57 protein-coding genes (2 of these 57 cut by a window edge) are annotated in these 57,671 nt (G+C 47.2%); 43 read left to right on the top strand and 14 right to left on the bottom strand.

Annotation, left to right across the window (positions count from 1 at the left end; all coding sequences use genetic code 11):
- Positions 1-1,645, top strand: partial view of a glycoside hydrolase family 3 N-terminal domain-containing protein gene (locus tag FNY66_RS09425; protein ID WP_150310943.1) — the 3' portion only. It extends 1,178 nt beyond the left edge of the window; 1,645 of the gene's 2,823 nt are visible here — the last part of the coding sequence; its start codon lies beyond the left edge, outside the window; its stop codon occupies positions 1,643-1,645.
- 181 nt (positions 1,646-1,826) lie between these two features.
- Here the strand turns inward: FNY66_RS09425 and FNY66_RS09420 are convergent, their stop codons facing one another.
- Entirely contained in the window at positions 1,827-3,059 is a 1,233-nt protein-coding gene (locus FNY66_RS09420; protein WP_150310942.1) for an argininosuccinate synthase, read from the bottom strand.
- Between the two features lie 348 nt (positions 3,060-3,407).
- Between FNY66_RS09420 and FNY66_RS09415 the strand changes: the two genes are divergently transcribed.
- The 3 genes from FNY66_RS09415 to FNY66_RS09405 all read left to right on the top strand — a co-directional run bounded on the left by FNY66_RS09415 (position 3,408) and on the right by FNY66_RS09405 (position 7,123).
- The gene (locus FNY66_RS09415) at positions 3,408-4,580 is read left to right on the top strand and encodes an NAD(P)-dependent malic enzyme (protein ID WP_150310941.1); all 1,173 of its coding nucleotides are present in this window, start codon (positions 3,408-3,410) and stop codon (positions 4,578-4,580) included.
- A gap of 123 nt (positions 4,581-4,703) precedes the next feature.
- A complete protein-coding gene (gene pfkB / locus FNY66_RS09410) occupies positions 4,704-5,636 on the top strand; it encodes a 1-phosphofructokinase (RefSeq protein WP_087150802.1) in 933 nt (310 codons plus the stop codon).
- 167 nt (positions 5,637-5,803) lie between these two features.
- Entirely contained in the window at positions 5,804-7,123 is a 1,320-nt protein-coding gene (locus FNY66_RS09405) for a cytochrome c biogenesis protein/redoxin (RefSeq protein ID WP_150310940.1), read from the top strand.
- 28 nt (positions 7,124-7,151) lie between these two features.
- Here FNY66_RS09405 and FNY66_RS09400 read toward each other — a convergent pair whose 3' ends face one another.
- Positions 7,152-7,757, bottom strand: coding sequence for a GrpB family protein (locus FNY66_RS09400; RefSeq protein WP_150310939.1), 606 nt, complete (start codon positions 7,755-7,757; stop codon positions 7,152-7,154).
- A 193-nt stretch (positions 7,758-7,950) separates the two neighbouring features.
- Between FNY66_RS09400 and FNY66_RS09395 the strand changes: the two genes are divergently transcribed.
- The 8 genes from FNY66_RS09395 (at position 7,951) to FNY66_RS09360 (ending at position 13,538) form a co-directional block, all read left to right on the top strand.
- On the top strand, positions 7,951-8,808 hold the full coding sequence (locus FNY66_RS09395) for a DNA-3-methyladenine glycosylase family protein (RefSeq protein WP_150310938.1): 858 nt from the start codon (positions 7,951-7,953) through the stop codon (positions 8,806-8,808).
- Between the two features lie 47 nt (positions 8,809-8,855).
- A complete protein-coding gene (locus tag FNY66_RS09390) occupies positions 8,856-9,386 on the top strand; it encodes a cysteine hydrolase family protein (protein ID WP_150310936.1) in 531 nt (176 codons plus the stop codon).
- A gap of 75 nt (positions 9,387-9,461) precedes the next feature.
- Complete coding sequence (locus FNY66_RS09385) at positions 9,462-10,643, top strand: iron-containing alcohol dehydrogenase (RefSeq protein ID WP_150310935.1); 1,182 nt, start codon at positions 9,462-9,464, stop codon at positions 10,641-10,643.
- A 6-nt stretch (positions 10,644-10,649) separates the two neighbouring features.
- The gene (locus FNY66_RS09380) at positions 10,650-10,955 is read left to right on the top strand and encodes a hypothetical protein (protein WP_150310934.1); all 306 of its coding nucleotides are present in this window, start codon (positions 10,650-10,652) and stop codon (positions 10,953-10,955) included.
- A gap of 46 nt (positions 10,956-11,001) precedes the next feature.
- Positions 11,002-11,526, top strand: coding sequence for a nitroreductase family protein (locus tag FNY66_RS09375; RefSeq protein WP_150310933.1), 525 nt, complete (start codon positions 11,002-11,004; stop codon positions 11,524-11,526).
- A gap of 4 nt (positions 11,527-11,530) precedes the next feature.
- Positions 11,531-11,896 carry a fluoride efflux transporter CrcB gene (crcB, locus tag FNY66_RS09370; protein WP_150310932.1) on the top strand — a complete coding sequence of 122 codons (366 nt, stop codon included), beginning with the start codon at positions 11,531-11,533 and terminating at the stop codon, positions 11,894-11,896.
- A 73-nt stretch (positions 11,897-11,969) separates the two neighbouring features.
- Positions 11,970-12,182 carry a FeoA family protein gene (locus FNY66_RS09365; protein WP_087150811.1) on the top strand — a complete coding sequence of 71 codons (213 nt, stop codon included), beginning with the start codon at positions 11,970-11,972 and terminating at the stop codon, positions 12,180-12,182.
- Between the two features lie 102 nt (positions 12,183-12,284).
- Positions 12,285-13,538, top strand: coding sequence for a glutamate-5-semialdehyde dehydrogenase (locus FNY66_RS09360; protein ID WP_087150894.1), 1,254 nt, complete (start codon positions 12,285-12,287; stop codon positions 13,536-13,538).
- Between the two features lie 100 nt (positions 13,539-13,638).
- On the opposite strand, the gene FNY66_RS09355 is transcribed toward FNY66_RS09360, so the two are convergent.
- The gene (locus FNY66_RS09355; RefSeq protein ID WP_150310931.1) at positions 13,639-13,902 is read right to left on the bottom strand and encodes a hypothetical protein; all 264 of its coding nucleotides are present in this window, start codon (positions 13,900-13,902) and stop codon (positions 13,639-13,641) included.
- Here FNY66_RS09355 and FNY66_RS09350 point away from each other — a divergent pair.
- On the top strand, positions 13,901-14,149 hold the full coding sequence (locus tag FNY66_RS09350) for a hypothetical protein (protein WP_150310930.1): 249 nt from the start codon (positions 13,901-13,903) through the stop codon (positions 14,147-14,149). The genes FNY66_RS09355 and FNY66_RS09350 overlap by 2 nt on opposite strands.
- A gap of 38 nt (positions 14,150-14,187) precedes the next feature.
- Here FNY66_RS09350 and FNY66_RS09345 read toward each other — a convergent pair whose 3' ends face one another.
- The gene (locus tag FNY66_RS09345) at positions 14,188-14,817 is read right to left on the bottom strand and encodes an ATP-binding cassette domain-containing protein (RefSeq protein WP_229409485.1); all 630 of its coding nucleotides are present in this window, start codon (positions 14,815-14,817) and stop codon (positions 14,188-14,190) included.
- Between the two features lie 89 nt (positions 14,818-14,906).
- Positions 14,907-15,386 (bottom strand): hypothetical protein, encoded by a 480-nt coding sequence (locus FNY66_RS09340; RefSeq protein WP_150310929.1) that lies wholly within the window; start codon positions 15,384-15,386, stop codon positions 14,907-14,909.
- Between the two features lie 514 nt (positions 15,387-15,900).
- On the opposite strand from FNY66_RS09340, the gene argC reads away from it, so the two are divergent.
- The 18 genes from argC to dnaJ all read left to right on the top strand — a co-directional run bounded on the left by argC (position 15,901) and on the right by dnaJ (position 36,988).
- Positions 15,901-16,941: an N-acetyl-gamma-glutamyl-phosphate reductase gene (argC, locus tag FNY66_RS09335; RefSeq protein ID WP_087150815.1), complete on the top strand. Its 1,041-nt coding sequence runs from the start codon at positions 15,901-15,903 to the stop codon at positions 16,939-16,941.
- Positions 16,942-17,046: 105 nt separating this feature from the next.
- Positions 17,047-17,493, top strand: coding sequence for a GNAT family N-acetyltransferase (locus tag FNY66_RS09330; RefSeq protein ID WP_087150816.1), 447 nt, complete (start codon positions 17,047-17,049; stop codon positions 17,491-17,493).
- 44 nt (positions 17,494-17,537) lie between these two features.
- On the top strand, positions 17,538-18,761 hold the full coding sequence (argJ, locus tag FNY66_RS09325; RefSeq protein ID WP_087150817.1) for a bifunctional glutamate N-acetyltransferase/amino-acid acetyltransferase ArgJ: 1,224 nt from the start codon (positions 17,538-17,540) through the stop codon (positions 18,759-18,761).
- Positions 18,762-18,894: 133 nt separating this feature from the next.
- Positions 18,895-19,794, top strand: coding sequence for an acetylglutamate kinase (argB, locus tag FNY66_RS09320; RefSeq protein ID WP_150310928.1), 900 nt, complete (start codon positions 18,895-18,897; stop codon positions 19,792-19,794).
- Positions 19,784-20,968, top strand: a complete 1,185-nt coding sequence (locus FNY66_RS09315; RefSeq protein ID WP_164488314.1) for an aspartate aminotransferase family protein — start codon at positions 19,784-19,786, stop codon at positions 20,966-20,968. Before argB ends, FNY66_RS09315 begins: the two co-directional genes overlap by 11 nt.
- An 85-nt stretch (positions 20,969-21,053) precedes the next feature.
- A complete protein-coding gene (locus tag FNY66_RS09310) occupies positions 21,054-21,485 on the top strand; it encodes a DMT family transporter (RefSeq protein ID WP_087150819.1) in 432 nt (143 codons plus the stop codon).
- Positions 21,486-21,588: 103 nt separating this feature from the next.
- Positions 21,589-22,251, top strand: a complete 663-nt coding sequence (locus FNY66_RS09305; RefSeq protein WP_150310927.1) for a helix-hairpin-helix domain-containing protein — start codon at positions 21,589-21,591, stop codon at positions 22,249-22,251.
- A 23-nt stretch (positions 22,252-22,274) separates the two neighbouring features.
- Positions 22,275-22,961 carry a response regulator transcription factor gene (locus FNY66_RS09300; RefSeq protein ID WP_087150821.1) on the top strand — a complete coding sequence of 229 codons (687 nt, stop codon included), beginning with the start codon at positions 22,275-22,277 and terminating at the stop codon, positions 22,959-22,961.
- Positions 22,918-24,393 (top strand): sensor histidine kinase, encoded by a 1,476-nt coding sequence (locus tag FNY66_RS09295; protein WP_150310926.1) that lies wholly within the window; start codon positions 22,918-22,920, stop codon positions 24,391-24,393. The genes FNY66_RS09300 and FNY66_RS09295 overlap by 44 nt, the downstream gene beginning before the upstream one ends.
- A gap of 12 nt (positions 24,394-24,405) precedes the next feature.
- Positions 24,406-25,338 (top strand): GerMN domain-containing protein, encoded by a 933-nt coding sequence (locus FNY66_RS09290; protein WP_087150823.1) that lies wholly within the window; start codon positions 24,406-24,408, stop codon positions 25,336-25,338.
- A complete protein-coding gene (locus FNY66_RS09285; protein WP_150310925.1) occupies positions 25,335-27,731 on the top strand; it encodes a ComEC/Rec2 family competence protein in 2,397 nt (798 codons plus the stop codon). The genes FNY66_RS09290 and FNY66_RS09285 overlap by 4 nt, the downstream gene beginning before the upstream one ends.
- 49 nt (positions 27,732-27,780) lie before the next feature.
- Entirely contained in the window at positions 27,781-28,764 is a 984-nt protein-coding gene (gene holA / locus FNY66_RS09280; RefSeq protein WP_087150825.1) for a DNA polymerase III subunit delta, read from the top strand.
- A 22-nt stretch (positions 28,765-28,786) separates the two neighbouring features.
- Positions 28,787-30,601 (top strand): translation elongation factor 4, encoded by a 1,815-nt coding sequence (gene lepA / locus FNY66_RS09275; protein ID WP_330581315.1) that lies wholly within the window; start codon positions 28,787-28,789, stop codon positions 30,599-30,601.
- A complete protein-coding gene (gene hemW, locus FNY66_RS09270) occupies positions 30,601-31,779 on the top strand; it encodes a radical SAM family heme chaperone HemW (protein ID WP_150310924.1) in 1,179 nt (392 codons plus the stop codon). The genes lepA and hemW overlap by 1 nt, the downstream gene beginning before the upstream one ends.
- A gap of 167 nt (positions 31,780-31,946) precedes the next feature.
- Positions 31,947-32,996 (top strand): heat-inducible transcriptional repressor HrcA, encoded by a 1,050-nt coding sequence (gene hrcA, locus FNY66_RS09265; RefSeq protein WP_087150828.1) that lies wholly within the window; start codon positions 31,947-31,949, stop codon positions 32,994-32,996.
- A gap of 27 nt (positions 32,997-33,023) precedes the next feature.
- A complete protein-coding gene (grpE, locus tag FNY66_RS09260) occupies positions 33,024-33,728 on the top strand; it encodes a nucleotide exchange factor GrpE (protein ID WP_087150896.1) in 705 nt (234 codons plus the stop codon).
- A 62-nt stretch (positions 33,729-33,790) separates the two neighbouring features.
- The gene (gene dnaK / locus FNY66_RS09255; RefSeq protein WP_150310923.1) at positions 33,791-35,674 is read left to right on the top strand and encodes a molecular chaperone DnaK; all 1,884 of its coding nucleotides are present in this window, start codon (positions 33,791-33,793) and stop codon (positions 35,672-35,674) included.
- A gap of 123 nt (positions 35,675-35,797) precedes the next feature.
- Entirely contained in the window at positions 35,798-36,988 is a 1,191-nt protein-coding gene (dnaJ, locus tag FNY66_RS09250; protein WP_150310922.1) for a molecular chaperone DnaJ, read from the top strand.
- Between the two features lie 650 nt (positions 36,989-37,638).
- On the opposite strand, the gene FNY66_RS09245 is transcribed toward dnaJ, so the two are convergent.
- Entirely contained in the window at positions 37,639-38,151 is a 513-nt protein-coding gene (locus FNY66_RS09245; RefSeq protein ID WP_087150831.1) for a ferritin, read from the bottom strand.
- Positions 38,152-38,391: 240 nt separating this feature from the next.
- Between FNY66_RS09245 and rhaD the strand changes: the two genes are divergently transcribed.
- Both rhaD and FNY66_RS09235 read left to right on the top strand, forming a co-directional pair.
- Positions 38,392-39,219: a rhamnulose-1-phosphate aldolase gene (rhaD, locus tag FNY66_RS09240; protein WP_087150832.1), complete on the top strand. Its 828-nt coding sequence runs from the start codon at positions 38,392-38,394 to the stop codon at positions 39,217-39,219.
- A gap of 127 nt (positions 39,220-39,346) precedes the next feature.
- Positions 39,347-40,291, top strand: a complete 945-nt coding sequence (locus FNY66_RS09235; protein ID WP_150310921.1) for an L-lactate dehydrogenase — start codon at positions 39,347-39,349, stop codon at positions 40,289-40,291.
- Between the two features lie 81 nt (positions 40,292-40,372).
- Here FNY66_RS09235 and FNY66_RS09230 read toward each other — a convergent pair whose 3' ends face one another.
- Positions 40,373-40,732 (bottom strand): metal-dependent transcriptional regulator, encoded by a 360-nt coding sequence (locus FNY66_RS09230; protein ID WP_150310920.1) that lies wholly within the window; start codon positions 40,730-40,732, stop codon positions 40,373-40,375.
- Between the two features lie 271 nt (positions 40,733-41,003).
- Here FNY66_RS09230 and FNY66_RS09225 point away from each other — a divergent pair, with 271 nt between their 5' ends.
- The 8 genes from FNY66_RS09225 (at position 41,004) to FNY66_RS09190 (ending at position 48,723) form a co-directional block, all read left to right on the top strand.
- Positions 41,004-41,216 (top strand): FeoA family protein, encoded by a 213-nt coding sequence (locus FNY66_RS09225; protein WP_150310919.1) that lies wholly within the window; start codon positions 41,004-41,006, stop codon positions 41,214-41,216.
- Between the two features lie 89 nt (positions 41,217-41,305).
- Positions 41,306-43,315 (top strand): ferrous iron transport protein B, encoded by a 2,010-nt coding sequence (feoB, locus tag FNY66_RS09220; RefSeq protein ID WP_150310918.1) that lies wholly within the window; start codon positions 41,306-41,308, stop codon positions 43,313-43,315.
- A gap of 75 nt (positions 43,316-43,390) precedes the next feature.
- Positions 43,391-43,765, top strand: a complete 375-nt coding sequence (locus FNY66_RS09215) for a heavy-metal-associated domain-containing protein (RefSeq protein ID WP_150310917.1) — start codon at positions 43,391-43,393, stop codon at positions 43,763-43,765.
- A gap of 22 nt (positions 43,766-43,787) precedes the next feature.
- Entirely contained in the window at positions 43,788-44,165 is a 378-nt protein-coding gene (locus tag FNY66_RS09210) for a heavy-metal-associated domain-containing protein (RefSeq protein WP_150310916.1), read from the top strand.
- The gene (locus tag FNY66_RS09205) at positions 44,162-44,560 is read left to right on the top strand and encodes a Fur family transcriptional regulator (protein ID WP_150310915.1); all 399 of its coding nucleotides are present in this window, start codon (positions 44,162-44,164) and stop codon (positions 44,558-44,560) included. Before FNY66_RS09210 ends, FNY66_RS09205 begins: the two co-directional genes overlap by 4 nt.
- A 329-nt stretch (positions 44,561-44,889) precedes the next feature.
- Positions 44,890-45,201: a DUF6110 family protein gene (locus tag FNY66_RS09200; RefSeq protein ID WP_150310914.1), complete on the top strand. Its 312-nt coding sequence runs from the start codon at positions 44,890-44,892 to the stop codon at positions 45,199-45,201.
- A gap of 6 nt (positions 45,202-45,207) precedes the next feature.
- Entirely contained in the window at positions 45,208-47,325 is a 2,118-nt protein-coding gene (locus FNY66_RS09195) for a heavy metal translocating P-type ATPase (RefSeq protein ID WP_150310913.1), read from the top strand.
- Between the two features lie 90 nt (positions 47,326-47,415).
- Entirely contained in the window at positions 47,416-48,723 is a 1,308-nt protein-coding gene (locus FNY66_RS09190; protein ID WP_150310912.1) for an L-cysteine desulfidase family protein, read from the top strand.
- Positions 48,724-48,825: 102 nt separating this feature from the next.
- On the opposite strand, the gene FNY66_RS09185 is transcribed toward FNY66_RS09190, so the two are convergent.
- From FNY66_RS09185 to FNY66_RS09160, 6 genes are all read right to left on the bottom strand, one after another.
- Positions 48,826-49,473 (bottom strand): ABC-2 transporter permease, encoded by a 648-nt coding sequence (locus FNY66_RS09185; protein WP_087150843.1) that lies wholly within the window; start codon positions 49,471-49,473, stop codon positions 48,826-48,828.
- On the bottom strand, positions 49,470-50,243 hold the full coding sequence (locus tag FNY66_RS09180; protein WP_150310911.1) for an ABC transporter ATP-binding protein: 774 nt from the start codon (positions 50,241-50,243) through the stop codon (positions 49,470-49,472). Before FNY66_RS09180 ends, FNY66_RS09185 begins: the two co-directional genes overlap by 4 nt.
- A gap of 30 nt (positions 50,244-50,273) precedes the next feature.
- Positions 50,274-50,648 (bottom strand): GntR family transcriptional regulator, encoded by a 375-nt coding sequence (locus FNY66_RS09175; protein WP_087150845.1) that lies wholly within the window; start codon positions 50,646-50,648, stop codon positions 50,274-50,276.
- A gap of 4 nt (positions 50,649-50,652) precedes the next feature.
- Positions 50,653-51,384 carry an ABC transporter permease gene (locus tag FNY66_RS09170; protein ID WP_229409484.1) on the bottom strand — a complete coding sequence of 244 codons (732 nt, stop codon included), beginning with the start codon at positions 51,382-51,384 and terminating at the stop codon, positions 50,653-50,655.
- Positions 51,381-52,232 carry an ABC transporter ATP-binding protein gene (locus FNY66_RS09165; protein ID WP_150310910.1) on the bottom strand — a complete coding sequence of 284 codons (852 nt, stop codon included), beginning with the start codon at positions 52,230-52,232 and terminating at the stop codon, positions 51,381-51,383. Before FNY66_RS09165 ends, FNY66_RS09170 begins: the two co-directional genes overlap by 4 nt.
- 187 nt (positions 52,233-52,419) lie before the next feature.
- Entirely contained in the window at positions 52,420-53,007 is a 588-nt protein-coding gene (locus FNY66_RS09160) for a DUF4854 domain-containing protein (RefSeq protein WP_150310909.1), read from the bottom strand.
- 279 nt (positions 53,008-53,286) lie between these two features.
- On the opposite strand from FNY66_RS09160, the gene gnpA reads away from it, so the two are divergent.
- The gene (gene gnpA, locus FNY66_RS09155; RefSeq protein ID WP_150310951.1) at positions 53,287-55,455 is read left to right on the top strand and encodes a 1,3-beta-galactosyl-N-acetylhexosamine phosphorylase; all 2,169 of its coding nucleotides are present in this window, start codon (positions 53,287-53,289) and stop codon (positions 55,453-55,455) included.
- A gap of 1 nt (position 55,456) precedes the next feature.
- On the opposite strand, the gene FNY66_RS09150 is transcribed toward gnpA, so the two are convergent.
- The gene (locus FNY66_RS09150) at positions 55,457-56,287 is read right to left on the bottom strand and encodes a helix-turn-helix transcriptional regulator (RefSeq protein WP_150310908.1); all 831 of its coding nucleotides are present in this window, start codon (positions 56,285-56,287) and stop codon (positions 55,457-55,459) included.
- Between the two features lie 242 nt (positions 56,288-56,529).
- On the opposite strand from FNY66_RS09150, the gene FNY66_RS09145 reads away from it, so the two are divergent.
- Positions 56,530-57,671: the 5' portion of a carbohydrate ABC transporter substrate-binding protein gene (locus FNY66_RS09145; RefSeq protein ID WP_150310907.1), read on the top strand. Its footprint extends 238 nt past the window's final position; only the first 1,142 of its 1,380 coding nucleotides appear in the window; it begins with the start codon at positions 56,530-56,532; the stop codon falls past the right edge of the window.

Genomic DNA, 57,671 nt, shown 5'->3' with positions numbered 1-57,671 from the left:
TCAGCAATCGGTACAGTATCCATTCGGATATGGTTTGAGCTATACAGATTTTACACAGGAAATTACGAATTTTAGTGCGGATGACACAACAATTTCGATTGATGTAACAGTTACTAATCAGGGGGATGTTCCAGGAAAAGATGTAGTACAGATTTATTATACGGCCCCGTATACAACTGGAGGAATTGAAAAAAGTCATGTCGTTTTAGGTGCTTTTGACAAGACAGAGATGCTGGAACCAGGCGAGTCGGAAACTGTGACTCTAACGATGGACACAGAAAGCATGGCAAGTTATGATTATATAAATGAAAAATGTTACGTTCTGGATGCGGGTGATTACGAGATTAAGCTGATGAATAATTCACATGATGTGATTGACAGTCGTATTTATACTGTTGATTCAAGGGTTGTATTCGATGAAAATAATAAACGTGAGTCAGATATGACAGCTGCAATAAATCAGTTTGATGATATGACTTATGGAGATAATGTTGCATATGTCAGCCGTGCGGACTGGGAAGGAACATTACCTAAAGAAAGGACAGCCGATAGAGATGCGAGTGATGAATTAATTGCTGCAATAGAAAACACCGGAGTTGAAGACGACCCGTCAGCTGAGCCAATCGTTGTACAAGACAATGGTCTTAAGTTTTCTGATATGGCAGGGGTACCCTACGATGATCCAAAATGGGATCAGCTGTTGGAACAGATTCCAGTGGATGAGATGGCAAATCTTATTGGAATCGGAGGATATGTTACACAGGAAATGCCTTCTATAGATAAACAGCAGACCGTAGAGGTAGAAGGGCCGCTTGGTATGAATAGTTTTATGAATGGTATAGCCGGTGTAAAATATCCGAGTGAAGTTGTGCTTGCATCTACTTGGAATGTTGATCTTGCTAAAGAAATGGGGCTTCGTGTCGGAGAGGAATGTCGTGTACAGGGATATGATGGGATTATGGCACCAGCTATGAATATTCATCGTACGCCGTTTTCCGGACGTAATTTTGAATACTATTCAGAAGATTCCTTCCTTTCAGGAATGATGGGAGCAAATACAGTACAAGGATACAAAGAAAAAGGTGTAAATACATTCCTAAAACATTTTGCCCTAAACGATCAGGAAACAAATCGCTGGGGTGTAAGTGTATGGTGTAATGAACAGGCGGCTCGTGAAATATATTTCAAACCATTTGAACTTTCGGTCAAAGAAGGGGGCAGCCAGGGAATTATGTCTGCATTCAATCGATTAGGCACAACATGGGCAGGAGCAAATTATTCATTGCTTACTACTGTATTAAGAGATGAATGGGGCTTTCAGGGAGCCGTTGTATCTGATATGGCTGTCTGGGATTATATGAATACAGATCAGGCCATAAGAGCGGGAAATGATTATATGTTGACACTTGCCAAAAGAATGCCAAGTGAAGTAAGTATAGAAACAAATGCTGGAAATCAGGCAATGCGGAAAGCTACGCACAATGTACTTTATGCACTGGCTAACAGTAATGCAATGAATAATACGATTCAGCAAGATTCCAGCCTTTGGCTGTGGCTTCTTGGTGGATGCGATGTACTTGTTCTTATTATTGGTGCTCTAGGATTTTATGGCATAAGTCGTAATAAAAAACAAAAACGACAGTAGGACATAATTACTTCTGTAGTCTAAGTCATTTCTTGGTTACAGAAGTAGCTATGGTATATACCCGGCTTCTATTCCTATCTTTGACACTTAGCGGATAACAAAGACGGTCATATTCCCATAAATATAAGGGGTATGGCCGTCTTTGTTATCATTTCAAGAGTATAAGATTAGCTTACGCTTTCTATTTCTGATTCTCTTTCGCCAGCTCCTGCATCTTCATTGCGCGGACCTTCAGCGGCAGACCGAACAGTGTGATGAATCCGTCTGCATCGTGGTGATCGTACATATCGCCTGTTGTGAAGCTAGCCAGTGACTCGCTGTACAGGGAGTACGGGGATGTCTCGCCGGCTTTGATGATGTTGCCTTTGTACAGTTTGAACTTCACTTCGCCTGTCACATACTGCTGTGTCACATCTACAAATGCGCGGATCGCTTCGCAGAGCGGTGTGAACCATTTTCCTTCATATACGACCTGAGCGAGTTTGTTTCCCATCTCTTTCTTCACTTCGTATGTAGCGCGGTCAAGGATCAGCTCTTCCAACTGCTGGTGAGCGGCCATCAGGATCGTTCCGCCCGGCGTCTCGTATACTCCGCGGGACTTCATGCCTACGACACGGTTCTCTACGATGTCGATGATGCCGATGCCGTGCTTTCCGCCCAGTGTGTTGAGCTCTTTGATGATGTCGGCTACTTTCATTGCTTTGCCGTTGATCGTCTTCGGAACACCGGCCTCAAATGTCATTGTCACATATTCCGGTTCGTCCGGCGCGTTCTCCGGGGATACGCTTAAGACGAGCAGATCGTCGTAATTCGGTTCTACGGACGGATCCTCCAGTTCCAGACCTTCGTGGCTGATATGCCACAGATTGCGGTCGCGGCTGTAGCTGTGTTTTGTATCGAACGGAAGATCGATGCCATGAGCCTTGCAGTATTCGATCTCGTCTTCACGGGACTGCATGGTCCACAGGTCTGTCATACGCCACGGAGCGATGATCTTGATGTCCGGAGCGAGAGCCTTGATGCCGAGTTCGAAACGGATCTGGTCGTTTCCCTTTCCTGTAGCGCCGTGGCAGATGGCAACAGCGCCTTCCTTGCGTGCAATCTCAACCAGCTTTTTCGCGATGGCCGGACGCGCCATAGATGTTCCGAGCAGATATGCGTTCTCATATACAGCGCCTGCTTTTACGCACGGCATGATGAAATCTTCGGCGAATTCGTCTACAATATTTTCAATATATAATTTGGAAGCTCCGGAGAGTTTAGCCCTCTCGTCAAGTCCGTCCAGTTCTTCTCCCTGTCCGCAGTCGATGCAGCAGCAGATAACGTCATATCCGAATGTCTCTTTCAGCCACGGGATGATCGCTGTTGTGTCAAGTCCGCCTGAATATGCTAAAACAACTTTTTCTTTACTCATTTTAATAGCCTCCTGAATGTATTTTTATTAATTTTGCCGTCCGGGGGCCGGTCGGCCGCTTTTCTCTGTTTTTACCGCTCTCGCGGGCTACAACATACTATACACCAGAACTTATAATTATGCAAGAGAAAATTATAAAAAAGAATAATATGCATAAAATACATAAAGAATGCATAAAAATGCAATAATATTGTTGGAATATGCATAAATATAATGATAATTTTTTGTATTTTTAAAAAAACTTGATGTATATCCGGCAAAAAAGCAGTATAATGGTCGTGTAGCATGTAAATTTGTGCCCTTGAGAAAGGACAGCAGATCAAAAATATATTACATCAGGAGGCAGTTATGGACTACGCAAAAGAATCACTGAAAATGCACTATGAACTGAAAGGAAAGATCGAGGTTACCAGCCGTGCGGCGGTAGATTCCAAGGAGGCATTGAGCCTTGCATATACACCGGGAGTTGCAGAGCCGTGTCTGGAAATCCAGAAAGACATCAATAAAAGCTACGATCTGACAAGACGCTGGAACACGGTCGCAGTCATTACAGATGGCTCAGCGGTACTGGGACTTGGAGATATCGGACCGGAGGCTGGCATGCCGGTTATGGAAGGAAAATGTGTACTGTTCAAAGAGTTCGGAGGCGTGGATGCAATCCCTCTCTGCGTCAGATCACATGATGTGGATGAGATCGTAAAGGCTGTAAGTCTTTTTGCGGGAAGTTTTGGAGGAATCAATCTGGAGGATATCTCAGCCCCGAGATGTTTCGAGATCGAGAAGAGACTGAAAGAGTGCTGTGATATTCCGGTATTCCATGATGATCAGCATGGTACTGCGGTCATCACTCTTGCAGGAATGATCAATGCACTGAAGCTTGTCGGAAAGAAGATCGAGGACATCAAGATCGTAACTTCCGGCGCCGGTGCAGCAGGTATCGCTATTATCAGACTTCTGATGTCCATGGGACTTAAAAATGTTATCATGACAGACCGTCACGGAGCAATTTACGAAGGAAGAGATTATCTGAATCCGATCAAGGAAGAGATGGCAAAGATCACGAACTTTAACCATGAGAAAGGAACTCTGGAAGAGGTGATCAAAGGGGCTGATGTATTTATCGGAGTATCCGCACCCGGTACGCTGACACAGGATATGGTGCGCAGCATGGCAAAAGATCCGATAATCTTCGCATGCGCGAACCCGACGCCGGAGATCTTCCCGGATGAGGCGAAAGCGGCAGGGGCAGCAGTTGTATCTACTGGACGGAGCGATTTCCCGAACCAGGTAAATAACGTACTGTGTTTCCCGGGAATCTTCCGCGGTGCTCTGGATGTTCGGGCATCTGATATTAACGATGAAATGAAGGTGGCTGCGGCATATGCGATCGCAGGACTGGTAAGTGACGAAGAGCTGAATCCGGATTATATCCTTCCGGCAGCATTCGATCCGCGCGTAAAAGACGCAGTGGCAAAGGCAACAGCCGAGGCGGCAAGAAAGAGCGGCGTGGCAAGGATTTAAGCATTTCGTTGAGCCTGTGATTCATTAGGTCAACAGCAGCAGAGGGAAATTCCGATAATGGGAATCTCCCTCTGCTTTTTCTGTATAATATAAAAATAAATTCTGAAATACGGGAGAAACATTATGATTCATACAGTAACATTAAATCCGGCCCTCGATAAGACAGTCGAGATTCCTTCTCTGACTGTTGACGCGGTCAACCGCATTACGGCTATGCGGACGGATCCGGGCGGGAAAGGGATCAATGTCTCGAAAGTGATCAGCGTACTTGGCGGCAGCAGTGTTGCGTACGGCATACTGGGCGGAGATACGGGAAGAGCGATCCTGGCGGCACTGGATGAGATGGGGCTTGCCACATGCTTTCATTTTGTGGATGGTGAGACCCGCACGAATATGAAGATCATTGATCCGGTCAGACATACAAATACTGATATCAATGAGCCGGGGGTGAGCGTGTCGGAAGAGATCCTGAAAGAGCTGTTGGGAGATATGCTCGGGAAGATCAAAACGGATGATATCGTGGTCATTTCCGGAAGCATGCCGAAAGGTTCGCCGCAAGATACTTATTTTACGTGGATAGAGGCATTTCAGGAAAAAGGAGCGAAAGTGATTCTCGATGCGGACGGGGATCTGCTGAAAACAGGCATGAAAGCCTCTCCGTATATGGTCAAACCCAATAAGCAGGAACTTTCCGCACTGGTCGGAAAGACACCGGGGACACTGCAGGAGCTTGTGGAGACAGTCAGAGATCTTATGAAAGAGTACAGCATAGCAAAGACTGTAGTATCGATGGGAGGGGAAGGCGCCCTGTATGTGACAGAGAAGGAAACTGTCTTCGCGGAAGGACTTAAAGTACCGGTAGGCAGTACGGTGGGAGCCGGAGACAGCGTGGTTGCAGCTCTTGCGGTAGCAGAAGAATCAGGGACGAGTCTGGAGGACACGGTCCGTCTTTCCATGGCAGCCGGAGCGGCTAATGTTATGTGCAGCGGGACACAGCCGGCTGAATATGAGGTGATCAGGGAACTGATCCCCAAGGTAGTGTTTCACAGGCTCTGAACGCATGGGGTTCATTCTTTAGAGAAAAGTTAAAAAAAGTGACAATGTCACTGTCGGACCGGGTGTAAATGTGGTATTCTCTCTTTACCTGACAGGTATATGCGACATCTCACCGGGGATACCATATACGGAGCAGGAATAAATCGAGACAGGAGATTATAATTGATATGGGATTTACGATCGAGACAGGTGTATCCGCTGCCGCGGTGTTTATCCAGGGACTGCTGAGTTTTTTCTCGCCGTGCGTGCTGCCGCTGGTGCCGTTGTATTTCGGATATCTGGCAGGCGGAGTCGGCATGGACGAGGAGGGCGGCAGGCTCAAACTTTTCTTCAGAGTATTATGCTTTACTCTCGGGATCAGTGGAGCGTTTTTTGTGCTTGGCCTGGGAGCTTCAGCGTTGGGAGAATTTTTCAGTGAACAGCGGATGCTGTTTGCACGGATTGGCGGAATTCTGATCATTTTGTTCGGGCTGTACCAGCTCGGCGTGTTCGGCAGTTCCCGGATATTAGGAGGGGAACACCGCCTGCCCCTGCGGCTTGAGAAGATGACAATGTCCCCGGTCACGGCGCTGATCATGGGATTTACATTCAGCTTTGCCTGGACGCCCTGTGTGGGACCGGCGCTCACGAGTGTACTTCTGATGGCGGGAAGTGCGCAGACAAGTGCAGCGGGATTTCTTCTTATCGGAGTATATACACTGGGATTTATCATGCCGTTTCTGGCTGCGGGAATATTTACAGCGCAGCTTCTGGGATTCTTCCGGCGACATATGAAAGCGGTACGGTACACTGTTAAAGTCGGAGGTGTGCTGATGATCCTGATGGGTGTGCTTATGTTTACCGGAAAGATGAATGACATTACAGGTTATCTCTCCACTGTGCAGTCAGAGCAGGAAGTAAACGGACAGAACGAAACAGGGCAAAATGAAAGTGAGCAGAGCAAAAATGGAACAGATGAGGAGTCAGACACAGTTCCTGAGGACGGCAGTACAGATGAAAATCAGGACAGTGCAGACAATACAGAGAGCACACTGACACCTGCCCCGCTTTCAGATCTTGAGCTGACGGACCAGTTTGGAAATATACATACACTTGCGGATTACAAAGGAAAGGTTATTTTCCTGAACTTCTGGGCAACCTGGTGCGGACCGTGCCGCAATGAGATGCCGGATATCCAGAAGCTCTACGAGGAATATTCCGCTCAGGGAGAGGGTGCTGAAGTTGTCATACTCGGTGTGGCCGGACCTGGCATCGGACAGGAAGGCTCGGCGGATGAGATTGCTTCATTTATGGAAGAGAATGGATATACTTACCCGGTCCTCATGGATGAGAGCGGGGAGATGTTCAGCCAATACGGAATTTCGGCGTTCCCGACTACATTTATGATCGACAAAGACGGAAACGTGTACGGCTATGTACCCGGGCAGATGACAGAAGATATTATGAGAAGTATCATAGACCAGACACTGGAGGGCAGTGGTGCATAGATTTAAGAAGAAAAGCAGCAGGCGGAAATTATTTCTGCCTGCTGTTGTCTTTGTCCCTGAAACCGAAAGCGATGCCGAACATCAGGTCGAGAGAGATTCCCAGACTAATGCGGTTCTGTTTCTTCTGCCAGTGGAGGGCCTTCTCTTCCAGTGACTTCATATATTCTTCTTTACCGTCGCAGTAACCATCATTGTCAAAGGGAAATTCAGCCGCCAGTTTCTTCTTCAGAGCTGCATATTCTGCGGCCGTATCTGAATGAGCGTTCAGGTAATCCCGTACGGCGATGTGACGCTGGATATCAGTCTGATTGCTCTGTTCGAATATATGGATGTGATGCGTCCGGTTGTCTCCTCCTTTGGCGAAGAATCTTCTGCCGAGAATGCCGAATTCACCTCTGCACTCGTAGCCTAAGGCTTCAAATTCACCATTATGGGCATCAACGAGGGAGATGTCTTTGACAACAGGCATAATATCTATGATCGGTTTGGCGGGCAGGCCTTTGACCGACGTGCTGCCGATGTGATAAACGCCTACACAGTTTTTTCCGAGTATCTTTTTGATCTTTTTTGATTCTACTTTGAACATGGTATCCCACTCAGGGCGGTAGTCCACGACTTCAATCTTTCTTGCCATAAGTTCCCCTCCAGTCATAACTTGATACCATTGTAAGATATAGTATCAAATTTGTACATATCCCTGATGATTTATTATAGCTTATTCGTCCTTTTATTACAGTTTGGAAACTTAAGGAGAATCGTGCTATAATAATTGCATCGGTCTGCCCTGCTATGCAGGGTTTAAAGCATGATAGAAAGTGGTACACAGCATGGTTACAATAGAAAATAACTGTTTCTCCATTCCTCAGATCTGTGAGTCCGGACAGTGTTTCCGTCTGGATGCTGTTTCAGAGGATACATATGAGCTCCTGGCGGGCAGCAGGTATCTGAAGATCGGGATCCGGCAAAAGGACCCGGCGGATGAGACGGACGGAAGCGGCAAGGCAGATGTGCATGGAGAGACGATACTGTACTGTACGCAGGAAGAATATGACAGTTTCTGGAAAGAATACTTTGATCTTTCGGTGTCTTATTCGGATTATATTGCACGGATTGACGCGGACGATGATTATTTGAGGTCAGCGGCAGAGTTCGGCAGAGGGATCCGTATCCTCAGGCAGGATACATGGGAGATGATCATTACATTTATTCTTTCTCAGCAGAATAATATCCCCCGGATCAAAGGACTGATCCGTACTCTGAGTGAGAGGTACGGCAGGAGAAGGGAGACGCCGGACAAAAGAGTGTATTATACATTTCCGGAGGCGGAAGCACTTTCGAAAGCCTCGGAACAGGAATTAAGAGATCTGAAACTGGGATACCGCAGTAAATATATCTGCGGTACTGCGCAGATGGTCGCGGACGGCCGGATCAGTCTGGAGGCTCTGAGATCACTGGATTATGCAGACGCCAGGGCCGAGCTGATGCGCCTTCCCGGCATAGGCGGAAAAGTAGCGGATTGTATCTGCCTGTTTGCTCTGCATCAGATGGATGCGTTTCCTGTGGATACGCATATCAAAAAAGTGATGGAGCTTCATTACCCGGAAGGGTTCCCCTTTGAACGATACAAGGGATGCGCCGGGGTGATGCAGCAGTATATCTTTTATTACGATCTGAAATACAGATAATATGATGCCGGAAAATGTGCGGCAGAATTAAGGAAAGGAGAAGAAGGATGAACGTACTTGTAGTTGTAGATATGCAGAAGGATTTTATTGACGGGTCTCTCGGGACGAAAGAGGCTGTTGCGATTGTTCCGGGCGTGGTGGAGAAGATCCGCGGGTTCACCGGAAAAGTGATCGCCACAAGAGATACCCACAGTGAGGATTATCTTGAGAGCGAAGAGGGGAAGCATCTTCCTGTCGTTCATTGTGTAAAAGATACGCCCGGATGGCAGATAAACAGTGATGTGGAGAAGGCTGTACGCGCGAAAGAGGATTTTTACATTATTGACAAGCCGACGTTCGGAAGTGTGGAGCTGGGCGAATATGTAAAGCAGCTGAACAGCCCGGCAGATCCTGTCGAGAAGATCACTTTGATCGGACTGTGTACGGATATCTGCGTGATCTCAAATGCGCTGCTTCTAAAGGCATATTTGCCGGAAGTGCCGATTGAGGTTGATATCTCCTGCTGTGCGGGCGTGACACCGCAGAGTCATGACCAGGCAGCGGAGGCGATGAAAATGTGCCAGATCGGGATCGTATAGCTTACAGTATCTAAGTGCTGAGGCGGGAATACGGCGAACTGACTGGAAGAAAGCTGACAGATAGGAGATGGAACCATGGAAAATTTTCAATATTATACACCGACAAAAGTTGTATTCGGAAAAGGAACGGAAGATCAGACAGGGCAGCTTGTGGCGGAGCAGGGATGCAGAAAAGTGCTCGTCCACTATGGAAGCGGAAGTGTGGTAAGGAGTGGTCTGCTTGAGAGGATATACCGCTCTCTTGATAAGGCGGATATCCCATATGTGTCTCTCGGCGGCGTGGTGCCAAACCCCAGACTTTCTCTTGTATATGAGGGGATTGAACTGTGCAGAAAAGAGAACGTTGATTTTATTTTAGCTGTGGGTGGAGGAAGTGTCATAGACTCCGCCAAAGCGATCGGGTACGGCGCGGCAAATGACGGAGATGTGTGGGATTTCTACGAGAAGAAGAGAACGGCGCAGGGATGCCTCCCGATCGGCGTTGTGCTGACGATCGCAGCGGCGGGATCGGAGATGAGTGATTCCTCTGTTATAACAAATGAAAATGGATGGCTCAAGCGGGGCTATAGCAGTAATTACGCGCGGGCAAGATTTGCCGTTATGAATCCGGAGCTCACTATGACACTGCCGAAATACCAGACTGCCAGCGGATGTGTGGATATCATGATGCACACGATGGAACGGTATTTTAATCGCTGTGATAATATGGAGATGACAGACGGCATCAGCGAACATCTGCTGCGGACTGTGATGAAAAATGCAGAGATCCTGATGTCGGAACCGGATGATTACAATGCGAGAGCCGAAGTTATGTGGGCGGGAAGCCTCTCCCACAATGGACTGACCGGATGCGGGACAGACGGCGGTGACTGGGCAAGCCATCAGCTGGAGCATGAGCTTGGCGGGATGTTTGACGTGGCTCACGGTGCCGGTCTTGCAGCAGTCTGGGGAAGCTGGGCGCGCTATGTGATGGATGCAGCTCCGAAGCGCTTCGCAAAGTTTGCGGTAAATGTCATGGGTGTGGCGCCGGAATCGGATGACACTATGACAGCGGTAAAAGGTATAGAGGCGATGGAGGAGTTTTACCGCACCCTTGATATGCCGGTAAGTATCCGTGATATGGGGATAGAGCTCAGTGAGGAGCAGATGAGGGAACTGGCAGAAAAATGCAGTCATTTTGGAAAGCGGACGATCGGCTGTATCAGGAAACTTGACACAGAGGATATGTATCAGATATATAGGGCTGCGAGAGGATGAACAGAGATGAATACAGTTGAGATGCTGGATGAATTGCAGAACAAGGCTCTGCATGATGAAAGACTGAAATACAGGTTTTTAAAGACGAAGGAAGAGGAAGATGCCCTCGGGGCTTTCTGTCGTGTCTGCCGGGAGCTGGGATATGAGATTTATCCGATGGATGTCATTCAGGCTGGAGATGAATTCTATGCGACGATGAAGCGGAGCACTAACGGCGGCGGGGAGAATTCTCCGAAGCTGGAAGGCGAGGATGATCTCTATGAGATGTTCTTTGCCAGCCTGGATCAGCCTGGGATCCCGGATGCTAAATGAGATAACTTTGGCGGCAGATATGTATATTATTAAGGAGGAAAACAGCATGGAATCAACATTAAAAGACTTAAAAGAGAGAAGGAGCATCCGCGCGTATAAGGCGGAGCAGATCAAAGAGGAGGAGCTTCAGAAGATCCTAGAGGCAGGCACGTATGCACCCACAGGGATGGGCATGCAGTCGCCGAAGATTGTAGTTGTACAGGACAAAGAGACGAGAGACTATCTCTCTGAACTGAATGCAAAGTATCTGGGGAGCGATTCGGATCCTTTCTACGGCGCCCCGACAGTACTTGTCGTACTCGCGTCAAAAGATCGTCCGACGTGCGTTGAGGATGGTTCTCTTGTGCTGGGCAATCTGATGAATGCGGCGTATGCAGTCGGCGTGGGATCCTGCTGGATCCACCGCGCGAGAGAGGTGTTTGGCTCGGAAGAGGGAAAAGCACTTCTGAAAAAATGGGGGATCGAGGGAGATTATGTCGGCGTGGGACACTGTATCCTGGGATATCCGGCTGACGGTGCGGTGCCGCAGGCGAAGCCGAGAAAAGACGACTACATTGTCTATGTGAGGTAGTGAAATGACAGGATTCTTATGTGTAGGAGCAGGCGGAGCTGCAGGGGCAATGCTGAGATATGCGATCAGCCTGCTTCCGTACAAAGGCGCTTTTCCGGTGCTGACACTGATCACAAATGTACTGGGCGCCCTCGCAATAGGAGCCATAGCAGGAGCAGCGGCGCGCCGGGGACTTTCTGCCGAACTGGTATTATTCCTCAAGACAGGAGTGTGCGGCGGATTTACTACATTTTCTACTTTTTCACTGGAGACATATGAGCTTCTGAATCAGGGACATTACGGAACCGCATTGCTCTATATGGCGGCGAGTCTGGTTCTCTGCCTGGCGGGCGTCGCAGCGGGAATATTCCTGACAGAACGTATCGGATAAGATTTATATAACAAAGATTGTCATTGACTAACCCTGCACCGGTTCCCTAAAATTAAGGAAAAGGAGGGATATCATGCAGGCGTTATCAAATGCAAGACCGGGCGAGTCTTACACGGTGAAGTGGATGTTCGGACTGCCGGATGTACTCGAATTCCTGCATAGTCGTCATGTGGAAGAAGGCAGCACGATCCGGGTGCTCAGGCATTGCCGCGACAGCGTGATCATCGCTGCGGAGGATGTGAGACTGGTTCTCGGGTATGAAGTCGCAGAGCGGATCAAAGTATAGACCGGATAATTGAATACAGAAGTAAAAAATGTAGCGCAAATGTTTATTTGATGGTACAATAGGGGACAGCAGATGCAGGACATGTGCAGAAAGGAGAGCACAATGGAAGAAACATACATGGAAATGCTCACACGACGTGCGAAAAGCGCTGCGACAGAGGCGGCGAAGCTTGGGACGGCAGAGAAAAACAGAGGGCTTCTCTCGGTAGCAGATGAGCTGATCTCCCAGCAGGAGCTGATCCTTGCGGAAAATGAGAAAGATCTTGCGGCTGCAAGAGAAAAAGGCATAAAGCAGTCTCTTATTGACAGGCTGGCGCTTTCCGGGAAGCGTATCGCCGATATGTCAGAAGGATTGCGTCAGATCGCTGCACTGGACGATCCGATCGGCGAGATCTTATATATGAAAACGAGGCCGAACGGGCTGCGGATCGGGCAGAAGAGAGTGCCTCTTGGCGTGGTCGGGATCATCTATGAGTCTCGTCCGAATGTGACTGCGGATGCTTTCGGTCTGTGCTTTAAGACGGGAAATGCGGTCATTCTGCGCGGCGGAAGCGACGCAATCCACTCGAATCAGGCGATTGTGCGGGCGATAAAATCCGGGCTGCGCAAAGAGCGGCTCTGTCAGGATCTGGTAGTACTTGTAGAGGATACAAGCCGCGATGTTGTAAACGAGATGATGAAAATGCACGGAGGTATCGATGTCCTGATACCGAGAGGCGGCGCGGGACTTATCGCAAATGTTGTGGAGAACAGTACGGTGCCCGTGATTGAGACAGGAACGGGAAACTGTCATATATATGTGGATGAAACGGCAGACATCAGGATGGCAGCTGACATTGTAGAAAATGCAAAAACACAGCGGATGGGTGTATGTAATGCCTGTGAGTCTCTTGTAGTCCATAGCAGGATTGCTGAAGAGGCCCTTCCCCAGATCGTACAGAAGTTAAAGAACCATGATGTGGAGGTCCGCGGCGATGAAAGGGCGCGGAAGATATGCGGGGAGATTATTCCGGCGGCAGAAGAAGACTGGGGCACAGAGTATCTGGACGCCATTATATCCGTAAAGATCGTAGATTCCATTGATGAGGCGATTGTGCATATCAATAAATATAATACTGGTCATTCCGAGTCTATTATTACAAAAGACTATGAGAATGCGCTGAAATTCCAGGATGAAATCGATGCGGCGGCAGTGTATGTGAATGCTTCCACCAGATTTACTGATGGGTTTGAGTTCGGATTCGGCGCTGAGATCGGCATCAGTACACAGAAGCTCCATGCGAGAGGACCGATGGGGCTTGACGCGCTGACTACGACGAAATATATCATTTTCGGGAACGGGCAGATCAGGAAATAAAAAAAGAAAAGAATTCATAACATCAGGCGGAGTGTCAGAGTTTAAAACCTCTGACACTCCGCCTGAGTACTTTATGGAAATTGTGCATGAAAGAAATGAATTATCTGCCGCCTGCCTGCCATCTCCTCCAGACAAAATATCCCCCAAAGACAGACAGAAGAGAAAGGATAAGATATATGAACGGTCCGGCCTGATATGATGTCAGATAAGTGCCGAAGAATGGGACCGGGCGGTGGTCCATCAGACCTCCGGTCACCGAGATCAGCTTTGCCGGACAGTGACTCCATATCTGTGACAGCACGCGAAACTGTCCGGGAATATTCAGGACAGAACTGATGAACAGGAATCCGATCAGGATGCCCATGGCGGAGATGATGCTCCTGAAACACCCGGAAAAAAATAATCCTGTACAGCTCAGCATTACAGCGGCTGCCATGCTGATACCGAAGAGGAGAAGTACGGCCTGCCTGTGCATGCCTTTTGAGCTCAGACGCCGGTTTCTGCTGGGCGTTGTAGCTGTGATATGCAGTAAAAGAATCGCCGTTGCCGTTGTTCACGGAGACGACGGACATATTTTCTCTGAAACAGCTTTTTGTATTCGTATTTTATGAGTGTCCGGAGATTATACATCGTTATACACCTCCCTGATTTAGATCGGAGTCGGACTGAGCCCCGACCGGCCTACCGTCAAACTGTTCCAGATAAAATTCTTCCAGATTTCTCCGATATCTTCATGTGTTCCGTTGAAGATCAGTCGGCCGTCTTTCAATATTAGGATGCGGTCCGCGATCAGTTCAATGTCAGATTTGATATGGAGAGAGAGCAGGACGATGCTTTCCTGTCCGAGCCGGTCGACCATTTCCCGGAACCGGACACGCTCTTTCGGTTCAAGTACGGCTGTGGGCCCGTCGAGTACGAGGAGTCTCGGACGGTTTAAGAGTGCCTGCGCGATGCCCAGGCGCCGTTTCATTCCACCGGAGAATGTTTTAATCTTTTGCTTTTTATGTGCTTCAAGTCCTACAATGGATAACAGTTCCCCGGTGCAGCAACGGGTGTCGGTTTTGCGAAGCTCTTTGAGTGCAGCCATATACATGAGAAAGTCTTCGGCGGTAAAGCCGGGATAATAGCCGAAATCCTGAGGGAGATATCCGAGAATACTCCGGTATTCTTCTATGGATACATCAGCCCTTCCAAAAGTTACTGTGCCGCTGTCCGGGCGCAGGATGCCGCAGATCATGCGCAAAAGAGCCGTTTTTCCGGCTCCATTGGCGCCCGGCAGGCCGTGAACTCCCTTCTCAAGTGAAAGTGAGATTCGGTCTGCAGCGATTTTATTCTTATAGTGCTTGCTCAGCCGGTCAATGTGAAGATCTATGTTAATTCCTCCGATTGTCTGATATATTTTCTGAGTTCCAGTACTGCCGCAGTTTCGAAGAAGAGAAGTACTGCGGGAATGAGTGCGGGGGTATCCGCTGCGCGATCCAGAAAGCCGGCTGTGTTTGCAGTGAGAAAGAATACACTGACAAGAGTGTTGATCCCTGCATCCCAGAAATGTGTGCCAAAGGGCATCAATGCACCCAGAAGAAGCAGGTTTTCACCGTTCAATATCCCCAGCCGCGCACACAGGACAGCCTGCAGGGAAAAGCGGGAGGATAGCTCCAGTTCCTCCATGCCAAACCGGGCAGAACATCCGGCCTCTGCTATTGTTGCCAGCGCAAGGAACGGGATGCAGGCGGACAGGATGACAGGAAGGGAGAGTTCCCGAAGCTGCGCCTGAATGACCGCAGTCTGCCAGGGCTGCGGTGTCAGAAGTACAGCAGCAACAAAGATACAGACAGGAGCCAGTTCCATTTCCGGATATAGTGTATATCTGGATCAGCAGGAAGCCGGGCCACGAGATGCTCATAATCCTGCCGATCTCGCTGGGATTCAGCTCCAGTACATAGCGCAGGCAGATAACCTAGCGGTCAGATTCACTGAGTGTCTGCAGGACCTGAGCCAGAACAACCGATATGTCCGTGAGTTCCGAGCCAGAAACGGTGGGAGAAAATGCTGCGCCCTTTGTGCTGTGTGCGCAGAAGCAGATGAATGTTATAAGTATTCATATATTATACACTTGCAGTATTCAGATTTTATCAAGAAATTCGTGAAAACATGTTTTTGAATGAATATATATAAATAATACTTGCATAATATTCAAAAAAGATGTATTATTATGCAAGTGCTATTTATAGTTGCTTTTATGAAATGCTTTACTTACTATTAAGTGAGGTATATCATAGGAAACTGAAATGCGTAGCGGTCTGCAACAGCATTTAAGTCAAAAGGAAGATAGATAAAGAGTATTACATGGAAGGGACAAGATATGATTAAAATTGGTATAATCGGCGCCACCGGCTATGCGGGCGGTGAGCTTGTAAGAATCTTATCAGGACATAAAGAATCAGAGATCAAATGGTACGGCTCAAGAAGCTACATTGATCAGAAATATGCGGACGTATACAGAAATATGTTCCAGATCGTGGATGCGGTCTGCATGGATGACAATATGGAGGAACTGGCGTCACAGGTAGACGTGATCTTTACGGCAACACCCCAGGGGCTGTGTGCATCCCTTGTAAATGAAGAAATCCTCTCAAAGACAAAGATTATTGACCTGAGCGCGGATTTCCGTCTGAAAGACGTGAAAGTTTATGAAGAGTGGTATAAGATCGGGCATAAAGCGCCGCAGTTCATCGACGAGGCGGTATACGGACTGTGCGAGATCAACAGGGAGGATGTGAGGAAAGCGAGACTGGTGGCAAATCCGGGATGCTATACGACCTGCTCCATCCTGACAGCTTATCCTCTTGCAAAAGAGGGGCTGATCGATATGAGTACACTGATCATCGATGCCAAATCCGGCACATCAGGGGCAGGAAGAGGGGCAAAGGTACAGAATCTCTTCTGTGAAGTGAACGAGAACATGAAGGCATACGGTGTGGCAACCCACAGACATACTCCGGAGATCGAGGAACAGCTCGGCTATGCGGCAGGTGAAAAAGTAGTGCTCAACTTCACCCCGCATCTCGTTCCTATGAACAGAGGAATTCTCGCTACGGAATACGCAAAACTTACGAAAGACGTGAGCTGGGAAGAAGTGAAGGCAGTTTACGATAAATACTATGGAGATGAAAAATTCGTGCGTGTTCTTAATCAGGATATATGTCCGGAGACGAAATGGGTAGAGGGCAGCAATTACGTGGATATCGGATTTAAGATCGACTCAAGAACGGGACGCATCATCATGATGGGCGCGATTGATAATCTGGTGAAAGGCGCTGCGGGACAGGCGGTGCAGAATATGAACCTGATGTTTGGAATAAAAGAGAGCGAAGGCCTGGAACTGGTCCCGATGTTCCCTTAGGGGACGTAGACAAATCGGGTTTTACTACGTCCCAAATTCGGATTCAGGGTGTCCCAAATTTGGGGGAGAGGTGTCCCTTAGTGGAGATGAAAGGAATATTCAGCTATGATAAGAGTTATGACAATAGATGATTACGATGAAGTTTACGCCCTCTGGAAGAAAATACGGGGATTCGGGATCCGGAGTATTGATGATTCCAGAAAGGGCGTGGAACGGTTCTTAAAGAGAAATCCGACGACGAGTGTAGTGGCAGTGAAAGACGGGAAGATTGTCGGAAGTATCCTTTGCGGTCATGACGGAAGACGGGGATGTCTTTATCATGTATGCGTGGATGAGGCGTACCGGCGTCACGGAATCGGGCGCGATATGGTTGTGCATGCGATGAAAGCACTGCAGGCCGAACAGATTAATAAGGTTTCTCTTATCGCGTTTACAAAGAATGATATAGGAAACGCATTCTGGAATACGATTGGCTGGACAGAGCGTCTGGATTTAAATTATTACGATTTTACATTAAATGAAGAAAATATTACAGCTTTTAATGAACAATAGATGATCAAAAACGGATTTATTTTTAGAAAGAAGAGGGATGTAAAATGCAGAAGATTGAGGGCGGAGTGACGGCGGCAAAAGGCTTTGAGGCGGCAGCGGCAGCGGCCGGGATCAAGTATCATGACCGCACGGATATGGCGCTTATTTTCAGTGAGAAGCCGTGCAAAGTGGCGGGGGCATTTACGACAAATGTAGTGAAGGCAGCACCGGTAAAGTGGGATAGAAATGTGGTAGACAGCGGTATGAAAGCCCAGGCTGTCATCGTGAATTCGGGCATTGCAAATGCATGTACCGGAGAAGAAGGTATGAAATATTGTGAAGAGACGGCAAAAGAAGCGGCTAATGTGCTGGGAATAGATGCCAAGAGCGTTTTAGTCGGCTCCACAGGCGTGATCGGAATGCAGCTTCCCATGGAACGGGTGAAAGATGGAATCCGTAAACTGGCAGAGGCGAAGAAACCGGATCTTGAGAGCGGTACACAGGCGGCTCAGGCAATCATGACGACAGACACAAAGAAAAAAGAAGTAGCAGTTACAGTCGAAATCAGTGATGTGACAGTGACTATCGGAGGAATGGCAAAAGGATCCGGTATGATCCATCCGAATATGTGCACCATGCTTGCATTCATTACAACGGATGCCAAGATTTCCAGGAAAGCGCTTCAGGCTGCACTCGGCGAAGATGTGGAAGATACATATAATATGATCTCTGTGGATGGAGATACTTCGACCAACGACACCGTGCTCCTGCTGGCAAATGGTGTTGCTGGAAACGAAAAAATCCGTTATGGCACATGGGAGTACGAGGCATTTAAAACTGCGCTTCATTATGTAAATGAAACTCTGGCAAAAGAGATGGCCGGAGACGGAGAGGGCGCAACTGCATTGTTTGAGGCGAAGGTTATCGGCGCGGATACGAAAGAACAGGCAAAAAAACTTGCCAAATCTATTGTCTGCTCCAACCTGACTAAGGCAGCAATTGCAGGACACGACGCCAATTGGGGAAGAATTCTGTGTGCAATGGGATATTCCGGAGCACAGTTTGATCCGGAGAAAGTGGATCTCTATTTCAAGAGCGAGGCAGGAAAACTAAAGATCATTGAAAATGGAGTTGCACTGAATTACAGCGAGGAGAAAGCAACAGAAATCCTGTCTCAGCCCAAAGTAACAGCAATTGCGGATATTAAAGAAGGTGATGTCGAGGCGACAGCATGGGGATGCGACCTGACACATGGATATATCAATATCAATGCAGATTACCGCAGCTGATATCTGTGTATTTTGAAATGTAAAAAGGAAATGATGCAAACGGGGACAGGGCAAATGCCGGTTTGGGACACCGTAAAGTCCGATTCGGGACGTAGTCAAATCGGGTTTTACTACGTCCCCGAAGGAGGTAAGGATGAATAAAAATATGCAGCAATATCTTGAAAAGGCGCAGGTGCTTATCGAGGCCCTGCCATATATTCAGCGTTTCAACCGCAAGATCATCGTGGTCAAATACGGCGGCAGCGCTATGGTAGACGAGGAACTGAAAAGGCGTGTCATCGAGGACGTGACGCTTCTGAAGCTTGTCGGATTCAAGCCGATCATCGTCCACGGGGGCGGCAAGGAGATTAGCAAGTGGGTCGGAAAAGTCGGCATGGAACCGAAATTTATTAACGGTCTGCGTGTGACAGATGAGGATACGATGGAAGTGGCAGAGATGGTGCTTGGACGTGTTAACAAGAGTCTGGTTCAGCTGGTTGAGAGTCTCGGTGTCCGCGCCATCGGCATCAGCGGCAAGGATGGCGCGCTTCTGAAGGTTGATAAGAAATATTCTGACGGGCAGGATATCGGATATGTGGGAGAAATCAAAGAAGTAAACGGCCAGATCTTATATGACCTGCTAGAAAAAGATTTTCTCCCGATCGTATGCCCGGTCGGATTAGATGATGATTTCAATACGTATAATATCAATGCGGACGATGCGGCGTGCGCCATTGCCCGTGCGGTCAAAGCTGAGAAACTGGCATTCCTGACAGACATTGAGGGCGTGTACAAAGATCCGTCTGATCCCTCCACGCTTATTTCCGAGCTCAGGGTGGACGAGGCTCGGAAGCTGATGGACAGCGGATACATCGGCGGTGGCATGCTTCCAAAACTTCAGAACTGCATCGACGCCATTGAAGCAGGCGTTTCAAGAGTGCATATTCTGGACGGGCGGATTCCGCACTGTCTGCTTCTTGAAATCTTTACGAACAAAGGAATCGGTACGGCAATTTTAAACAGTGAAGAAAGCAGGTATTATCATGGTGAATAATGAAATACAGTCGGCAGAAGAAAATCTGATCCGTGTATACAATCGGTTTCCGGTGGTGCTTGATCACGGTGAGGGAATGTATCTCTATGATACAGATGGGAAAGAATATCTCGATTTTGCTGCGGGATTTGCGGTGACAGGACTGGGATATGACAATAAAGAGTTAAATGAGACGCTGAAAGCGCAGATTGATAAATTATATCACACATCGAATCTCTATTATCACGAGAGCTGTGGTGAGGCGGCGAAAGAACTGAACCGTGTCAGCGGAATGGACAGGGTGTTCTTTACAAACAGCGGCGGCGAGGCAGTAGAAGGCGCTTTAAAGTCAGCCAGACGCTATGCATATACGAAAGGTACGGGGAGATATGAGTTTATTGCCATGGAGAATTCATTCCACGGAAGGACATTCGGAGCGGTGTCAGTGACAGGGCATGATTCTTACAGAGAGCCTTTTGAACCTCTTGTGCCGGGGGTGAAATTTGCAAAATTCAATGATCTGGACAGTGTGAAAGCTCTGGTCAGTGACAAGACCTGCGCGATCATTCTGGAACCTCTTCAGGGGGAGGGCGGAATCAACCTTGCTACGCAGGAGTTTATGGGAGGAATCCGCAAGATCTGCGATGAGAACGGAATCCTTATGATCTGCGACGAAGTGCAGTGCGGCATGGGACGGACCGGAAGTATGTTCGCATGGCAGGGATTCGGGACAAGACCGGATATCCTCACTATGGCAAAAGCAATCGGAAACGGCATCCCCGTCGGGGCGTTTGCGATGACAGAAGAGGTGGCAAAATACTCTCTGCAACCCGGTGACCACGGGGCAACGTACGGCGGCAATCCTCTTGCATGCACAGCGGTGAAAAAAGTGATCGAGATCTTTGAGAGGGACAATATCGTAGGTCATGTCAATGAAGTGGCGCCTTATCTCACGAAAAAGCTGGATGACCTTGTAGACGAAAATGACTGTGTAGTCCGGCGCAAGGGGAAAGGCCTGATGCAGGGCATCGAGATCACAAAACCGATCACAGAAGTAAACCGGCGCTGTGTAGAGGGAGGACTTCTTGTGATACAGGCGGAGGGCAATGTGCTCCGGTTTGTTCCGCCTCTGATTGTGGAGGAGAAACATATCGACGAGATGATAGAAAAACTGAAGCGTGCGCTGGCAGATTAAGCAGTGCACTGGCAATGCATAAGGAAACCGGTCACGGGACATACTATCCGGAAAACAGGCATAAAATGCATGGAGGTATGATCCGATGATTGGTTTTTTTATTGCGCTGCTCTCCGGGGCAATGATGAGTATACAGGGAGTATTCAATACCCAGGTGACAAAGACAACCGGCGTGTGGGTGAGTAATGGATGGGTACAGATTACGGCTTTTGCCGTATGTCTTGCAGCCTGGTTTTTTACCGGGCGGGACAGCATAACTGCGCTTGGAAAAGTAGAGCCTAAATATATGCTGCTGGGAGGGGTGATCGGCGCAGGGATTACATGGACGGTGATTAAAAGTATCGAGGCTCTGGGGCCTGCGAAGTCGGCACTTCTTATTGTCATCGCGCAGCTTGCTGTGTCCTACATCATTCAGTTATTCGGGCTGTTCGGCATGGACCGTGAACCATTCTCGTGGCGAAAACTTGGCGGGCTTGCGCTTGCGGTCGTTGGGATAGCTATATTTCAGTGGGAATGAGAAAGATTAATTATCTATTGTAATTTTGTTAAAAATTCGTTACAATGTTACTGTCCGGCATACAAGGGGTATTTCTCCTGCATAAACAGGTGGGAGAAAAGATATGCGAGACAAGCAGATAAAATGGAAAATATTTCGTATTTTTGGCAAAACACTTATTTTGACAGTGTTTTTCTTTCTTGTCGGCTGCAATGACAGGTGTGAAGAAAAAAACGATCTCGAAGAAATTGCCCTTTCTGACAATGCTCAGTCTGGTGAGGAACAGGCGGATGAGAAGACAGATAATGAATCATCGGGGAATGGCAGTAAAAAGAAAGAAGAATCTGACGAGGCAGTCGTCTTCGTATATGTATGCGGGGCGGTAAAATCTCCGGGGGTGTATGAACTGGAAGCGGATGCGCGTGTGTTTGAGGCGATACGGGCAGCCGGAGGCGTGACAGAAGACGCAGCTCCGGATGCTGTCAATCAGGCGCAGATTGTAATGGACGGCGATCAGATTTACGTTCCGGACGCAGGGGAAGTACAGACACTAGGCTTAGGGGTTGGCGAAACAGCAGCCGGGAGTACGGAAAGTGTAAAGGTAAATATAAATACAGCCACAAAAGAAGAACTGATGACCCTGACCGGGATCGGCGAGGCAAAAGCCGAGAGTATCCTGAAATACAGGGAAGAGCATGGAAGGTTCGAAAACATCGAGGAATTGATGCAGATCGAGGGAATCAAGGAAGGCGTATTTAGTAAAATAGAAGATGACATAATAATTTGACACAGGAGTCGTGAAAGTGGAGTATGAGTAAAAAGATATTAGTCGTAGATGATGAGAAGCTGATCGTTAAAGGAATCCGGTTCAGCCTTGAGCAGGAAGGCATGGAAGTAGACTGTGCCTATGATGGACAGGAGGCGTTGGAGTGCGCCAAAAAATGCGAGTATGATCTGGTACTGCTTGATGTGATGCTGCCCAAGATGGATGGATTTGAAGTGTGCCAGCAGATCAGAGAATTTTCGGATATGCCTATTGTAATGCTGACAGCCAAGAGCGAAGATATGGATAAGATACTGGGACTTGAATACGGAGCAGACGACTATATTACAAAGCCATTTAATATTCTTGAGGTAAAAGCTCGGATCAAGGCTATCATGCGCCGCACATCCAAAAGAAAAGAGCTGGCGGGGAGTCCGGTGCTTGTGAAGGGCAATATGAAGATAGACTGTGAGAGCCGGCGTGTATTTATCGGAGACCGGGAGATCAATCTGACGGCAAAAGAGTTCGACGTGCTGGAGCTTCTTGCAACTAATCCAAACAAAGTATACAGCAGGGAGAATCTTTTAAATCTCGTATGGGGATATGATTATCCGGGAGATGCGAGAACGGTTGATGTACATATCCGGCGTCTGAGGGAGAAGATTGAGATTAATCCGAGCGAACCGAAATTTGTACATACAAAGTGGGGAGTGGGTTATTATTTCCAGGGCTAAACGTCATTTCAGAGTAAGAGACAGAGTCTTTAAAAATATGCGGGTCCGCATTATCGTATTATTTGTGCTGGCAGGGCTTGTGCCCTGTCTTGCCGCACTGTTCGGAATAGTAAAGTTTTACGAACTGCACGCGGTGGAGCTGAGAACCGCCGAGATACAGAACCAGTGTACTATTCTGAGCAACCAGCTGGGCAATTACGGATATCTTGCCGATACATCATCGGAAGTGATCAATGCAAATCTGACACAGCTTACCAATATTTATAACGGACGGGTCATGATTATTGACAGCGAACTGAATGTCATCAAAGATACATACAGCCTGGATGAAGGGAAAACGGATGTTTCAGAAAATGTGATCCGCTGTATGCAGGGTGAGACAACAAATCAGTATGACAGGAGAAATCATTATATTGAGGTAACCTCTCCTATCCCGGGGGGAGAAGAGGGGAAAGTTGCAGGGGTTATGCTGGCGACTGTTTCGACAGATAGCATTGAAGCGACCATACAGATGCTGTATACACACGGAGGAGTCGTAGTCGGCATTATATTTATCCTGTTGATTGTCTGCGGAGTGTTTATTGCAGACCGTATGGTGCGCCCGATTCACAGAATCACAGGAGCAATTGAAAATGTAACAGAGGGCTACAGTGATGATGTGCTGCATGTTGACACTTTTACAGAAACGAAACAGCTTAGTGAAGCCTTCAATAAAATGCTTGGAAGACTGAAACTGCTTGATGAGTCCAGGGAAGAATTTGTATCCAATGTCTCTCACGAATTAAAGACGCCGATGACTTCCATGAAGGTACTGGCGGACTCGCTTCTTGAAATGAAAGAAGCGCCGGTGGAGATGTATCAGGAATTCATGCAGGATATAGCTAAAGAGATTGACAGAGAGAATCAGATCATCACAGATCTTCTTTCGCTTGTAAAGATGGATAAGACCGGACAGAATATGAATATCCAGACGGTTAATATTAATGAACTCCTGGAACAGACGCTGAAGCGTCTGCGTCCGATCGCAGATAAGAAGAACGTGGAGATGGTTATGGAGAGCTTCCGCCCTGTGACAGCAGAGATTGATGAGATGAAATTTACTCTTGCCATATCGAATCTGGTAGAGAATGCGATTAAATATAACCATGATAACGGCTGGGTGCATGTCTCCCTGAATGCTGACCACAAGTATTTTTATATTAAGGTGGAAGATTCGGGGATTGGAATTCCGGAGAAAGATCAGCCGCATATTTTTGAACGTTTTTACCGAGTGGACAAGTCTCATTCCAGAGAAATCGGCGGTACGGGATTAGGACTTGCGATCGCCAGAAATGCGGTGATCGTCCACAGAGGAGCAATTAAAGTATACAGCAACGAGGGGGAGGGGACGACTTTCACTGTCCGGATTCCTTTGATTTATGTGGCGGCATAGGAGGGTGAAAATATGAAGGTAAAGAAAACTGCTCTCGCCGCAGTAATCTGTGTGGCCCTTTTGTTTACAGCATGCGCCGGGGGAGACAGAATCAGAGAGGGGGATTCGTATATTTACTGCCTGAATGAAAGCGCGACAGGACTGGTCAAAGTGGCATATGATCTTCCTGCCGGGGATACACAGGAAACGGCACAGGCTGTATTAGAGCAACTCAGTATGCCGGCGGAAGATATAGAATATTTAAGTCCTATTCCCGAAGATGTGAAGGTGCAGGAGTGCAAATTGGTGGGCGGAATTCTGGAAGTGGATTTCGGAGCAGAGTATCTGGAAATGGGAAATATTCGTGAGAAACTGATGCGCGCTGCCGTGGTACAGTCCCTTACTCGTATTGAAGGGGTAAACGCAGTTGCTTTTACTGTGGACGGAAATCAACTAATGGATCGTAACGGCATTGCAATCGGACTGATGAATGAAGACGATTTCGTTGAAACTACAGCATCTTCGCCGAGCGCATATCAGACGGACACACTTACGCTCTATTTTGCAAACGAAACCGGTGATAAGCTTGTAGCTGAAAAAACAGATGTAAGATACAGCAGTAATGTATCCAAAGATAAACTGATCGTGGAGAAACTGATGCAGGGACCGGACGAAGCCGGAGCATATCCTACGATCAACCCTGACACAAACCTTTTGAGCGTAACGACCAAAGACAAAATATGTTATGTGAATTTTGACAGTACATTTCTGACAGGTGCATACGATATCCTGCCTGAACTTACTGTGTATTCGATCGTGAATTCTCTGGTTGAGGGAACAGAGGCCGTACAGGTGCAGATTACGATTAACGGAGAGACAAATGCTAAATATATGGAGACAGTTGATCTCTCACAGCCATTTGAGGCAAATATAGATCTCGTCGCAGCCGATGAAGAAGATGAATGAAAAAACGGCCGCTTTGTGCGATATGTGTTTTATTTCTTGCGATACAGAGCATAAGAGTACTCTTTTTCAGTGTGGGGGAAACAGAATCCTCTGCGCTGGAAAAGCTGCTTTCCGGGGAAGTTCAGATTGAATTTACAGGGACTGTGTACAAAATCGAAGAGAAGCAAAAGGTTACGGCATTCTATCTGAAAGATAATGCCGTATCTGCTGCGGGTCAAATAATCAATGAATCTAAAATTCTTATCTATGTTTCCCAAAATGATACAGGACAATCTGCTGCAGTTAAAACAGGCAACCGTCTGGCGGTTTCCGGTGAGGCGCAGGTGTTTGACAGTGCGCGAAATCCGGGAAATTTTGACCAGAAGACATATTACCGGCGGCAGGGCATTCATGTGCTCGTGTGGGCGGAAAGTATCAGCATATTGTCCCATGATACGGATCTTGTCCGGCAGTTCCTTTCGGATTTCAGATCAGCGTGGAATGAACTGTTCATTACCAGGCTGGGGGAGTACTACGGAGGAACGATGAGTGCCATCCTCCTCGGGGAGAAGAGCGGGCTGGATGCTGAAATGAAAGTTATGTACCAGAAATGCGGGATCAGTCATTTACTTGCTATTTCTGGCCTGCACATGACTTTTATTGGCATGGGAATCTATCATATACTTCGCAGGACCGGATTTAGCTTCTTGTCTGCAGGAATCGCAGGCGGTACTATACTGATTCTTTACAGTCTGATGATCGGAGCCGGAGTCTCAAGCCTTCGTGCCTTGATCATGTTCCTGGTGAGGATCGGCGCGGAAATTACAGGGAGAGACTATGATCTTCTTACCAGCCTGTTTTTGTCCGCTGCGATCCTGTGTGCCTGGCAGCCGCTTTATCTGACAGATGCGGGATTTCAGCTGTCATATGGGGCGATTCTCGGAATTGCCCTGCTGGGACCTGTATTTGGAGATATGTTCGGATGTGGGCAGATTGCCGGAATACAGAAAAAACTTGCACAAAAGAAAAGCAGCAGGATGATGCGGATAAAAGGAAAAGGGATGTCGGTCCTGCTGTGGATTTTGAATGGATTGAGTACCAGTTTTGCAGTCAATGTACTCCTGCTCGGGCCATTGCTCTGGTTTTATTTTGAGATTCCGCCGTATTCCGTCTTTCTGAATCTGATCGTGATTCCGGTTATGCCGGCAGCGATGGGAGCAGGACTGGCCGGCTCTGCACTGACTCTTGTGTCAGATACTGTCGGAGATATTGTACTGCAGGTGTGCCGTGCGGTGCTGTGGGGATATGACCAGGTCTGCGAATATGCGTGTATACTGCCTTGTAGCAGGCTTGTTGCAGGAAAGCCGGGGCTTCTCTGGATCATAGTATATTATCTGATCCTGGCGGGAATCTTCCTCTCCTATCAGTATTTTAAAGGAAGAAAAGAGCAGGAGGAAGAGAAAGATGAAGCCATAAGCGGCAGGATGCCGGATTTTAATGCCGGAAGCAATGGCGGCAGATGGAAGAAACTGTGCAGGGTGCCGGGGTGCGTGATGCTTCTGTTTGCGGCCGGTATGACGATTGGATGCAGGAACTGCCATCAGGCGGGGAATGAAATGCAGGTTACAGTGCTGGATGTGGGTCAGGGAGACGGCATCCACGTCAGGGCGTCTTCTCTTAACTGTCTGATCGACGGAGGCAGCAGTGATGTGTCTTCGGTGGGAGTATATCGTCTGGAACCGTATTTTCTCTCACAGGGCATAGACACTCTGGACTATGTGTTTGTCACACATGGCGACGAAGACCATGTCAGCGGGATACAGGAGATGCTGGAGAATCAGCTGTTCGGGATAAGGATCACCAGTCTTGTGCTTCCGCCGCAGGAGTATCATGATGAGAAGCTTACAGGGCTGGCGCGGACTGCCTCCAGGAATGGGACGCGGATTCTGGTCATGCAGCCGGGAGACGAGATCACATCAGATGGAAATGGAGAAAAGCTGGTGCTTGCATGTATCGGGCCCGGCGGTGACCTGGGGGTGGAGCCGGGAAACGAGACTTCTCTTGTGTTAGATCTGTCCTATGGGGATTTTGATATGCTGTTTACAGGAGATGTGGAAGGAGAAGGTGAGCAGAATCTGATCGATTCAGGGGTGCTGAAAGAGTACGATGTCCTAAAAGCCGCTCATCACGGATCGAAGAATTCAGGCACGGAAGAATTTCTCGGGCTCACAAAACCCTCCTATGCCGTCATCTCAGCCGGGGTGGACAACCGGTATGGCCATCCCCATGCAGAGACGATCAGGAGGCTTCAAGAAGCCGGATGCAGAGTCTGTTCCACTCAGGATAACGGAGCGATCACGATCCGGACTGACGGGAAGACAATGAAAATATACGGGTTCACCAAAAAGGGGTGAATGAAACCTCTTGTCAAAACAGGCTCATTTCCTATATAATACAAGAGTTATGAAGAGCCTGAATGAAGATTTGAAAACGGGAAAATTTAAACAGATATATCTCCTGTTCGGTCAGGAGGCTTATCTGAAAAAGCAGTATAAGGAGCGGTTTGTCAAAGCCATGGTCCCCGAGGGAGATACCATGAACTATTCCAGCTATGAAGGAAAGAAGACAGATATCAAAGAAGTGATCGATCTGGCGGAAACACTGCCCTTTTTTTCAGAGCGTCGTCTGATCGTATTTGAGGATACCGGATTCTTCAAGAACGGGGGAAATGATCTGGCAGACTATATCAATGACGGGATGCCGGACACGACGCATTTCATTTTTGTAGAGAATGAAGTGGATAAAAGGAGTAAGCTGTACAAGGCTGTGAAGGCAAAAGGGCATATCGTGGAGCTTGCCGCCCAGGATGAAAATACACTGCGAAAATGGGTGTCAGGGCTGGTCAGGAAAGAGAAAAAAGAGATGGCACAGCCGGACATTGCGTATTTCCTGAACAAAGTGGGGACAGACATGGAGAATATTACAAAAGAGCTTGAGAAGCTGTTCTGCTATTGTCTGGATCGGAATGTCATTACAAGGGAAGACGTGGACGCAGTCTGTGTCACACAGATTACGAACCATATTTTTGATATGGTGAACGCAGTGGCGGCAAAAGATCAGCGTCGGGCGCTCGATCTGTATTATGACCTGCTTGCTTTAAAGGAACCGCCCATGCGCATCCTCTCTCTTATGTCGAAAGAGTACCGTGATCTGTATCATGTGAAAGAGCTTTCAAGGCAGGGATATGCGAGAAAGGAAATCGCTTCAAAAGCGGGACTTCATCCGTTTGTGGCAGGGAAATACATGGACCTGGCAAAAAGATTTCAGTCGGGCGAACTGAGGAAAGTTATGGAAGAGAGCGCAGACCTTGAGCAGAGAGTAAAGACGGGACTGATGACGGACAATCTCGCAGTCGAACTCTTTATTGTAAAGCAGTCTGCTTCTTAAAGATAAAACTGGAGGAATGAAATTGGCAGTAATAGATCAGAGTAAAATCAGAAATTTTTGTATCATTGCACATATTGACCACGGCAAGTCTACTCTGGCAGACCGCATCATCGAGATGACAGGGCTTCTGACAAGCCGTGAGATGCAGTCCCAGGTCCTGGACAATATGGATCTGGAGCGGGAAAGAGGCATCACGATCAAAGCGCAGGCAGTCCGCACGATATACAAAGCGGACGACGGGGAAGAGTATATGTTCAATCTGATCGACACCCCGGGACATGTGGATTTCAATTATGAGGTGTCCAGAAGTCTTGCGGCATGCGACGGCGCTATCCTTGTGGTAGATGCGGCGCAGGGCGTTGAGGCACAGACTCTGGCAAATGTATATCTGGCGCTGGATCATGATCTGGATGTGATGCCGGTCATAAACAAGATCGATCTGCCGAGTGCAGATCCGGAACGTGTGAAGGAAGAGATCGAGGACGTTATCGGTATCGATGCGGAGGATGCACCGCTTATCTCGGCAAAGACAGGACAGAATGTCCATGAAGTACTGGAGCAGATCGTTTCAAAGATCCCTGCGCCCACAGGAGATCCGGACGCGCCTCTTAAGGCCCTGATCTTTGATTCAAAATACGACTCTTACAAAGGCGTCATTGTCTTCTGCAGGATCAAAGAAGGGACAGTGAAAAAGGGCACTCCGATGCTCATGATGGCGACCGGTGCGAAAGCGGAAGTTGTGGAAGTAGGTACATTCGGTGCCGGACAGTTCATCCCGTGCGATGAGCTGACTGCGGGAATGGTAGGTTATATCACGGCAAGCCTGAAAAATGTCAAGGAAACTCGTGTCGGCGATACGATCACAAATGCGGACCACCCGTGTGACGAGCCGCTGCCCGGATATAAGAAGGTCAATCCTATGGTTTACTGCGGGCTTTATCCAGCAGACGGTGCCAAATATCCGGATCTGCGCGATGCACTTGAGAAGCTGCAGCTCAATGATGCTGCGCTCCAGTTTGAGGCAGAGACATCGGTTGCTCTCGGATTTGGCTTCCGGTGCGGCTTTCTGGGACTGCTCCATCTCGAGATCATCCAGGAGCGTCTGGAAAGGGAGTACAATCTGGACCTTGTGACTACGGCGCCGAGCGTTATCTATAAGATCCACAAGACAAACGGAGAAGTTATTGATCTGACGAACCCGACAAATATGCCGGACCCGGCGGAGATCGACTATATGGAAGAGCCTATGGTAAAGGCTGAGATTATGGTAACATCTGAGTATATCGGAGCGATCATGGATCTTTGCCAGGAGCGCCGGGGAATATATCAGAGTATGGAGTATATTGAGGAGAAACGCGCTGTGCTCCATTATCATCTGCCGCTCAATGAGATCATTTATGATTTCTTCGATGCGCTCAAATCAAGATCAAGAGGTTATGCGTCCTTTGATTATGAGATGCTGGGATATCAGAGATCAGAGCTCGTGAAGCTTGATATACTTATTAATAAAGAAGAAGTGGATGCTCTCTCCTTTATCGTGTTCGCGGGAAGCGCTTACGACAGAGGACGGAGGATGTGCGAGAAACTGAAGCAGGAGATTCCGAGGCAGCTGTTTGAGATTCCGATCCAGGCTGCGATCGGCAGCAAGATCATTGCGAGAGAGACAGTCAAGGCAATGAGAAAAGACGTGCTGGCGAAGTGCTACGGAGGCGATATCTCACGTAAGAAGAAACTCCTGGAGAAACAGAAAGAAGGAAAGAAGCGCATGCGCCAGGTGGGCAATGTAGAGATTCCGCAGAAGGCGTTTATGAGTGTGCTGAAACTGGATGATGACTGATGTGTGAGAAAAAAGAACTGGAACTGTATGTGCATATTCCGTTCTGCGTGAGAAAATGTGCATACTGTGATTTCTTGTCCGCCCCTGCAGATACGCAGGAGCGGACGCTTTATATAGACGCTCTGACCGAAGAGATCAGAGCGAGGAAAAATGATTTTAATGCTTACAGGGTAAGTACGATATTTCTGGGCGGCGGTACGCCTTCTATTCTGGAAGGCGATGACAGTGCCCGGATTTTCCGTGCTCTTCAAGAGAACTTCGACATTTCTGATGACGCCGAGATCACGATGGAAGTAAATCCGGGAACCGTGACAGAGGAGAAAGCTGCATCGTGGAGAAAAAGCGGTGTAAACCGGCTGAGTATCGGGCTTCAGTCGGCGGATGACAGGGAACTTAAAATGCTCGGCCGCATCCACACTTACCGTGAATTCTTAGATACGTGGAAGATTGTCCGGGAGGCAGGATTTGAGAATGTAAATGTCGATCTGATCTCGGCCACTCCCGGGCAGAATCTCAGGAGCTGGTCAGAGACACTGAGGAAGGCGGCGGACCTCGGACCGGAGCATATTTCTGCATACAGTCTGATCATAGAGGAGGGTACGCCTTTTTACGAGCGTTATGGAGATGGATCAGGTGAGGATGAGAACAAGGGTAATCATCTGCCGCCTCTTCCGGATGAAGATACCGAACGTGAGATGTATAAAGCTACAGAGAAAATCCTCGCAGAGTATGGCTATCACAGATATGAGATATCCAATTATTCGAAAACGGGATACGAGTGCCGTCATAATCTCGGATACTGGGAGCGGAAGGAGTATCTGGGACTGGGCCTCGGGGCTTCCTCACTGATCAGCGAATGCAGATTTCATAATACAGCCGATATGGGGAAATACCTCAGGCTTTATGAAAATGCCGGGACGGATATCTGTGAAGATATAGAACACCTGTCTGTAGAAGACCAGATGGAGGAGTTCATGTTTCTCGGCCTGCGTAAAACTGTCGGCATCTCTGTGGATGATTTCAGGAAAGCGTTCGGAAAAGAGATCAGAGAGGTATACGGAGAACAGATGAGGAAACTGGAAGAGCAGCGGCTGATTGAGTATTCCGGGAACCGGGTAAGGCTCACAGAGCGCGGGACCGATATCAGCAACTATGTGTTCAGTGAGTTTATGTTTTAGCGGTAGTTTTAGCATCAGTTCAGTCCGCGCCATTTGTAACACCGCACTGAATTTTAAAAAATCTATAAACATGGTTGACAAAGTGAAATGTGAGTGCTATCTTAATATACGAAAGATGTTAGCACTCAAAACAAGGGAGTGCTAATAGCGAGGAAGGAGGAAATGTAGTGGCAGTCGATACTTCGTTAAGTGAAAGAAAGCTTATCATATTGAAAGCCATCATACAGAACTACCTGGAGACCGGCGAACCGGTCGGCTCGCGTACTCTTTCAAAGTACACGGAACTGAACTTGAGTTCCGCGACGATCCGAAATGAGATGGCGGATCTGGAAGATCTCGGTTATATATTCCAGCCGCATACGTCAGCAGGAAGGATACCTTCAGATAAAGGATACCGGCTGTATGTTGATATGCTCATGGAGGAGAAGGAACAGGAGATCACACAGCGCGAGGATGCGATGCTGGAAAAGGCTGATAAGGTTGAGAAGGTATTGCAGCAGGCGGCCAGAGTACTGGCTTCCAACACAAACTACGCGACTATGGTATCCGCTCCGATAAACAGCCGCAATACGCTGAAATTTATCCAGCTTTCGCAGGTTGATGCAGAGCAGATCGTTGCGGTTATCGTGCTTGGAGGCAACGTGATCAAGAATAAGATCATTGAGGTCGGTGAAACATTAAGTAATGAGACGCTGCTGAAGCTGAATATGCTTCTGAACACAACGCTCAACGGAATGCCGATCGATCAGATCACACTGGGGCTGATCGCAAGACTCAAAGAGCAGGCGGGCATTCACAGCGAGGTAGTAGGACATGTGCTGGACGCCGTGGCAGAGATCATACATGTAGATGATGACATGAAGATCTATACGAGCGGCGCGACAAATATCTTCAAATATCCGGAGCTCAGTGATAAGCAGAGCGCACAGGAGATCATAAGTGCATTTGAAGAAAAGCAGCAGCTTGAAGAACTCGTCACCGAAACTCTCGCCAGTGAGAACAATCACGGCATACAGGTCTATATCGGAGATGAGGCGCCGGTAAAGACAATGAAAGACTGCAGTGTCGTAACAGCCACCTATGAGCTGGGTGAAGGAATGAAAGGTACGATCGGCATTATCGGTCCGAAACGAATGGATTATGAACATGTCATGAAGACGCTGAAGACTCTCCAGGGAGAGCTGGATGCGATATACAATAAAAATCCGAAAGAATAGGAAGGTAGAAAGCTGGTGAGTGACAAGATGAGCAAAGAAGATATGGTAAAGGAAGCTGTAGAAGAAGCAAAAGCAAAGGCCGCTGAGGCTGAAAAAAATGAGGCAGATCAGAAAGAGCCGGAAGAAAAAGCAGATGCTGCTGAAGATGAAACCGCTCAGACTGAGGCAGACAGCATGGATGAAGATTCTGCCGGAAATGATGCCGGGGAGAATGAATCCGAGGCGGACGAAGACTCAGAGGAAGAGTCATCAAAGACAGAGAAAAAGAAGTTCTTCAGTAAGAAGAACAAAAAAGATAAAAAGGATGAGAAGATCGAAGAACTTACAGATCGTCTTACCCGTCAGATGGCAGAGTTTGATAACTTCCGCAAACGTACAGAGAAAGAAAAATCCCAGATGTACGAGATAGGAGCGAAAGATATCATAGAAAAGATCCTTCCCGTTGTGGACAATTTCGAAAGAGGATTAGCCTCTATGTCCGAAGAAGAGAGGACGACTCCTTTTGCGGAGGGAATGGAAAAGATCTACAAACAGTTTATGACTACGCTGGAAGGGATCGGAGTAAAACCGATCGAGGCAGTAGGACAGGAATTCAACCCGGATTTCCACAACGCAGTGATGCATGTGGAAGACGAGGAATTCGGCGAGAATATCATCGCGGAGGAATTCCAGAAAGGCTATATGTACCGTGACAGCGTCGTGAGACACAGCATGGTAAAAGTAGCAAACTGATATTAATAAGTTATCTACAATATTTAGAATAAACAAAGAATATTTAAAGGAGGAGCATTACAATGGGCAAAATAATTGGTATTGACCTTGGTACGACAAACAGCTGCGTGGCTGTTATGGAAGGCGGTCAGCCGACAGTCATCGCAAACACAGAAGGCGCAAGAACAACACCGTCAGTCGTGGCATTCACAAAGACAGGCGAGCGTCTGGTAGGAGAGCCTGCAAAACGTCAGGCTGTAACAAATGCAAACAGAACGATCTCTTCGATCAAGAGAGAGATGGGATCAGATTACAAGGTAGACATTGACGGAAAGAAATATTCTCCGCAGGAGATCTCCGCTATGATCCTTCAGAAGCTGAAAGCAGACGCAGAAGGATACCTTGGTGAGAAAGTAACAGAGGCTGTTATCACAGTTCCTGCTTACTTCAATGACGCTCAGCGTCAGGCTACAAAAGATGCCGGAAAGATCGCAGGTCTTGATGTAAAGCGTATCATCAACGAGCCTACAGCGGCTGCACTGGCATACGGACTTGACAATGAGAAAGAGCAGAAGATCATGGTATATGACCTTGGCGGCGGTACATTCGATGTATCTATCATCGAGATCGGCGACGGTGTCATCGAAGTTCTCTCCACAGCCGGAAACAACAGACTGGGCGGTGATGACTTCGACCAGAAGATCACAGACTACATGCTGGCAGACTTCAAGGCAAAAGAGGGCGTTGACCTTTCAGGTGACAAGATGGCTCTCCAGAGACTGAAAGAAGCAGCAGAGAAAGCAAAGAAAGAGCTTTCTTCCGCAACAACAACAAATATCAACCTTCCGTTCATCACAGCAACATCTGAAGGACCGAAGCACTTTGATATGAACCTTACAAGAGCAAAATTCGATGAGCTTACAAGAGATCTTGTAGATAAGACAGCTGAGCCTGTAAGACGTGCACTTTCCGATGCAGGACTTACAGCAGCAGATCTCGGCCAGGTTCTTCTGGTAGGTGGATCTACACGTATCCCGGCTGTACAGGAAGAGGTTAAGAGACTGACAGGCAAAGAGCCGAGCAAATCCCTGAACCCGGATGAGTGTGTTGCACTTGGTGCATCTGTACAGGGCGGTAAGCTTGCAGGTGATGCAGGCGCAGGAGATATCCTTCTTCTGGACGTTACTCCGCTTTCACTGTCCATCGAGACAATGGGTGGTGTCGCTACAAGACTGATCGAGAGAAATACAACGATCCCGACAAAGAAGAGCCAGATCTTCTCCACAGCTGCAGATAACCAGACAGCTGTAGATATCAACGTAGTACAGGGCGAGAGACAGTTCGCGAAAGACAACAAGTCTCTTGGACAGTTCAGACTGGACGGAATCCCGCCGGCTCCGCGTGGAGTACCGCAGATCGAAGTTACATTCGATATCGATGCAAACGGTATCGTAAATGTATCCGCTAAGGATCTCGGAACAGGCAAAGAGCAGCACATCACGATCACAGCAGGATCTAACATGTCTGATGCAGATATCGATAAGGCTGTCAAAGAGGCAGCTGAGTTCGAGGCTCAGGACAAGAAACGTAAAGAAGCTGTTGATACAAGAAATGAAGCTGACGCAATGGTATTCCAGACAGAGAAAGCTCTCAAAGATGTGGGCGACAAGCTGGATGCAAACGATAAAGCTGCTGTAGAAGCTGACATGCAGGCACTGAAAGATGTCCTTGCAAAATCTACACCTGAGAATACAAGCGAATCCGATGTGGCTGAGATCAAAGCTGCAAAAGAGAAACTGATGGAGAGTGCTCAGAAGCTGTTCACAAAGATGTACGAGCAGGCAGGTGCGGGCGCAGCAGGCGGTCCGAATCCGGGAGCAGGCCCGAACCCGGGGGCAGATGCAGGTCCGGCTCCGGATGGTTTCCAGGGAGATGACGTGGTAGACGGAGACTACAAAGAAGTCTAAACCACAAGATCTGAATAGAGCACAGGGAATCTTCCCATTGTTTCATGATAAGAATAAGAAAAATTCTACGGAACCACTGGGTGGTTTCGTAGATTTTTTCGTGAAAGGTAGAGTATTTCAATTATGGCAGAGACAAAGAGAGATTATTATGAGGTGCTCGGAGTAAGCAAAGACGCTGACGAAGCGGCAATTAAGAAGGCTTATCGTGCACTTGCGAAAAAATATCATCCCGATATGAATCCGGGAGACAAAGAAGCCGAGAAGAAATTTAAAGAGGCTTCTGAGGCGTATGCTGTCTTGAGCGATGCTGAGAAACGCCGTCAGTACGACCAGTTCGGACACGCGGCATTTGAAGGCGGCGCCGGCGGTGCAGGCGGATTCGGCGGCTTTGATTTCAGCGGTGCCGATTTCAGTGATATATTTGGAGATATATTCGGAGATCTTTTCGGCGGCAGCCGCAGAAGCGGACGCGGCGGGAACGGTCCGATGAAAGGCGCTAACATAAGAAAGAGTATACGCATTACATTCGAGGAGGCTGTCTTCGGATGCGAGAAAGAACTTGAACTGATATTAAAAGATCCTTGCGAGGACTGTAATGGTACAGGTGCGAAGCCGGGAACATCTCCTGAGACCTGTTCAAAATGCGGCGGCCGCGGCCAGGTAGTCTATACATCCCAGTCGTTCTTCGGCACTGTGCAGAATGTCCAGACATGTCCTACGTGCGGTGGTTCCGGTAAAGTGATAAAGGATAAATGCCCGAAATGTGCAGGTACCGGGTATACGTCCAGCAAGAAGCGGATCAAGGTAACCATTCCGGCAGGTATAGACAACGGACAGAGTGTGCGTATCCGGGAAAAAGGCGAGCCGGGAGTAAATGGCGGCCCGAGAGGCGACCTGCTCGTGGAAGTAAATGTATCACATCATCCGGTATTCCAGAGACAGGATGTCCATATCTTCTCAACGGTACCGATTTCGTTTGCGGTTGCGACACTGGGCGGAGATATCCGCATCAAGACCGTGGATGGCGATGTCATTTACAATGTCAAACCGGGAACCAAGACTGGAGCAAAAGTGCGCCTGAAAGGGAAAGGCGTGCCGTCAGTCCGCAATCCTCAGGTAAGAGGCGATCACTATGTCGAGCTGGTCATCCAGACTCCGGAGAAACTGAGCGCAGAGGCAAAAGAAGCACTGCGCAGATTTGACGAGCTGACAGGAAATACGCTGCATCAGCATGATGATGTGGGAGACAATAAAGGTGATAAGAAGAAAAAGAAAGGCTTCATGGATAAGATGAAAGAAGTCTTTGAGGATTAAATTCGTGTTTGTCGGAGATGTATTTTTCGATAAAACGTCCGAAAATTACTCGGATACAGTGTAATGGCGTATATATTCGGAACAGTCGGGATTGTAATGCTTCCGGTTCCGGTTACAAAAGGAAGAAAAACTAATACCCCTGAAATATAGCTAAAAACAATCAGCCGAACGGACAACTCACAGAGTTCAAACAAGTCCGTCCGGCTGATTAACGCTATATCTCAGGGTTAAAGTTTATCTAACCTTTCTTCACAGTCACCGTCTGCATCACAATCCCGACTGTTCCGAAAGGTGCATCATATCGGCTGTATCCCTTTGATTTTCTGTGCACATTCAATCGGAAGTGTCTCTCCGACAATCGCGGAATTTATAGAAAACTGGTTGAAAAGGTAAACTTTATTCATAAAGTTCCGTTTTCTTCCGGTTTGTATGAGTGTTTGTTGAAAGATGGCGCTGTAGCTGTAAAAAGTGTACTAATCGGATGATTCAGCAGAAAAAGAAGATACTGTATAAGCTGTGCATCGACATGGATTCGAGGGTATGAGGTAAAGCGAGTCGGCACATCGTTGCAGCATCTTCTTTTTCTGTGTCCGCTGTCCGATCAGCATATCTTTACTACTGGAGCGGTATCTGTTCAATAAATCCGAAATTTACAGTACAAGTGACGGTGCTGTGTATGTGCGGGCTGCAAGCTCCTGATCCAGAAGATACAGACTCTTCGGATCTGTCCCGAACAGATTCATCTTTTTGATAAGATCAGCCGCGTTGGTCTCTTCCTCGCCCTGTTCTTTGACAAACCAGTCAAGGAACTGCATGGTGCGGAAATCTTTTATATCATAAGCGGTACCGTAGATGTTGTTGATCAGACCGGTTACATAACGCTCATGTTTCAGGCCTGCTTCAAGCACTTCCATGTGGCTGTTGAATTCGGAATCCGGTCTGTCTATTGCTTCGAAAGTAATTTTTGCATCATTATTCTGCATGTACTGTACGAAAAGCATAGCGTGGTCGCGCTCTTCCTGTGCCTGTACGTTATACCAGTTGGCAAACCCGTCGAGTCCTTCATCGGAAAAATAGTTGGAGAAGGAAAGATACAGATACGCCGAATAAAACTCTTTGTTGATCTGAGTGTTCAGAAGTTCGGATACTTTTTCATTTAACATATCTATTTGTCCCCTTTCTATAAATAATATTATTTTCACTGTATAATATAATGCGTTCATGTCTGGAAATCAATAAAGTTCTGTTGATTATTCACAAAAATCAAAAAAGATGTTGCTTTTGTCTGACAGAGTGATACAATAAAAACAACGGAAAACCACATATTAATCCGCTGAAAACAACATAAAACAACAAATTATGTTAAAAGGAAGTTTGGATTTATTGGAAACGGAGGAATTAAAATGAAAGTATTGGAATCAAAGTTTATGCAGGATTTTATAAAAATGGCAGATGACGGTTATAAACAGGGATGGCATGAGAGAAATGGGGGGAATCTGTCTTACAGACTGAAAAAGGGTGAAGTAGATGCAATCAGGGGAAGGATGTACCGCGATACTCCGTGGCAGCCGATCGGAACGGAGGTGCCGGGACTGGCAGGAGAGTTTTTTCTTGTGACAGGAACCGGCAAGTATTTCAGGAATATTATTGTAGATCCGGAGGCATGTCTTGCGATTATTGAAATCGATGAAACTGGTTCAAACTATCGTATACGCTGGGGGCTGGTTGAAGGAGGAAACCCAACCAGTGAGCTGCCGACTCATCTTATGAACCATGAGGTCAAGAAAAATCTTACAGACGGAAAACACAGGGTGATTTACCATGCCCATACTACGAATACGATTGCGCTTACATTTGTGCTTCCTCTGGAGGATGAGGTGTTTACGAGAGAGCTCTGGGAAATGGCTACAGAGTGTCCGGTCGTATTTCCTGAGGGCGTCGGCGTGATTGGGTGGATGGTTCCGGGCGGACGTGAGATTGCAGTAGCTACAAGTAAATTAATGGAAAAATATAATGCTGTCATCTGGGCTCATCACGGGATGTTCTGCTCGGGTGAGACATTTGATCTGACATTCGGATTGATGCATACGATTGAAAAATCCGCAGAAATACTGATCAAAGTGCTTTCCATGGTTCCACAGAAGAGGCAGACGATCAGCCCGGATAACTTCAGAAAACTGGAGAAAGGATTCCATATTACACTGCCGGAGAAATTCCTGTACGAGAAATAGAAAAAAATACCATACAACCTATTGATTTTTCTGGAAATTATAATATAATAAGCTTGTAAATAAATCCTAGTAAAGTACTAGGAAATAAAAGCTAGTTATTAGTGTATAATCAAAGGAGGACAATAGGATGATAAATATACAGAAAGCAGCAGTGATAGGATGTGGATTTGTAGGATCGACGATTGCATACACATTGATGCAGAAAGGCATATTTTCAGAACTGGTGCTTATAGATGCGGTACAGGCGAAGGAAGAGGGAGAGGCTATGGATATAAGCCACGGACTTCCGTTTGCCCATGCTATGGATATTATTCCGGGCAGCTATGAAGATATAGCCGATGCAGCGGTCGTGATCATTACAGCCGGGGCAAACCAGAAACCGGGAGAGACAAGGCTGGACCTGGTCCAGAAGAATTCAAAGATCATGAAATCAATCATCAGTGAGATCAGACGGGTGAACTGCGAAGGAATTCTGATGATCGTGTCAAATCCGGTAGATATTTTGACGCAGGTAGCCCTGGAAGAATCCGGTTTTCCGAAGGAGCGGGTGATTGGCTCCGGGACAGTGCTGGATACGGCAAGACTGAAATACCTGATCAGCGAGAAACTTGATGTGGACAGCAGAAATGTACATGCTTTTATTGCAGGAGAACATGGAGACAGTGAACTTGCGGTGTGGAGCTGCGCGAATGTTTATGGTATTGGTATAAAAGAATTTGCCAGAATGCGTGGATTTAGTGATTTCTCGGACGAGATGGATGAAATCTATCATGCAGTGCGCGACAGCGCATATGAGATTATTGAAAGAAAAGGTGCTACGTACTACGGAATCGGAATGGCAGCCGCAAGAATCGCGGAGGCGATCGTCAGGGACAGTCATGCTGTGGTTCCGGTATCTGTTTCGCTTAGCGGGGAATACGGTCTGGACGGACTGTGTCTGAGTATTCCGACGATTATAGGTAATAAAGGTGCGGAACAGGTGCTGGAAATCAATCTGAGCGACGGGGAGATGGAAAAACTGAAGAAATCTGCAGAAGAGCTAAAGACAGTGCTTGCGCAGATTGGAGAGTAAAGCCGGAGCAAGAGAGCGGGAATCAACGAAGATAAGCGGTATCAGTGGATTGCTGATACCGCTTATTATGATACATATTTACTATTTGATATGCCTTTTGATAGCCTCGAAACTCTCGGCGCTGATCACATGTTCGATCCGGCATGCATCTTCTGCGGCAACTTTGGGATCTACTCCAAGGCGTGTCAGCCACGAAGAGAGAAGGGTGTGTCTTTCATAGATACAATCTGCGATTTTTCTGCCACTTTCGGTAAGGGTGATATATCCCTCGGGAGAGACAATAATATGACCGCTCTCTCGTAACTTTTTCATAGCTACACTGACGCTGGATTTTTTGAAGTCCAGTTCCGTTGCAATATCTACAGAACGTACTACGGGGAGGCGCTGGCTTAAGATCAGGATCGTTTCCAGATAGTTTTCAGCAGATTCATTTCCGTGCATAGATTTCACCTCGTTCTTATTTTTGAAATACTTTCTACATAGTATATCATATCCGGTGAGTGTCAGCAAACTTTAATTGAGGGGGAAAATGAGATAGAAAAGATCAGCTCCCCAAACTATAAAAAAATTTCTCAAAAAAGATTGACAAATAATGGGTGTTAGTTTAAACTATCATATGTTAGATAATCCGACTGGATGTTAGATGCAACAATCACCTGTTGCGGGTACAGATGGTCTGGCATAAGATGTAATATATTGAGAGGAGCGGAAAATGAACTTATTAGACGCTGAAGAAGGAAAGGAATATATCATAAAAGATATTGCGACGGATGATGAGGAAATGGAAGCGTTCTTGTTTTCGCTTGGCTGTTACAGCGGAGAACCCATTACTGTGGTCTCCAGGGTAAGAGGCGGCTGTGTGGTGTCTATTAAAGACGGAAGATATAACATTGATACTGATTTAGCGAAAGCTATTTCAATATAAAACAAAAAAGAAAATAGTAAGCTAAATTACTATTTTTTTTGCACTAAGGTTAGTTAATGCTAATCGGAATGAAGGAGGAGAATTGTAAGATGAGAATTGCTTTTGCGGGAAATCCTAACAGCGGTAAGACGACCATGTACAACGCTCTTACAGGAAGAAACGAAAAAGTCGGAAACTGGGCCGGTGTTACGGTAGAGCGAAAGGAAAGCCTTATTAAGAAGGCTTATTACGGTGGAATGGAGGAACTGGTAGCGGTAGACCTGCCGGGGGCGTACTCCATGTCTCCTTTTACTTCGGAGGAGAGTATCACCAGCAGCTATGTAAAAAATGAAAATCCGGATGTGATCATTAACATCGTGGATGCAACAAACTTAAGCCGAAGCCTGTTTTTTACAACACAGCTTTTGGAACTGGGAGTACCGGTGGTAGTAGCTCTGAACAAAAGTGATATAACGGAGAAAAAGCAGACGAAGATTGACGAAAAACTTCTCTCCGAGAAGCTGGGATGCCCGGTCATCAAGACGATTTCCACTTCTTCAGGACATGAAGGATTAAAAGAGGTTGTCGCTGCTGCGGTTTCCTTAAAAGGAAAAGGCCAGAAGGCTCCTTACGTTCAGGCAGACATTGATCTGCATGATAAGAATGCGGTCGAGGCTGCCGACAGAAAGCGTTTTGAGTTTGTCAACGGCATTGTAAAACAGGTAGAAAAGAGAAAAGTCTTCACAAAAGACAAGAATATACAGGATAAGATTGACGCTGTCATCACTCATAAGATCATTGGTATTCCTATTTTTGCACTTGTGATCTTCCTTGTGTTCTACATATCCCAGACTACAGTGGGTACATGGATCGCTGACTGGCTGGTGGCATGGATTGAGACTTTCCAGGGCTGGGTAGGCGGACTGATGGAGAATGCAAACCCGCTGCTGTATGCGCTCCTTGTTGACGGAATTATCGGCGGCGTCGGTGCGGTTGTGGGATTCCTTCCACTGGTAATGGTAATGTATTTCCTGATTGCTCTCCTTGAGGACTGTGGATATATGGCACGTGCAACTGTTGTACTCGATCCAATCTTTAAGAGAGTAGGACTTTCCGGCAAATCTGTAATTCCTATGGTCATTGGTACAGGATGCGCGATCCCTGGAGTCATGGCTTCCCGTACGATTCGTAACGAGAGAGAGAGAAGGACAACTGCGATGCTCACACCATTTATGCCGTGCGGAGCTAAAATCCCTGTTATCGCACTGTTTGCAGGAGCGTTTTTCGCAGATGCATGGTGGGTATCCGCTACTATGTATCTGGTAGGTATCGTGCTGGTTCTCTTAGGAGCTCTGCTTGTAAAGAGGATCACAGGGCAGAAATACCGCAAATCTTTCTTCATCATCGAGCTTCCGGAATACAAACTTCCAAGCCTGAAGAGAGCGTGCGTATCTATGCTCGAGCGCGGTAAGGCATATATCATCAAAGCAGGAACGATCATCCTGGTGTGCAACACGATTGTCCAGATCATGCAGACATTCAACTGGCAGTTCCAGCTTGTGGAAGAAGGCGCAGAAGGAACTTCCATCCTTGCAAGCATTGCTCATCCGTTTGCAATCCTGTTCATCCCGCTTGGATTCGGTGTATGGCAGCTCGCTGCAGCGGCGATCACAGGATTTATCGCAAAAGAAAATGTGGTTGGTACTCTTGCAGTTGTTTACGGAGTTACAAATCTCATTGATACAGATGAACTGGCACTGGTCGGAAGCGGAAGTGAAGTCGCTACGATCATGGGACTCACAAAGGCGGCGGCTCTCGCATACCTGATGTTTAACCTTTATACACCACCGTGCTTCGCGGCACTAGGAGCGATGAACTCTGAGATGAAGAGCGGAAAATGGCTGTTTGGCGGTATCTGTCTCCAGCTTGCGACCGGATATACGGTAGCGTTCCTTGTATACCAGATCGGTACTCTTGTCACGACAGGAGCTCTTGGAACAGCATTCGTTCCGGGCCTGATCGCAATTCTGGCATTCGCAGCTATCATCATATGGAGGATACGTAAGTCAGATAAAGAATTTACGGCAGAATACAGCCTGCATGCAAGGAATGTGGTATAATCATAATCGATCATCGGTGGACAGAGTATCCTGCTTTGTCCACCTCTTGATGTCAATGCAGAGAGGAAGATATTTATGGCAGATATTATTGCAGTTCTTATTCTCCTGGTTCTGATCGGATGTGCAGTCGGGTACATAATAAAGGCAAAAAAAAGCGGTGTAAAGTGCATCGGCTGTCCGGCGGGAGGAACCTGTCCCGGCAGCGGGAATATGCCGAAAAAGAAACTGGATGGCCGTGTGATCGGCAGAAAAACAATGAAAATTTCAGGAATGACATGTGCACACTGTGCAATGAATGTAACGCAGATGCTGAATCAGATCGACGGTGTGAGGGCAGACGTGAATTTTTCATCTGGCAAAGCAAAGATTTCTTATGACAGAAAAGTTGAGGATGATGTTTTAAAGAATGCAGTAGAAAAGATAGGATATCATGTAATAAGTATATCCTGACTTACAGCTTTGGAGGGTCATTATGGTTAATGCGATTATTACATTAATTCTGGTCATAGTGCTCATTTTTGCGACAAAAAGTTCGATCAAACATTTCAAAGGAGAGGGCGCCTGCTGTGGAGGCGGCTCAGGTACAGTCAAGAGATCGAAGCCGAAAAAGAAAAAACTAAACGGCCCGGTGATCGCTCATTATACGATAGAGATATCGGGAATGCACTGTCAGAACTGCGTCAACGGTGTGACGAGAGCGATCAATGCTATAGACGGTGCCGCAGCCAAAGTCAGTCTGAGAAAAAACAGTGCAGATGTGTCCTGCGACCGTGACGTAGATAAAGAGGAACTGCAGCGTGCCGTGGAGGACGCCGGATATAAAGTGATCAGTATTAGGAGACAGCCGTGAGTAAAAAAGAACAGATCATTGAAAAACTGAAAGAAAACGGATGCCGTATCACAAAGCAGCGTCTTGTGCTTATAGATATCATTCTGGAAAATGACTGTGCAAGCTGCAAGGAGATATTTTATAAAGCGTCAAAAGCGGATGCTAAGATCGGTGTTGCGACTGTGTACCGCATGGTCAATGCTCTTGAGGGGATCGGGGCGATCAGCCGGAAGAACATGTATAAAGTAGAGTGCTCCGGGGACTGCGGAGCAGAGAGCGGGTGCGAGATCACACTGGACGATAATACGATCTGTCATCTTTCTGCCGGTAACTGGAATAAAGTAGTGAGGGAAGGAATGCGCCGGTGCGGGTATCTGAAGAACCAGAAAATAGCGAAAATAAAAGTTGAAAAGTGACCGGTGTTTTTGAAGAGCATATTTGTATTTATCTGAAATTTTCTTCAAAATAGCCGGTTATTTTTATGTAAACTGCATGTGACAGGTAAAATGATAAGATTTATCGATAGAAAGTGTTAGAATTGACTAGCCTCGAAGCAGAGCGCTATGATGTGACAGAACCCGATAATTTTACATATTATTAACAAGGGAGTGATATAGCTGTGAAACAACATAGATTCTGGGCGTGGGCTGCGGTCTTCTGTTTTGTGATGGTATTCTATACGGGCTATAAGCACAAATAAGTCAAACACAACAAATGTTTCAGACACACAAGGAGGTACTTAATTATGATCAGTGTTTCAACATTAAAGAAAATCGGTTTATTCGCAGGAGGCGTCCTGTTCGGAACAGCGGGAGTGAAAGTACTCTCAAGCAAGGACGCAAAGAAGGTATATACGAACTGCACGGCAGCTGCTCTGCGCGCGAAAGACTGCGTGATGAAGACAGCAACGACGATACAGGAAAATGCAGAGGACATCTTAGCCGAAGCTGAACAGATCAATGAGAAGAGAGCGGCGGAAGAAGCTGCGGCTGTTCAGGCTGACGAGAGCGGAACAGAGGATAACGGTGCGAAAGCTGGCAGTGCAGAGACTGTATAGCAGGCTATGAAATTTATCATAAAGCATGAGATAAAAGGCCGCCTGCGTATTCATGTTGTTCAGGGAAGAATGACGTGTGCGCAGGCGGATACTCTTTGCTGGTTTCTCGGCAGGCAGGAATATGTGACAGATGCAAAGGTATATGAGCGCACCGCAGATGCCGTGATCTGTTACACGGGAAGCCGCGAAGAGGTGATCGCAGTGCTCAAAGGCTTCAGTTATGAGAATACGGATGTTCCTGAGAATGTACTGTCAAGTTCCGGAAGAGAGCTGAATTCATCATTTCGTGAGCAGTTGATCACAAGGGTGATTCTTCATTATGGCGGTAAGCTCATCGTTCCGTATCCGATCCGAAAGGTATGGATGACATTCAAGGCGCTGCGCTATATATGGAAAGGACTTAAGTGTCTCGCCAAAAGAAAGATTGAGGTGCCTGTCCTTGACGCGACAGCCATCGGCGTGTCCGTGATCAGGGGCGACTTTGACACGGCAGGGTCCGTCATGTTCCTGCTCGGCGTGGGAGAATTACTGGAAGAGTGGACACATAAGAAATCCGTGGGCGATCTTGCCAGAAGCATGTCGCTCAATGTCAAGAAAGTATGGCTGAAAAAAGACGATCAGGAAATACTCGTTAATGCATCGGATATCCAGCCTGGCGATACGGTAGTCGTTCATATGGGAAATGTGATCCCATTTGACGGTGAAGTGTCCGGAGGAGAAGGCATGGTAAATCAGGCTTCGCTCACTGGCGAATCCCTTCCGGTAAGACGAGAAAAAGGTAAGACGGTCTATGCGGGAACGGTTCTGGAAGAAGGAGAACTTGAGATTCTTGTAAAAGCAGTATCTGGTTCGACGAGATTTGAGAAGATCGTGACTATGATCGAAGACTCCGAGAAGCTGAAATCTGCACTGGAGAGTAAGGCAGAACATCTGGCGGATAAACTGGTGCCGTATACACTTCTCGGCACAGGCATCGTGGGCCTTGTCACCCGCAATGTGACAAAGGCGCTTTCCGTCCTGATGGTAGACTTTTCCTGTGCGTTGAAGCTCGCGATGCCCATCGCAGTGCTTTCTGCTATCCGTGAGGCCGGACAGCATGGTATCACGGTAAAAGGCGGAAAATATCTGGAGGCTGTGGCAGAGGCCGACACGATCGTATTTGACAAGACCGGTACGCTGACAAAGGCAAAGCCGACAGTGAAAGAAGTAGTCGTTTTTGGAGACTATCCTGAAGACGAATCGCTCCGCATCGCTGCTTGTCTGGAAGAACATTTTCCACATTCCATGGCGAAGGCAGTGGTGGATGCGGCAAAAAAGAGAAAGCTCTACCACGAAGAGATGCACTCGAAAGTGGAGTATATCGTTGCTCATGGTATTTCGTCATATATCGGGGAAAAGAAAGTAGTCATCGGCAGCAGTCATTTTGTATTTGAGGACGAAGGCTGCAGAATCCGGCCGGAGATGCAGGAGCGGTTTGATGCTCTTCCGCCAGAGTATTCTCATCTGTACCTTGCCATTGAGCAGGAACTGACGGCAGTTATATGTGTTGAAGATCCGCTCAGGGAAGAAGCTGCGGATATGGTGCGTATGCTGAAAAGTGAAGGAATGAAAAAAGTTGTTATGATGACAGGAGACAGTGAGCGCGCGGCTGCATCTGTCGCAGGACGTGTCGGTGTAGATGAATACTATTCGGAAGTTCTGCCGGAAGATAAAGCCTGCTTTGTAGAACAGGAGAAGGCAGCAGGCAGGAAAGTCATCATGATTGGAGACGGTATTAACGACTCTCCGGCTCTGTCCGCGGCAGACGCCGGCATAGCAATAAGTGACGGCGCAGAGATTGCACGCGAGATTGCAGATATTACCATAGCGGCGGATGATCTGCGGGTGCTCATCACCCTGAAACAGCTGGCAAACGCTATGATGAAGAGAATTCAGGGCAATTACAGAGGAATCGTCGGGATCAATTCAGGGCTTATTGCGCTTGGCGTGGGCGGTGTGATACAGCCGACGACGTCGGCGCTCCTGCACAATACGTCGACCCTTGCGATCAGTCTGAGGAGTATGAAGGAACTGCTTCCGGAAAAGGGATTAAAATCCGGAGAGGAAAGCTCAAAAAAAGATTAAAAAAAGTATACAGAGATGATATAATAGTTCACGCATGGTATGCCGGACGCATATCCTGACGTGAACTATATTTGTCTGGGAGAAAATACAATGGATAAAAAAATCTATGATACTTATGTACGGATACTGGAAGAAGAACTTGTACCCGCGCTTGGCTGTACAGAGCCGATTGCACTTGCCTATGCGGCGGCGAAGGCAGGGGAGGTGCTCGGAACATTTCCGGAGCATCTGACTGTGGCATGTAGCGGAAATATCATCAAGAATGTAAAGGGAGTCACAGTACCGAATTCCGGCGGAATGAAAGGAGTAGAGGCGGCAGCCGTGCTCGGACTGACCGGCGGAGATCCGGGGCAGGCACTGGAAGTACTGGAGACAGTGAAAGAGTCGGATATCATCAGGACGAAAGAGCTGATCCAAAACGGATTCTGCGACTGCGTTCTGAAAGAGGGGGTAGCCAATCTCTATATTGAGGCAAAGGCTGTCTGTAAGGAAGAGGAAGCTATAGTCGTCATAGAGGACGAGCATACGAACATTACCCGGATCGAGAAGAACGGAAGAGTATTGTTTGAAAAAGAAGAAGCGGAAATTCAGGCGGCAGAGATCACGGATGATGAGACGCCGGATAAAAACCTGCTGAACCTAGAGGATATCATCGCATTCGCGAATGAAGTACGCATGGAAGATGTGGAGAACGTATTGGGACGTCAGGTGAAGTATAATACGAGAATTGCGGAAGAGGGGCTGAAAAATCCCTGGGGCGCCCAGGTCGGAAGAGTTGTTCTGGAAGAATTCGGCGGCGATGTGAAATGGAGGGCTGTGGCGAAGGCTGCGGCGGGATCTGATGCCAGGATGAGCGGCTGCTCGCTGCCTGTTATCATTAACTCCGGCTCCGGCAATCAGGGAATGACCTGTTCCCTTCCGGTGATTGAGTATGGCCATGCGATGGAGAAAACAGAGGAAGAAATATATCGCGCACTATGTGTTTCAAATCTGGTGGCGCTGAATCAGAAGAGATATATCGGATCTCTTTCCGCATACTGCGGCGCGGTCTGTGCAGCGGCAGGCGCGGGAGCAGGCATCACATATCTGCATGGAGGCACATTGGAACAGATAGAGAATACGGTCGTGAATACGATCGCTGACGCGGGCGGTATCGTGTGCGACGGCGCGAAACCGAGCTGCGCTGCTAAGATATCTACTGCGCTGCAGGCAGCGATACTGAGCCACAAGATGGCGATGAGAGGGCTGACCTTCGGCAGAGGAGAAGGACTTGTCATGGACTGTCCGGAAGATACGATCAAGGCGGTGGGATACGTAGGCCGTGCAGGTATGAAACAGACCGATGTGGAGATCCTGAACCTGATGATCGGGAAAACGAAGATCGAAGAGATCTCGTAGTCAGGGAAAACGTTATACTGAAGATATGGGAAGCACCCCAGATACAGGTGGTACTGCGGGCGCGGATCATGCGGCGACAGAAGAAGAGGCGCTCGTGACGGATCACGAGTGCCTCTTCTTGTAGATCTGAATGGATATCAGGCAGCTTAGACCAAAGAGAAGAAAAGCGGCCGGTATACTGATGCAGAGCAGCGCTGTTTTGTTTGCTGCAATGAAGTCATCCAGACCGATGATTACTGAAGATGCTGCGTATATACTGGTGATGAACACGGCTATAATTACATACAGAACAGTGGCTACCTTCTTCCCGAAGAGAAAGAACATGACATAGGAAACAGCAGTAAAAGCTACTGAAATTGCAATCCCTGTACACCAGATCTGGACACCCTGAACAAACGTGGCGGTATTCCATGCGAATACGTGAAACATGGTGAAGATAAGTGAGAGTAGATTGCTCGCTGCAAGGAATATCAGAGCGAGCAGATATTTGGCGATCACGATCTCGGATTTTGTCACCGGGAATGTGATCTGCAGCTTGTCGAAGCTGGCTTTCTCATCCTGTTCTGAAGCAGCTTCCAGAGCGAAGGATCCCAAGATAGTGGCGATCAGTTCCACATACAGTATGAAAGAATACTGGGTATGGACGAGTCCTGCTGTGAGGACGATAAATCCCAGTCCGAATATGAAGGACGCGAGGTTTTTCTTGATATAGAAATTATCATATAAGTCTTTGAGTATGATCCCTTTCATTTCACTTGTTCTCCTTTTGCGCAGAATAGCATAATATCTTCAACGGATGCATTTGCGATCTCAATGTCCTGAAATACCTGCCGGACTTTCCCGCGGTTTTTGATAAGTACCTGGTAACTGTATGGTTCTTTTTTATAGGCGGCAATATCGTCCCTGCTAAGGCTGTCGAAGAGCTCCTGCCCGCAGGTGATGATTCCGTAGTCGCTGCGGATCTCGTCGTATGTTTTGATAAACTGTATCTTTCCCTCATGGAGATAGGCGATGTAGTCGGCAATCTTGTCAAGGTCACTGGTGATGTGTGAGGACATGAGTATGGCATGGCCTTTATCTTCGGTGAATTCCCGTAAGATATCAAGGATTTCGTCGCGGAACACGGGATCAAGCCCGCTGGTCGCCTCATCGAGTATCAGGAGCTTCGGGTGATGGCTCAATGCAGCGGCGAACTCCAGTTTTACCCGCATGCCGGTGGACATTTTTTTGATTTTCTTTTTCTGCGGGAGTCCGAATTTCTCCAGATAACCGGAGAAAAGGGCGGCGATATCCTCTTTGATTTTCTTGCCGTGTGTCTTCATGTCGAGTCCAAGCATGGAGACCAGTTGGGAATCGCAGTCCGCAATACCGAGGATCGAGTTGATGAGAGTGGACTTGCCGGCCCCGTTTTCCCCGATGAGTCCCATGACAGTGCCGCTGGGCAGGGCAAATGAGATATCATCGAGAGTGAAGTCTTTGTAGCGTTTGGTCAGATTTCTGACCTCTATTGCATATTCCATATAGCTGCTCCTTTATGTGAAAATAGTAGATTATTCGTCCGCATATACGACTTCCAGCGTAGCTTTGAGTTCATTGAGAGAAAGTCCGTTTTCCCGTCCGAGGGCAGCGGCGTCTGAGAGCAGTTTCTCGATGCGCCGCAGATTTTCTTCTCTTATGAAGTCCTGATTCTGCGTGGAGACAAAGGTCCCCTTAGCCGGTACAGTGACGATGAATCCGTCTCTTGCCAGATCGTCATAGGCCCGTTGTGTGGTAATGACGCTGACATGGAGATCCCTGGCAAGCTTCCGCATGGAGGGCATCGGCTCGCCAGGCTTTAACAGTCCTTTCATGATCATTTCCTTGATCTGTGAAGTGATCTGCTCGTAGATGGGGCGGTCGCTTGCATTGCTTAAAATGATTTCCATAGGCTTACCTCTCGAATCCGTTCCTGCGGTAGAGGACAAGGAAGAGGAAGACGGACAGGACCATCTCTGCCGTGAGAACGGCAATCCCCTTTATATCTACTGCCGGCAGTCCGCTGCTTATATTTGCAATAGCGTCAAATGCGATCCCGGTAAAGAAGAACATGCTGATTTTCTGAAGTGTTTCGCTGAAACCCGTGAACATGGGGATCATCATAAATACAAGTACGACCGGTGTTGTGATCGTGCTTGCCGTGACTTGATTCTTTGAGAAGATTCCCAGGATCATCCCGACTACAGCTGCTATGACAGAGGCTGTTGTGGTGACGGCAATGTAAGCGCCCCACTGAGCCGGGGTCATGGAGACATGCGTGATAAACACGCACAGTATATTGACGACCTCGCTCATCAGAACGACCGGGATGAGACTTCCGAGGAAGAACTCAAGACCGTTAACAGAAGACGTCATAAGGGTGCGGAGCGTGTTCTTTTCCTTTTCTTCAGCCAGAGCGGCGGCAGTACAGTAGAACCCCATCATGGAGACATTCATGAGCATTCCCATGGCGAGGGCGTAGGCGTTCATGCCGGCCATCCCGCCGGAGGCTCTCTCGTAAATAATCTGCATAAGAAATGTAAATCCGAGAGAGAAAATGGGCATAATGATAAAATTCTTGCTGAAGAGTGCTCTTCCTTTCACATCGATTATCGCGGCAAGTTTTCTTATATGGATTGGTTTCATTGTAATTCCCTCCCTGTTACTTCTAAGAATACAGTTTCAAGTGTCGGTTCGCATGTGTGCAGTGTCTCGATTCGGTCTTCATTCATCCATGAAGTGATGCGCCCGGTTGTATCTGCGCCATGCAGCAGGACATGTCTCGAGCCGTCAGTGAGCTGCACCCGGTACTTTTTGATCCGGTTGTATTTCAGACAGATCTCTTCGGGAGTGCCGTACTCGACGATCACGCCTTCATTCAGGAGAGCCACATGGTCGCAGAGCTTAGTGGCCTCTTCCATATTGTGTGTGGTGAGAAAGATGGCCATGCCATCATCCTTGAGCTCTTTTAATATGCGGTGGATTTCAAGAGCAGTGGACGGATCAAGTCCGCTTGTGGGTTCGTCGAGAAAGAGGACTTTCGGCTTATGCAGCAGTGCCCTTGCGAGAATGAGCCTCTGTGTCTGTCCTCTTGAGAGCTTTGCCGCAGGCTTCTTTTTATGCTCATAGAGGCCGATGCGCTTTAAGAGCGGATCTATGTTTTTCAGGGGAACGTTTAAGAGTCTTGCAAAATACTTAAGGTTGTCGTAGACACTCATCCGCTCATACACGCCGCTTGAATCCGAGACGATGCCGATCTGTTCGTAGATACGCTCATCGATCCTGCAGCAGTCGATTCCGAGGACTTTCGCCTCGCCCGATGTAGGCATGAGCTGTCCGGTCAGGATCTTGATGGTGGTCGTCTTTCCGGCTCCGCTTGGCCCTAAGAAACCGAGGATCTCTCCTTTGTGGAGGACAGCGTTTACGTCTTTTAATACCAAATCTTTGTCATATTTTTTCGATATGTGGCTGATAGAGATATAATCTTCATGCATATGTCATGCTCCTTTGATAACACTGTGCTTGTTTGATAAGCACAGTATATACGATAATGTGCTTTCTGTCAATATCTAATATATACAGTTTAAAAAATATCAAGCTGAATAATCACCGGATGTGAAAAAAAGAGGATACCAGAAAAGTCTGGCATCCCGTGCATCATATATTGTTTATCTTTTATACTTATTCAGTTGTGTCCGTTTCTGGGGCGTCTGATGAATCGCTGCCCGTTCCGCTGTCTGTTCCATTTGATGAATCCGGTGCCGTGAACTCTCCAGATGCAAGTACAGTTCCTTCACTGTCCAGATAGCGGGCGACTACGACCGGATCATCCACATCTACAGCCGTCGGGAGTACTTCTGCAACAGATTCAAATGTAGAGGACTGTGAACCAAGGGCAGATTCGAGAGATGCCGTATCAAGGGCGGCTGATAAATCCGGATCATTGATCTTGAAGTCCCAGATCAGTTTGTTATCTTCAGCCGAAAATGACATGGTCAATCCTTCTTCTTCGAATTCAGATATCTGAGACTTCATTTCATCCTGAAAGAGATCGGAATCAATGAATTCCTGTATCGATGGAAATTTCCCTGCGGCTTCAGTTTCGGAAGCGTTATCTGAGCCGTTGCCATCTGAATCAGCGTTTTTATCTTCTGAGTTGTTGCTCTTAGCTGAGTTGTCGTTGTTTTTAGAACCGCTGCATGCCGTGAGTGTAAATGGCAGCATCATAATACATATCAGCAGCAAGAGTTTTCGTATAATGTTTTTCATAGTCTTTTTCCTCCCTTAATATTCTGTTACCGGCATTATCTCATAAGACAAATGTATTAGCAAATTAAATTCCGATAAATATTTTATGATGCCTGCGATATAAAAATATTTTGAAACAGATCAGGGCAATAGAAATTGCGGAAATGTAGTAAATATAAGATAAAAACTAAGTAATACGCAAGAATTATAAAAATGTGAGCAATGAGCAGATTGACGTTGAGACCGTTTTCAAATATGATGGAGAAAATCATTGAATTGAAAACTTACAAAGAAAGGAGAATGGCAGTGAAAGAGCATACAAAAGGAAGGGTGACAATCCCGACAGATTTAGATGTCGTACCGGAAACTTTGGAATTACTTGAAAAATGGGGCGCAGATGCGATCCGCGACTGTGATGGTACTGACTATCCGGAGGAACTTAAAAATGTAGATGCAAAAGTTTACTCCACTTATTATACGACAAGAAAGGATAATGCGTGGGCCAAGGCAAACCCGGATGAGATTCAGCAGATGTATATCATGACGCCATTCTATACAGCGGTAGATGAAGAACTGTCAATCCACCTTATGAATCATCTTTATCCGGACATGCTCAAAGTGAATGACCATGACGATATCACAAGATGGTGGGAAGTAATTGATCGTACAACAGGAGAAGTTGTTTCACCTGAATTGTGGAATTATGATAGTGATGACGGCGATGTGACGATCCACGGCGCAGAACCGTTCCATGATTACACGGTCAGTTTCCTGGCTTATATCATGTGGGATCCGGTACATATGTACAATGCGGTGACAAACGACTGGAAAGATTTTGAGAAACAGATCACTTTTGATGTGCGCCAGCCGAAGACTCATAAATACTCTATGGAAAGACTGCGCAAATTTATAAAGGATAATCCGCATGTCAACGTGATCCGCTATACTACATTTTTCCATCAGTTTACATTGATTTTTGACGAACTCGCGCGTGAAAAATATGTGGACTGGTACGGTTATTCGGCATCGGTGAGCCCATATATACTGGAACAGTTTGAAAAAGAAGCAGGGTATAAGTTCCGTCCGGAATACATTATCGATCAGGGCTATATGAATAACCCCTACCGCATCCCTTCGAAAGAATTTCAGGATTTTCAGGCTTTCCAGAGAAGAGAAGTAGCGAAGCTGGCGAAAGAGATGGTTGATATCACACATGAGTGCGGGAAAGAAGCGATGATGTTCCTCGGCGACCACTGGATCGGCATGGAACCGTTTATGGATGAATTTAAGTCTGTCGGACTTGACGCTGTTGTGGGAAGCGTTGGAAACGGTGCTACATTAAGACTTATCAGCGATATTGAGGGTGTAAAGTATACAGAGGGACGGCTTCTGCCGTATTTCTTCCCGGATACTTTCCATGAGGGCGGAGATCCGGTGAAAGAGGCAAAATATAACTGGGTGACCGCAAGAAGGGCAATTCTGCGCAAACCGATCGACAGAATCGGATACGGCGGTTATCTGAAGCTGGCAATGCAGTTCCCGGAGTTTATAGATTATGTAGAGAGTGTATGTGACGAATTCCGTACTCTTTATGAGAATATCAAAGGTACGACACCATACTGCATCAAAAAATTGGCTGTGCTTAACTGCTGGGGAAAGATGCGTGCATGGGGAAATCATATGGTACATCATGCGATATACCATAAACAGAATTATTCATATGCAGGAGTCATAGAGGCATTAAGCGGCGCTCCGTTCGATGTTAAATTTATCAGCTTCGATGATATCAGAAAAGACCCGCATATTCTGGATGATATCGATGTGATCCTCAATGTCGGCGATGCGGATACAGCTTACACCGGCGGAGAGAACTGGACGGATGAAAAGATTGTTACTGCAGTAAAGAGTTTTATCTATAACGGCGGTGGATTCATCGGTGTCGGAGAACCGGCAGGGCACCAGTACCAGGGGCATTTCCTGCAGCTTGCAACAGTGATGGGAGTCGAGAAAGAGACAGGGTTCACCCTTAATGTTGATAAGTATAACTGGGAAGAGCATGATCACTTCATTAAGGCGGACTGTACAAAAGAAATCGACTTTGGTGAAGGTAAGAAGAGCATCTATGCGCTTGACGGGGCAGAGATCCTCGTGCAGAGAGATAAAGAAGTGCAGATGGCAGTCAACGAATTCGGCAGAGGACGCTGCGTATATATCAGCGGTCTTCCGTACAGTTTTGAAAACAGCCGTATTCTGTACCGTTCTATCATCTGGGCTTCACACGATGAGGAGAACGTATACAAATGGTTCAGCACGAACTTTAATGTAGAAGTTCATGCTTATGTTAAAAACGGCAAATACTGCGTGGTAAACAACACATATGAGCCGCAGAACACTACAGTATACCGGGGTGACGGATCGAGTTTCAACGTTGAGCTAGAGGCAAATGAAATCCGCTGGTATGAGATATAGTCTACTTTTTTGTGTGGATCTGACGGTATTTGATGGGGGTTATCCCATAAAATTTTCGAAAGATCTGCGTGAAATAGGACTGGGAGGAAAAACCCGTCTGACTGGAAATATCAGAGACGGAGTAATCAGTATCACGCAGAAGCTGGCATGCTGTCTCCAGGCGGCGCCGGTTCAGGTACTGGATAGGTGACATTCCTGTAAACTTTGTGAAGGAATGGGCCATATAGTATTTGTTCATATGAGTCAGGCTGGTCAGGGTTTCCAGTGTAATATGTTCTGCATAGTTTGTGTCCAGATATTCTTTGATCTGGGCACATTCTTTTGTCATACGCACAGATGTAATCGGGACAGGGATTATATGCCGGGAACGCATTATCCGCAGAATCAGTATTTCGAGAAGATGCTGGCAGATCAGGTCGGATCCTTCACGTTCAGTCTTGACTTCGTAATACATCTGTGCAAATAAATCTGCAATCAGCATCCGATTGTCAAAATTGCAGAAAATCTGTGCTGAGGCAGCGTTGTTTTCTGTCTGGAAAGCGATGCCGTCAATGCCGATCACATAGTACTCCAGAGGCATTCCCGGAATTGACTGTTCGGTATGTTCTAAATACGGAGGAATAATGATGAGGTCTCCGGTTTTGATTGGATGAATATCATTGCGGAACAGGAAATTCCCTTTGCCGTTTAGCACAAAAAAAATCTCTGTAAAGTGATGTGTGTGAAATACACTTTGCCAGTCTTTCTCATCTTTGGACAAAGAGACGGACAGAAGTCTCGAATTCATTCTCGGAATATCCTGCATTTTTATCGAATAATGTCTGTGTCCCATGGCAGCCTCCTTTATTCTTGAAGCCCCTAAAATGCGGGGGGAGTTTCCAGTTGTCTATATTATACAAAGCAGAAAAGAAAAAAGGCAAGAAAATATGGCTAGAAATGACAAAAAAGATTTAGATATTTCGGAAACAATCTGTAAAAATAGCAACAAACATAAAATGAAAGGCAATATCCGTATTGATATGATTTACGAAATAAGCTATGATGATAGCATCAAATAAGGAGGAGGTACTTTTTATGAAAAAGAAAATGGTGAAAAAGCTGATTTCCGTATCACTTGTTTCTGTGATGGCGGTCTCTATGCTGGCAGCATGCGGCGGGGGCAGCAGCAACAGTGATGAAGGCGGCGCAAGCAGCGAAGGTGACAGCAATGTACTGAAGGTTGCAGCTTTTGAAGGCGGTAACGGAGCTGAGATCTGGGAAAAGATTACAGCAGCGTTTGAGGAAGAGACGGGCTGTGAAGTAGAACTCACGTTGTCCTCCGAGCTGGATCAGGTTCTTACAAAGAACATTCAGAACGGCGACATTCCTGATATTGTCTACTATAATCTCGGACAGGCAAGCGGATTCACAGAGACAATGCTCAAAGAAGAAGCAGTGGCAGATATTTCTGATGTATTCGACGATGAGCTCAAGGGCAAGATGCTGGATGGCATCCTTGACGGTACTGCAGCCCAGCCATATGGAGACGGCAAGATCTACCTGGCACCTATTTTCTACACACAGACCGGATTCTGGTATAATGCAAATCTCGTAGGCGAGGGTAAAGAATATGCAGTTCCGACTACATGGGACGAGATGTTCGAACTCGGACAGCAGGCAAAAGCGGACGGAAGAGCGCTCTTCACATATCCGCAGCCGGGATATTTCGATGCTACGATCTACGCTATGCTGGCACAGGCAGGCGGAACGGATTTCTACAACAAAGCTCTGACATATGATGCAAACACATGGACATCAGACGAGGGAAGAAAAGTTCTCGATACGGTAGCAGAGCTTGTATCTTCAGATAACATCTGGGCTGATACAGTATCCAATGCAAACACGGACGGCGGCTTTAAGATCAACCAGCAGGCGGTTATTGACGGCGAGGCGCTCTTTATGCCGAACGGAAGCTGGGTAGTTGGTGAGATGGCAAACTCCACTCCTGCAGATTACGAATGGGGAGTAATGGGTGTTCCGAAGTGGAGCGCTGACGAGGATCAGGCTGTATATACATTTACAGAGCAGATGTGGATTCCGGCAGATGCTGCAAACATTGATCTTGCAAAAGAATTTATTAAATTTATGTATTCTGATACAGTTGTAGATCTCTGCCTTGCAAATAAGACAACAAATGCAGAGACTGGAGAAGAGTCTGACTCTCCGATTGTTGTACC

The sequence above is a fragment of the Mediterraneibacter catenae genome (assembly GCF_008691045.1).
GTDB classification, from domain to species: domain Bacteria; phylum Bacillota; class Clostridia; order Lachnospirales; family Lachnospiraceae; genus Mediterraneibacter; species Mediterraneibacter ornithocaccae.
This window is presented reverse-complemented; position numbering and strand designations above follow the sequence as displayed.

Bases quoted from the DNA above. Each gene is read 5' to 3' on its own strand.
- FNY66_RS09420 (WP_150310942.1), bottom strand. From the start codon at position 3,059: ATGAGTAAAGAAAAAGTTGTTTTAGCATATTCAGGCGGACTTGACACA.
- FNY66_RS09415 (WP_150310941.1), top strand. From the start codon at position 3,408: ATGGACTACGCAAAAGAATCACTGAAAATGCACTATGAACTGAAAGGA.
- pfkB (WP_087150802.1), top strand. From the start codon at position 4,704: ATGATTCATACAGTAACATTAAATCCGGCCCTCGATAAGACAGTCGAG.
- FNY66_RS09405 (WP_150310940.1), top strand. From the start codon at position 5,804: ATGGGATTTACGATCGAGACAGGTGTATCCGCTGCCGCGGTGTTTATC.
- FNY66_RS09400 (WP_150310939.1), bottom strand. From the start codon at position 7,757: ATGGCAAGAAAGATTGAAGTCGTGGACTACCGCCCTGAGTGGGATACC.
- FNY66_RS09395 (WP_150310938.1), top strand. From the start codon at position 7,951: ATGGTTACAATAGAAAATAACTGTTTCTCCATTCCTCAGATCTGTGAG.
- FNY66_RS09390 (WP_150310936.1), top strand. From the start codon at position 8,856: ATGAACGTACTTGTAGTTGTAGATATGCAGAAGGATTTTATTGACGGG.
- FNY66_RS09385 (WP_150310935.1), top strand. From the start codon at position 9,462: ATGGAAAATTTTCAATATTATACACCGACAAAAGTTGTATTCGGAAAA.
- FNY66_RS09380 (WP_150310934.1), top strand. From the start codon at position 10,650: ATGAATACAGTTGAGATGCTGGATGAATTGCAGAACAAGGCTCTGCAT.
- FNY66_RS09375 (WP_150310933.1), top strand. From the start codon at position 11,002: ATGGAATCAACATTAAAAGACTTAAAAGAGAGAAGGAGCATCCGCGCG.
- crcB (WP_150310932.1), top strand. From the start codon at position 11,531: ATGACAGGATTCTTATGTGTAGGAGCAGGCGGAGCTGCAGGGGCAATG.
- FNY66_RS09365 (WP_087150811.1), top strand. From the start codon at position 11,970: ATGCAGGCGTTATCAAATGCAAGACCGGGCGAGTCTTACACGGTGAAG.
- FNY66_RS09360 (WP_087150894.1), top strand. From the start codon at position 12,285: ATGGAAGAAACATACATGGAAATGCTCACACGACGTGCGAAAAGCGCT.
- FNY66_RS09350 (WP_150310930.1), top strand. From the start codon at position 13,901: ATGGCGGAGATGATGCTCCTGAAACACCCGGAAAAAAATAATCCTGTA.
- FNY66_RS09355 (WP_150310931.1), bottom strand. From the start codon at position 13,902: ATGGGCATCCTGATCGGATTCCTGTTCATCAGTTCTGTCCTGAATATT.
- FNY66_RS09340 (WP_150310929.1), bottom strand. From the start codon at position 15,386: ATGGAACTGGCTCCTGTCTGTATCTTTGTTGCTGCTGTACTTCTGACA.
- argC (WP_087150815.1), top strand. From the start codon at position 15,901: ATGATTAAAATTGGTATAATCGGCGCCACCGGCTATGCGGGCGGTGAG.
- FNY66_RS09330 (WP_087150816.1), top strand. From the start codon at position 17,047: ATGATAAGAGTTATGACAATAGATGATTACGATGAAGTTTACGCCCTC.
- argJ (WP_087150817.1), top strand. From the start codon at position 17,538: ATGCAGAAGATTGAGGGCGGAGTGACGGCGGCAAAAGGCTTTGAGGCG.
- argB (WP_150310928.1), top strand. From the start codon at position 18,895: ATGAATAAAAATATGCAGCAATATCTTGAAAAGGCGCAGGTGCTTATC.
- FNY66_RS09315 (WP_164488314.1), top strand. From the start codon at position 19,784: ATGGTGAATAATGAAATACAGTCGGCAGAAGAAAATCTGATCCGTGTA.
- FNY66_RS09310 (WP_087150819.1), top strand. From the start codon at position 21,054: ATGATTGGTTTTTTTATTGCGCTGCTCTCCGGGGCAATGATGAGTATA.
- FNY66_RS09305 (WP_150310927.1), top strand. From the start codon at position 21,589: ATGCGAGACAAGCAGATAAAATGGAAAATATTTCGTATTTTTGGCAAA.
- FNY66_RS09300 (WP_087150821.1), top strand. From the start codon at position 22,275: ATGAGTAAAAAGATATTAGTCGTAGATGATGAGAAGCTGATCGTTAAA.
- FNY66_RS09290 (WP_087150823.1), top strand. From the start codon at position 24,406: ATGAAGGTAAAGAAAACTGCTCTCGCCGCAGTAATCTGTGTGGCCCTT.
- FNY66_RS09285 (WP_150310925.1), top strand. From the start codon at position 25,335: ATGAAAAAACGGCCGCTTTGTGCGATATGTGTTTTATTTCTTGCGATA.
- holA (WP_087150825.1), top strand. From the start codon at position 27,781: ATGAAGAGCCTGAATGAAGATTTGAAAACGGGAAAATTTAAACAGATA.
- hemW (WP_150310924.1), top strand. From the start codon at position 30,601: ATGTGTGAGAAAAAAGAACTGGAACTGTATGTGCATATTCCGTTCTGC.
- grpE (WP_087150896.1), top strand. From the start codon at position 33,024: ATGAGCAAAGAAGATATGGTAAAGGAAGCTGTAGAAGAAGCAAAAGCA.
- dnaK (WP_150310923.1), top strand. From the start codon at position 33,791: ATGGGCAAAATAATTGGTATTGACCTTGGTACGACAAACAGCTGCGTG.
- dnaJ (WP_150310922.1), top strand. From the start codon at position 35,798: ATGGCAGAGACAAAGAGAGATTATTATGAGGTGCTCGGAGTAAGCAAA.
- FNY66_RS09245 (WP_087150831.1), bottom strand. From the start codon at position 38,151: ATGTTAAATGAAAAAGTATCCGAACTTCTGAACACTCAGATCAACAAA.
- rhaD (WP_087150832.1), top strand. From the start codon at position 38,392: ATGAAAGTATTGGAATCAAAGTTTATGCAGGATTTTATAAAAATGGCA.
- FNY66_RS09235 (WP_150310921.1), top strand. From the start codon at position 39,347: ATGATAAATATACAGAAAGCAGCAGTGATAGGATGTGGATTTGTAGGA.
- FNY66_RS09230 (WP_150310920.1), bottom strand. From the start codon at position 40,732: ATGCACGGAAATGAATCTGCTGAAAACTATCTGGAAACGATCCTGATC.
- FNY66_RS09225 (WP_150310919.1), top strand. From the start codon at position 41,004: ATGAACTTATTAGACGCTGAAGAAGGAAAGGAATATATCATAAAAGAT.
- feoB (WP_150310918.1), top strand. From the start codon at position 41,306: ATGAGAATTGCTTTTGCGGGAAATCCTAACAGCGGTAAGACGACCATG.
- FNY66_RS09215 (WP_150310917.1), top strand. From the start codon at position 43,391: ATGGCAGATATTATTGCAGTTCTTATTCTCCTGGTTCTGATCGGATGT.
- FNY66_RS09210 (WP_150310916.1), top strand. From the start codon at position 43,788: ATGGTTAATGCGATTATTACATTAATTCTGGTCATAGTGCTCATTTTT.
- FNY66_RS09200 (WP_150310914.1), top strand. From the start codon at position 44,890: ATGATCAGTGTTTCAACATTAAAGAAAATCGGTTTATTCGCAGGAGGC.
- FNY66_RS09195 (WP_150310913.1), top strand. From the start codon at position 45,208: ATGAAATTTATCATAAAGCATGAGATAAAAGGCCGCCTGCGTATTCAT.
- FNY66_RS09190 (WP_150310912.1), top strand. From the start codon at position 47,416: ATGGATAAAAAAATCTATGATACTTATGTACGGATACTGGAAGAAGAA.
- FNY66_RS09185 (WP_087150843.1), bottom strand. From the start codon at position 49,473: ATGAAAGGGATCATACTCAAAGACTTATATGATAATTTCTATATCAAG.
- FNY66_RS09180 (WP_150310911.1), bottom strand. From the start codon at position 50,243: ATGGAATATGCAATAGAGGTCAGAAATCTGACCAAACGCTACAAAGAC.
- FNY66_RS09175 (WP_087150845.1), bottom strand. From the start codon at position 50,648: ATGGAAATCATTTTAAGCAATGCAAGCGACCGCCCCATCTACGAGCAG.
- FNY66_RS09170 (WP_229409484.1), bottom strand. From the start codon at position 51,384: ATGAAACCAATCCATATAAGAAAACTTGCCGCGATAATCGATGTGAAA.
- FNY66_RS09165 (WP_150310910.1), bottom strand. From the start codon at position 52,232: ATGCATGAAGATTATATCTCTATCAGCCACATATCGAAAAAATATGAC.
- FNY66_RS09160 (WP_150310909.1), bottom strand. From the start codon at position 53,007: ATGAAAAACATTATACGAAAACTCTTGCTGCTGATATGTATTATGATG.
- gnpA (WP_150310951.1), top strand. From the start codon at position 53,287: ATGGCAGTGAAAGAGCATACAAAAGGAAGGGTGACAATCCCGACAGAT.
- FNY66_RS09150 (WP_150310908.1), bottom strand. From the start codon at position 56,287: ATGGGACACAGACATTATTCGATAAAAATGCAGGATATTCCGAGAATG.